The sequence below is a fragment of the Ruegeria sp. YTSA072 genome, assembly GCF_059610285.1.
Genome location: NZ_JBXWNI010000007.1, coordinates 1 through 54934 on the forward strand (window position 1 = coordinate 1; position 54934 = coordinate 54934).

At 58.0% G+C, this 54934-nt stretch carries 59 protein-coding genes (1 of these 59 cut by a window edge); 35 read left to right on the plus strand and 24 right to left on the minus strand.

Annotation, left to right across the window (positions count from 1 at the left end; genetic code table 11):
- Positions 1-110: 110 nt before the first annotated feature.
- Entirely contained in the window at positions 111-1310 is a 1200-nt protein-coding gene (locus tag AC2FIB_RS13110; protein ID WP_496735499.1) for a cytochrome-c peroxidase, read from the minus strand.
- Positions 1311-1394: 84 nt separating this feature from the next.
- On the opposite strand from AC2FIB_RS13110, the gene AC2FIB_RS13115 reads away from it, so the two are divergent.
- Positions 1395-1865 carry a tetratricopeptide repeat protein gene (locus AC2FIB_RS13115; RefSeq protein WP_282120386.1) on the plus strand — a complete coding sequence of 157 codons (471 nt, stop codon included), beginning with the start codon at positions 1395-1397 and terminating at the stop codon, positions 1863-1865.
- Between the two features lie 33 nt (positions 1866-1898).
- Here AC2FIB_RS13115 and AC2FIB_RS13120 read toward each other — a convergent pair whose 3' ends face one another.
- Genes AC2FIB_RS13120 through AC2FIB_RS13145 form a run of 6 tightly spaced genes read right to left on the minus strand, consistent with a single transcriptional unit; the run spans position 1899 to position 7474 of the window.
- Positions 1899-2960 (minus strand): TRAP transporter substrate-binding protein, encoded by a 1062-nt coding sequence (locus AC2FIB_RS13120; protein WP_496842222.1) that lies wholly within the window; start codon positions 2958-2960, stop codon positions 1899-1901.
- Positions 2961-2984: 24 nt separating this feature from the next.
- Entirely contained in the window at positions 2985-4274 is a 1290-nt protein-coding gene (locus AC2FIB_RS13125) for a TRAP transporter large permease (RefSeq protein WP_496735502.1), read from the minus strand.
- Positions 4275-4862, minus strand: coding sequence for a TRAP transporter small permease (locus AC2FIB_RS13130; RefSeq protein WP_496735504.1), 588 nt, complete (start codon positions 4860-4862; stop codon positions 4275-4277).
- A gap of 52 nt (positions 4863-4914) precedes the next feature.
- Positions 4915-5430: a flavin reductase family protein gene (locus tag AC2FIB_RS13135; protein WP_058272664.1), complete on the minus strand. Its 516-nt coding sequence runs from the start codon at positions 5428-5430 to the stop codon at positions 4915-4917.
- Positions 5430-6320: an aldo/keto reductase gene (locus AC2FIB_RS13140; RefSeq protein WP_496842224.1), complete on the minus strand. Its 891-nt coding sequence runs from the start codon at positions 6318-6320 to the stop codon at positions 5430-5432. Before AC2FIB_RS13140 ends, AC2FIB_RS13135 begins: the two co-directional genes overlap by 1 nt.
- Complete coding sequence (locus AC2FIB_RS13145) at positions 6320-7474, minus strand: LLM class flavin-dependent oxidoreductase (protein ID WP_496735507.1); 1155 nt, start codon at positions 7472-7474, stop codon at positions 6320-6322. Before AC2FIB_RS13145 ends, AC2FIB_RS13140 begins: the two co-directional genes overlap by 1 nt.
- A gap of 106 nt (positions 7475-7580) precedes the next feature.
- Here AC2FIB_RS13145 and AC2FIB_RS13150 point away from each other — a divergent pair, with 106 nt between their 5' ends.
- The 5 genes from AC2FIB_RS13150 to AC2FIB_RS13170 all read left to right on the plus strand — a co-directional run bounded on the left by AC2FIB_RS13150 (position 7581) and on the right by AC2FIB_RS13170 (position 13225).
- On the plus strand, positions 7581-8291 hold the full coding sequence (locus AC2FIB_RS13150; protein ID WP_496726494.1) for a GntR family transcriptional regulator: 711 nt from the start codon (positions 7581-7583) through the stop codon (positions 8289-8291).
- Positions 8292-8303: 12 nt separating this feature from the next.
- Complete coding sequence (locus AC2FIB_RS13155) at positions 8304-9401, plus strand: Gfo/Idh/MocA family protein (protein ID WP_496735508.1); 1098 nt, start codon at positions 8304-8306, stop codon at positions 9399-9401.
- 159 nt (positions 9402-9560) lie between these two features.
- On the plus strand, positions 9561-10715 hold the full coding sequence (locus AC2FIB_RS13160; protein WP_496735510.1) for a phosphoserine transaminase: 1155 nt from the start codon (positions 9561-9563) through the stop codon (positions 10713-10715).
- Positions 10716-10773: 58 nt separating this feature from the next.
- On the plus strand, positions 10774-12369 hold the full coding sequence (gene serA / locus AC2FIB_RS13165; protein WP_496735512.1) for a phosphoglycerate dehydrogenase: 1596 nt from the start codon (positions 10774-10776) through the stop codon (positions 12367-12369).
- A 118-nt stretch (positions 12370-12487) separates the two neighbouring features.
- A complete protein-coding gene (locus AC2FIB_RS13170) occupies positions 12488-13225 on the plus strand; it encodes a metallophosphoesterase family protein (RefSeq protein WP_496735513.1) in 738 nt (245 codons plus the stop codon).
- Here AC2FIB_RS13170 and AC2FIB_RS13175 read toward each other — a convergent pair.
- From AC2FIB_RS13175 to AC2FIB_RS13185, 3 genes are all read right to left on the minus strand, one after another.
- A complete protein-coding gene (locus AC2FIB_RS13175; RefSeq protein WP_496842226.1) occupies positions 13212-14729 on the minus strand; it encodes a malonate--CoA ligase in 1518 nt (505 codons plus the stop codon). The two genes, AC2FIB_RS13170 and AC2FIB_RS13175, sit on opposite strands and share 14 nt — an antisense overlap.
- A gap of 83 nt (positions 14730-14812) precedes the next feature.
- Positions 14813-15517, minus strand: coding sequence for a histidine utilization transcriptional repressor HutC (gene hutC, locus AC2FIB_RS13180; RefSeq protein ID WP_496735517.1), 705 nt, complete (start codon positions 15515-15517; stop codon positions 14813-14815).
- A 29-nt stretch (positions 15518-15546) separates the two neighbouring features.
- On the minus strand, positions 15547-16902 hold the full coding sequence (locus tag AC2FIB_RS13185) for a formimidoylglutamate deiminase (RefSeq protein ID WP_496842227.1): 1356 nt from the start codon (positions 16900-16902) through the stop codon (positions 15547-15549).
- An 81-nt stretch (positions 16903-16983) separates the two neighbouring features.
- Between AC2FIB_RS13185 and hutI the strand changes: the two genes are divergently transcribed.
- From hutI to AC2FIB_RS13225, 8 genes are all read left to right on the plus strand, one after another.
- On the plus strand, positions 16984-18189 hold the full coding sequence (gene hutI, locus AC2FIB_RS13190) for an imidazolonepropionase (protein ID WP_496842228.1): 1206 nt from the start codon (positions 16984-16986) through the stop codon (positions 18187-18189).
- Positions 18189-19724, plus strand: a complete 1536-nt coding sequence (gene hutH, locus AC2FIB_RS13195; protein WP_496842229.1) for a histidine ammonia-lyase — start codon at positions 18189-18191, stop codon at positions 19722-19724. Before hutI ends, hutH begins: the two co-directional genes overlap by 1 nt.
- Positions 19724-20542: an N-formylglutamate deformylase gene (gene hutG, locus AC2FIB_RS13200; RefSeq protein WP_496842230.1), complete on the plus strand. Its 819-nt coding sequence runs from the start codon at positions 19724-19726 to the stop codon at positions 20540-20542. The genes hutH and hutG overlap by 1 nt, the downstream gene beginning before the upstream one ends.
- Positions 20539-22221: a urocanate hydratase gene (hutU, locus tag AC2FIB_RS13205; RefSeq protein ID WP_496735524.1), complete on the plus strand. Its 1683-nt coding sequence runs from the start codon at positions 20539-20541 to the stop codon at positions 22219-22221. The genes hutG and hutU overlap by 4 nt, the downstream gene beginning before the upstream one ends.
- Positions 22222-22289: 68 nt before the next feature.
- Positions 22290-23168, plus strand: coding sequence for a phosphoserine phosphatase SerB (serB, locus tag AC2FIB_RS13210; RefSeq protein ID WP_496735526.1), 879 nt, complete (start codon positions 22290-22292; stop codon positions 23166-23168).
- Between the two features lie 40 nt (positions 23169-23208).
- Positions 23209-23538: an ArsR/SmtB family transcription factor gene (locus AC2FIB_RS13215; protein WP_170563705.1), complete on the plus strand. Its 330-nt coding sequence runs from the start codon at positions 23209-23211 to the stop codon at positions 23536-23538.
- A complete protein-coding gene (locus AC2FIB_RS13220) occupies positions 23526-23954 on the plus strand; it encodes an SRPBCC family protein (protein ID WP_496735527.1) in 429 nt (142 codons plus the stop codon). The genes AC2FIB_RS13215 and AC2FIB_RS13220 overlap by 13 nt, the downstream gene beginning before the upstream one ends.
- 23 nt (positions 23955-23977) lie before the next feature.
- Positions 23978-24298 (plus strand): YciI family protein, encoded by a 321-nt coding sequence (locus AC2FIB_RS13225; RefSeq protein WP_496842232.1) that lies wholly within the window; start codon positions 23978-23980, stop codon positions 24296-24298.
- A gap of 2 nt (positions 24299-24300) precedes the next feature.
- On the opposite strand, the gene AC2FIB_RS13230 is transcribed toward AC2FIB_RS13225, so the two are convergent.
- Positions 24301-25299, minus strand: a complete 999-nt coding sequence (locus AC2FIB_RS13230; protein WP_496842233.1) for an asparaginase — start codon at positions 25297-25299, stop codon at positions 24301-24303.
- A gap of 178 nt (positions 25300-25477) precedes the next feature.
- Here AC2FIB_RS13230 and AC2FIB_RS13235 point away from each other — a divergent pair, with 178 nt between their 5' ends.
- The 5 genes from AC2FIB_RS13235 (at position 25478) to AC2FIB_RS13255 (ending at position 29003) form a co-directional block, all read left to right on the plus strand.
- Positions 25478-26011, plus strand: a complete 534-nt coding sequence (locus AC2FIB_RS13235) for an invasion associated locus B family protein (protein ID WP_058272619.1) — start codon at positions 25478-25480, stop codon at positions 26009-26011.
- A gap of 173 nt (positions 26012-26184) precedes the next feature.
- On the plus strand, positions 26185-26352 hold the full coding sequence (locus tag AC2FIB_RS13240) for a hypothetical protein (RefSeq protein WP_496779457.1): 168 nt from the start codon (positions 26185-26187) through the stop codon (positions 26350-26352).
- Positions 26353-26499: 147 nt separating this feature from the next.
- Entirely contained in the window at positions 26500-26877 is a 378-nt protein-coding gene (locus AC2FIB_RS13245; protein ID WP_496706458.1) for a lysozyme inhibitor LprI family protein, read from the plus strand.
- 79 nt (positions 26878-26956) lie between these two features.
- A complete protein-coding gene (rlmN, locus tag AC2FIB_RS13250) occupies positions 26957-28144 on the plus strand; it encodes a dual-specificity RNA methyltransferase RlmN (RefSeq protein WP_496735533.1) in 1188 nt (395 codons plus the stop codon).
- A 232-nt stretch (positions 28145-28376) separates the two neighbouring features.
- Positions 28377-29003, plus strand: coding sequence for a cytochrome P460 family protein (locus AC2FIB_RS13255; RefSeq protein WP_496735535.1), 627 nt, complete (start codon positions 28377-28379; stop codon positions 29001-29003).
- A gap of 7 nt (positions 29004-29010) precedes the next feature.
- Here AC2FIB_RS13255 and AC2FIB_RS13260 read toward each other — a convergent pair whose 3' ends face one another.
- Complete coding sequence (locus AC2FIB_RS13260) at positions 29011-29355, minus strand: chaperone modulator CbpM (RefSeq protein WP_496735537.1); 345 nt, start codon at positions 29353-29355, stop codon at positions 29011-29013.
- Positions 29352-30269 (minus strand): DnaJ C-terminal domain-containing protein, encoded by a 918-nt coding sequence (locus tag AC2FIB_RS13265; RefSeq protein WP_109310625.1) that lies wholly within the window; start codon positions 30267-30269, stop codon positions 29352-29354. The genes AC2FIB_RS13260 and AC2FIB_RS13265 overlap by 4 nt, the downstream gene beginning before the upstream one ends.
- A gap of 158 nt (positions 30270-30427) precedes the next feature.
- Here AC2FIB_RS13265 and AC2FIB_RS13270 point away from each other — a divergent pair, with 158 nt between their 5' ends.
- Positions 30428-30811, plus strand: coding sequence for a hypothetical protein (locus AC2FIB_RS13270; RefSeq protein WP_496735539.1), 384 nt, complete (start codon positions 30428-30430; stop codon positions 30809-30811).
- On the opposite strand, the gene AC2FIB_RS13275 is transcribed toward AC2FIB_RS13270, so the two are convergent.
- The gene (locus AC2FIB_RS13275) at positions 30812-31912 is read right to left on the minus strand and encodes a cystathionine gamma-lyase (RefSeq protein WP_496735541.1); all 1101 of its coding nucleotides are present in this window, start codon (positions 31910-31912) and stop codon (positions 30812-30814) included.
- A 3-nt stretch (positions 31913-31915) separates the two neighbouring features.
- On the minus strand, positions 31916-32758 hold the full coding sequence (locus AC2FIB_RS13280) for an LOG family protein (protein WP_496735543.1): 843 nt from the start codon (positions 32756-32758) through the stop codon (positions 31916-31918).
- Positions 32759-32837: 79 nt separating this feature from the next.
- Here AC2FIB_RS13280 and AC2FIB_RS13285 point away from each other — a divergent pair, with 79 nt between their 5' ends.
- From AC2FIB_RS13285 to dapD, 3 genes are all read left to right on the plus strand, one after another.
- Complete coding sequence (locus AC2FIB_RS13285; RefSeq protein WP_496735544.1) at positions 32838-33755, plus strand: threonine/serine dehydratase; 918 nt, start codon at positions 32838-32840, stop codon at positions 33753-33755.
- Between the two features lie 44 nt (positions 33756-33799).
- The gene (locus AC2FIB_RS13290; RefSeq protein ID WP_058279708.1) at positions 33800-34399 is read left to right on the plus strand and encodes a GntR family transcriptional regulator; all 600 of its coding nucleotides are present in this window, start codon (positions 33800-33802) and stop codon (positions 34397-34399) included.
- Positions 34400-34508: 109 nt separating this feature from the next.
- Positions 34509-35336 carry a 2,3,4,5-tetrahydropyridine-2,6-dicarboxylate N-succinyltransferase gene (dapD, locus tag AC2FIB_RS13295; RefSeq protein WP_282170530.1) on the plus strand — a complete coding sequence of 276 codons (828 nt, stop codon included), beginning with the start codon at positions 34509-34511 and terminating at the stop codon, positions 35334-35336.
- 57 nt (positions 35337-35393) lie between these two features.
- Here the strand turns inward: dapD and AC2FIB_RS13300 are convergent, their stop codons facing one another.
- Entirely contained in the window at positions 35394-35729 is a 336-nt protein-coding gene (locus AC2FIB_RS13300) for a cupin domain-containing protein (RefSeq protein WP_109310629.1), read from the minus strand.
- Between the two features lie 114 nt (positions 35730-35843).
- Here AC2FIB_RS13300 and AC2FIB_RS13305 point away from each other — a divergent pair, with 114 nt between their 5' ends.
- Positions 35844-36188: a DUF8846 family protein gene (locus AC2FIB_RS13305; RefSeq protein ID WP_496842234.1), complete on the plus strand. Its 345-nt coding sequence runs from the start codon at positions 35844-35846 to the stop codon at positions 36186-36188.
- On the opposite strand, the gene AC2FIB_RS13310 is transcribed toward AC2FIB_RS13305, so the two are convergent.
- On the minus strand, positions 36185-37243 hold the full coding sequence (locus tag AC2FIB_RS13310; RefSeq protein ID WP_496735545.1) for a transporter substrate-binding domain-containing protein: 1059 nt from the start codon (positions 37241-37243) through the stop codon (positions 36185-36187). The two genes, AC2FIB_RS13305 and AC2FIB_RS13310, sit on opposite strands and share 4 nt — an antisense overlap.
- A gap of 209 nt (positions 37244-37452) precedes the next feature.
- Between AC2FIB_RS13310 and dapE the strand changes: the two genes are divergently transcribed.
- Genes dapE through rnr form a run of 3 tightly spaced genes read left to right on the plus strand, consistent with a single transcriptional unit; the run spans position 37453 to position 41479 of the window.
- Positions 37453-38592 carry a succinyl-diaminopimelate desuccinylase gene (gene dapE, locus AC2FIB_RS13315; protein WP_496735546.1) on the plus strand — a complete coding sequence of 380 codons (1140 nt, stop codon included), beginning with the start codon at positions 37453-37455 and terminating at the stop codon, positions 38590-38592.
- Between the two features lie 3 nt (positions 38593-38595).
- Positions 38596-39171 (plus strand): TIGR04282 family arsenosugar biosynthesis glycosyltransferase, encoded by a 576-nt coding sequence (locus AC2FIB_RS13320; RefSeq protein WP_496735548.1) that lies wholly within the window; start codon positions 38596-38598, stop codon positions 39169-39171.
- Positions 39172-39217: 46 nt separating this feature from the next.
- Positions 39218-41479, plus strand: a complete 2262-nt coding sequence (gene rnr, locus AC2FIB_RS13325; protein WP_496842235.1) for a ribonuclease R — start codon at positions 39218-39220, stop codon at positions 41477-41479.
- Here the strand turns inward: rnr and AC2FIB_RS13330 are convergent.
- Together AC2FIB_RS13330 and AC2FIB_RS13335 are read right to left on the minus strand one after the other, a co-directional pair.
- A complete protein-coding gene (locus tag AC2FIB_RS13330; RefSeq protein ID WP_496735551.1) occupies positions 41470-41856 on the minus strand; it encodes a DUF1801 domain-containing protein in 387 nt (128 codons plus the stop codon). The genes rnr and AC2FIB_RS13330 overlap by 10 nt on opposite strands.
- Positions 41843-42610 carry a glutathione S-transferase family protein gene (locus AC2FIB_RS13335; RefSeq protein WP_496842236.1) on the minus strand — a complete coding sequence of 256 codons (768 nt, stop codon included), beginning with the start codon at positions 42608-42610 and terminating at the stop codon, positions 41843-41845. The genes AC2FIB_RS13330 and AC2FIB_RS13335 overlap by 14 nt, the downstream gene beginning before the upstream one ends.
- A gap of 22 nt (positions 42611-42632) precedes the next feature.
- Between AC2FIB_RS13335 and AC2FIB_RS13340 the strand changes: the two genes are divergently transcribed.
- From AC2FIB_RS13340 to AC2FIB_RS13350, 3 genes are all read left to right on the plus strand, one after another.
- Entirely contained in the window at positions 42633-43346 is a 714-nt protein-coding gene (locus AC2FIB_RS13340; protein WP_496735555.1) for a helix-turn-helix transcriptional regulator, read from the plus strand.
- Positions 43347-43417: 71 nt separating this feature from the next.
- Positions 43418-43564, plus strand: a complete 147-nt coding sequence (locus AC2FIB_RS13345; RefSeq protein ID WP_496735557.1) for a hypothetical protein — start codon at positions 43418-43420, stop codon at positions 43562-43564.
- A gap of 10 nt (positions 43565-43574) precedes the next feature.
- Entirely contained in the window at positions 43575-44708 is a 1134-nt protein-coding gene (locus tag AC2FIB_RS13350) for a lytic murein transglycosylase (protein WP_496735558.1), read from the plus strand.
- Between the two features lie 389 nt (positions 44709-45097).
- Here AC2FIB_RS13350 and AC2FIB_RS13355 read toward each other — a convergent pair whose 3' ends face one another.
- Positions 45098-46495 (minus strand): aspartate aminotransferase family protein, encoded by a 1398-nt coding sequence (locus tag AC2FIB_RS13355; protein WP_282120351.1) that lies wholly within the window; start codon positions 46493-46495, stop codon positions 45098-45100.
- 76 nt (positions 46496-46571) lie between these two features.
- A complete protein-coding gene (locus AC2FIB_RS13360; protein WP_109310637.1) occupies positions 46572-47255 on the minus strand; it encodes a GntR family transcriptional regulator in 684 nt (227 codons plus the stop codon).
- A 140-nt stretch (positions 47256-47395) separates the two neighbouring features.
- On the opposite strand from AC2FIB_RS13360, the gene AC2FIB_RS13365 reads away from it, so the two are divergent.
- The 5 genes from AC2FIB_RS13365 to AC2FIB_RS13385 all read left to right on the plus strand — a co-directional run bounded on the left by AC2FIB_RS13365 (position 47396) and on the right by AC2FIB_RS13385 (position 52690).
- Positions 47396-48481, plus strand: coding sequence for a polyamine ABC transporter substrate-binding protein (locus tag AC2FIB_RS13365; RefSeq protein WP_113791802.1), 1086 nt, complete (start codon positions 47396-47398; stop codon positions 48479-48481).
- Between the two features lie 69 nt (positions 48482-48550).
- Positions 48551-49678, plus strand: a complete 1128-nt coding sequence (locus tag AC2FIB_RS13370) for an ABC transporter ATP-binding protein (RefSeq protein ID WP_109310740.1) — start codon at positions 48551-48553, stop codon at positions 49676-49678.
- On the plus strand, positions 49678-50568 hold the full coding sequence (locus AC2FIB_RS13375) for an ABC transporter permease subunit (protein ID WP_496842280.1): 891 nt from the start codon (positions 49678-49680) through the stop codon (positions 50566-50568). The genes AC2FIB_RS13370 and AC2FIB_RS13375 overlap by 1 nt, the downstream gene beginning before the upstream one ends.
- Positions 50565-51383: an ABC transporter permease gene (locus AC2FIB_RS13380; RefSeq protein ID WP_058272596.1), complete on the plus strand. Its 819-nt coding sequence runs from the start codon at positions 50565-50567 to the stop codon at positions 51381-51383. The genes AC2FIB_RS13375 and AC2FIB_RS13380 overlap by 4 nt, the downstream gene beginning before the upstream one ends.
- Entirely contained in the window at positions 51380-52690 is a 1311-nt protein-coding gene (locus AC2FIB_RS13385) for an NAD(P)/FAD-dependent oxidoreductase (RefSeq protein WP_496735560.1), read from the plus strand. Before AC2FIB_RS13380 ends, AC2FIB_RS13385 begins: the two co-directional genes overlap by 4 nt.
- On the opposite strand, the gene AC2FIB_RS13390 is transcribed toward AC2FIB_RS13385, so the two are convergent.
- The 3 genes in view from AC2FIB_RS13390 to AC2FIB_RS13400 are tightly spaced (at most 54 nt apart) and all read right to left on the minus strand, a layout consistent with a single transcriptional unit that may run on beyond the window.
- Positions 52687-53553: a phosphotransferase family protein gene (locus AC2FIB_RS13390; protein WP_496842240.1), complete on the minus strand. Its 867-nt coding sequence runs from the start codon at positions 53551-53553 to the stop codon at positions 52687-52689. The two genes, AC2FIB_RS13385 and AC2FIB_RS13390, sit on opposite strands and share 4 nt — an antisense overlap.
- Before the next feature lie 54 nt (positions 53554-53607).
- Entirely contained in the window at positions 53608-54279 is a 672-nt protein-coding gene (locus AC2FIB_RS13395; RefSeq protein WP_496735564.1) for a flagellar hook capping FlgD N-terminal domain-containing protein, read from the minus strand.
- On the minus strand, positions 54276-54934 hold the 3' portion of the coding sequence (locus tag AC2FIB_RS13400; protein ID WP_496735566.1) for a flagellar hook-length control protein FliK. Its footprint extends 553 nt past the window's final position; only the last 659 of its 1212 coding nucleotides appear in the window; its start codon lies beyond the right edge, outside the window — the gene reads right to left on this strand; its stop codon occupies positions 54276-54278. Before AC2FIB_RS13400 ends, AC2FIB_RS13395 begins: the two co-directional genes overlap by 4 nt.

Here is a 54934-nt window from a genome sequence, read left to right on the forward strand (position 1 = left end):
CGACAACGCATATGGCGACAGAAACCTAATCTGCACATGCCCACCAATGGACGCTTACGAAGAAGCCGCAGAGTAAAATCAAAGCCCCCGTTGAAAAGCGAGGGTTTTTCTTAGGGTGCGAAGCCAACGGGTACGCCAAAGGGTGGCGTGTCCACGCTGGTCCCGGTCAGGGCGTGCAGAAACGAGACAAGGCTGCTGATTTCCGTTTGTGATAGTTTCACCGGAGCGATGTCGATCTTACTGTGCACACGCTGCATCTCAAACTGGTCCTGCCAAACAACAAAATCTGCCTTTTGCAGCCATGGTACACTGGGTAATTGCGCCATTTCGGGTGCCCAGTTTGCGAAACTGGCCACAGGGTCCAGGTGATGGCGGATCATGCTTTCAAGGTCAGGAAAGGCGCCGTTATGGCCGTAGGGTGCGGTCAAGGCCACGTTGCGCAGCATCGGAGTACGGAAGCGATAGGCATCCTCAAGCCGGTCACTTTCGCCCATCCGGCCCACGTCGCGAACATAGGGATCCCACTGCCGGGTACGGCCGGGACCAAATGGGGGCAGGGCCAGAGCGTGGAATTTCTGATCAGACATCAGCGGGCCGGAATGGCAGTCAGAGCATTGCGCCTTTCCGTAGAAAAGGTTCATTCCGTTCTTTTGGGTCGTCGACAGGGCATTTGCGTCCCCGGCCAGATACCGATCAAATGGGCTGTCGGTGCTGCGCCATTCGATGGCCATGAACGCTGCCAGCGCGTTGGCGATTTGTGTGATCGAGATGTCTTCGGTCGTCTCGACCTCGTCAAACGCGGCGACCATTGCCGGGCCATAGCGCGGATCGGTGCGGACGCGTTTTGCCAAAATCGGCCAACCCTTGTCGATGCGATCATGGACCGCGCCCGTGACCTGGTTTTCGGCGACATTCCCGGCCATTTCGAATTGCGAGGTCAGTGGGAACAGCGATTGCGCGGCCAGCAGCGAATTCAGCCCGTAAGGCAACCATTCCTGCGCAGGTGAATTGAAGCCGTTGCCATACACGTCTGAAATACTCAGGCGGCCATCATGGAATACCGTATGAATGTCTTTTGCCCCAAGGTTCCATAGACCCGGCGAATTGCGCGGAATACGTTTGCGGATTTTTTCCGCTCCGGTACCAGGGGTTCGGTCTGGGCCGAGCCCCTGACCACCCTCGCCAATACCCAGCGATAACCCGTCGGACGTGCCGAAATCCGGGTGATGGCAATGGGCGCAGGTGATGTTCTGATTGCCGGACAGGATCGGATCGTAAAACAGTTGATGACCGATGGCGGCCTGTTCCATATCAAAGGCGATGAAGTCATTATCCGTCAGCGGGCGCGGTAAATCCTGCGCTGCCGCCGCACCGACGAAAAGGAAAACAGCCCCATGCGCCAGTTTGTATTTGCCCTTTGCTGTCTTGCGACCCCGGCGCTGGCCGAACTGGAGCAGGCCCGTGACATGATGGAGGCCGGCGCGTTCGAGGCCGCGCGCGAGGAACTGATGCCCGCTGCCCGATCGGGCAATGCCGAGGCAGAGGAACTGATTGGCGTGATGTACGGCCTTGGGCTGGGCGTCGAGCAAGACTATGAAAGGGCGTTTGAATGGTATTTGCGCGCCTCGATGAAAGGGCATCCGGGGGCGCAGTCCGGCGTTGGCTGGTACTATGAGTTGGGTCTGGGCATGCCTGCGCCCGATCTGGTGCGAGCGTATATGTGGTACACGCTCAGCGCTATTGGCGGCGATCCCGATGCGGCGATCAGCCTTGAGGAAGTGGTCAAGAAAATGTCGCCGGAGCAGATCGAAAAAGCGCATGTTCTGGTCAACGACTACAAAGGGTGGATGTACCCGTTTCGGTAAAAGGCCGGGCCATAAGGCCCGACCCAGTGTTGCTTAATTCAGGTCTGCATCACGCGACGCATTGATCTCGCCTTCGGCGATGGACACGGCCTCGGTCAGCGCGGCAAAAATCTCATCCCCACGGGCCACGTTGGACTGGAACCACTCGTAAACCGGTGTTGCTGCGTCTTTGAACGCGGCTTTCTGTTCGGGAGTTGGAACGTACAGGTCACCACCACCTGCGACGAAATCTTCATAGGCCTGGATCGACTTGCGTTTGGGCGACGCAAAGGTCGCTTGCTGCAGGGCATAGAACCCATCGACCACAACACGGCGCATTTCCTCGGGCATCTCCTGGAACTTGGCGTTATTCATCCACCACAGTGCACCCATGTAGGCGTGGCCGTCCAGCGTGACGTATTGCAGGCCTGCATCCGGGAACTTCATGCCCATGATGTCGGTGATGCCGTTCTTGGATCCCTCAACAACGCCAGTCTGGAAACTGGTGAACAGTTCCGGCCACGGGATCGGGGTGGGCGACGCGCCCAGAGCCTTGACCAGTTCCTGAGGCAGGTCGGCGACCACGGTGCGGATTTTCAGGCCTTCCATGTCGGCAGGTTCTGCGATCCGGCGTTGCGTGTTCGCGAAGTTCCGCCAGCCACCGGTATTGCCGATGGTCATCAGGCGGATCGCACCACCGGAATCCTCCAGCGCCATCTCGCGCATCGTGCGGGTGAAGTCACCGGACAGAACACGCTCGGCCACGCGGTCATCCGCCATCAGGTAGGGCAGGTCGAGAACCTGCACATATGGGAAGATGCCCGACGCGCCACCAGAGGTGGAGATGTAGATGTCGATTGTGCCATCAGCCACACCCTGCAAGCATTCGGCGCCATTCGAACAGAGTTGCGTACCGATAAACAATTCGACCTCGATTGCGCCGTTCGAGGCCGCTTCGACGAAGTTCTTGAAGACGATCAGACCGTCATAATCTTCATCGTTTTCATTAGAGTTTGCAGTCGCGCGCAGCGTGTAGTCAGCTGCAGTTGCCGCGATGGCGGTTGCGGCAACCAGCGATGTCGCTAAGGCTGCTGTTTTGATAAATCTTCCGAGCATGCGTTTCCTCCCTGTGATACTCAGTCAGTTTGCAAATCCCGTTATGCGTGGGATCGTCATGGATAGTGCGGGGATATAGGTGATCAGAAAGATCACTATGATTTCGACGGCCAGAAAGGGCAGGATCGCCTTGGCGATTGTCTCGACCTTTTCGCGTGACACGGCGGCGGCCACAAACAGGACCAACCCCATAGGCGGCGTAGCAAGGCCTACGGTCAGGTTGACGCTCATGATGATGGCAAAGTGGATCGGATCGACGCCAAGGCTGGTAAAGATCGGGGCCAGGATCGGGCCAAGGATAATGATCGCGGGACCTGCGTCCAGGAACATGCCGACGACAAACAGCAACAGGTTGATCAGGAACAGAAGGATCAGTGGGTTTTCCGAAAGGCTGAGGATCAACTCGGCCAGTTGTTCAGGCGCGTGGCTGAGGCTGACCACGGTTTTGAAGGCCATCGCCGCGCCGACCAGCAACAAAACGACGGCCGAGGTCAGACCCGCATTGCTGAGAATTTCAGGCACCTCTTTCAAGGTCAGTGTGCGCAAGACAAAAAAGCCGATGATGAACGCATAGCCCACAGCAACCGCCGCGGCCTCGGTTGGAGTGAAGATACCACCCAGAATACCTCCCAGAATGATGACTGGCGTCAGCAGGGGGAAGAACGCTTTAAGGCTGGCCTGACGTCGCTCGCCCCAGGTGTATTTTCGGCTGGCGACCGGGAAGTCGTATTTGTCGGCCATGACCTTAATCATCAGCATCAGGCCAACACCCACCATGACGCCCGGCACGATCCCCGCAAGGAATAACGCTGCAACGCTTTCGCCCATGACATAGGCGTAGATGATCATGATGCCCGAGGGTGGAATGATCGGTCCGATCACCGAACTGGCCGCTGTGATCGCGGCAGCAAAACGGCGGGTATAGCCCTGTTTTTCCATCGCCGGGATCAGCATTGACCCCAGCGCCGACGTATCGGCCACGGCCGAACCCGAAAGCCCGGCAAACAGGATCGAGCTGAGTACGTTCACATGGGCCAGACCGCCCCGAAAGTGGCCCATCAGCGCCTGACTGAATTCAACCAGCCGCAGCGTGATGCCGCCCCGGTTCATCAGCTCTCCGGCCAGCATAAAGAAGGGGATCGCCATTAGCGGAAAGCTATCCATGCCGTTATAGACATTGCGATATAGCAGCGTGATGTCGGCTGTCTGACCGTTCAGCCAAAGCAGAATGCCGGGGGCGGCCAGCAATGCGAAAAAGACCGGCAGGCCGATCAGCAGGAACACAAGAAATGTGGGTAGGAACCATATCAACATTTATTCGGCCCCCACGGGTGCATCGGCAATCTCTGGCAGCAGATGTCCGCCGCCCAACAGGGTTACGATGGCGCGCAAGATCAGCTCGATATTGACTGAGATCAGCAGGATGACCCCAACTAACAGTGAGGCCATCATCCAACTGCGCGGAATGCGATACCACTCGTCAAACCCAAAGGATGTTGGCAGATACAGCGCCGCTGTCGCGAATTTGCCGCCAAACCCGGTCACCTCGGACCAACCGATTTTGACGGCCACCAGCAAAACGGCCAGCGAAACCAGCAGCAGCAGGATGTTCAGGGTTTGCCCAATCCCACGCGGCAGCATCAGGGGCACCATGTCGATGGCGACAAACCCGCCGCGCCGAAATGCCGTGGGGGCCATCAGGCCGGTCATCCACAGCATGCAGAACCGAGCGGCCTCATCCGGCCAGGGCAGCGCGTTGCCCAAAACGTATCTGAAGAACACCTGTATCAGGATTGCTATTACCATCAGTGCAATCGCAACGACACCAACCGCGCGGCCCAATCGCAGCACGGCTTCATTTACAAACGCGATCGGCGCAAGCACCGACGTCAATCCGCCCATGCGGATCCTCCCTTTTCAGCCGCGGGCTTTCACCGCGACAGTTATTCCGCGCTTACTGGTGCGCGAATTGGCCGAGCTTTCCGGCGTAGAAGGTCAATGCGTCTCCGTCCGCCATACTGGCACGCAGGACCTTTCCAATAACGATAACGTGGTCGCCAGCGTCGTGATAAGCGTGTTGCTCACATTCGAAACGGGCCAGGCAATCGGGCAGCAGCGGAGTTCCGTTTTCACAGCGCTCGTGGTCGATGTCCTGAAGCGCAAACGCGTCCTTCGAGCATCCAAAGCAAAGCTCGGCCTGTTCCGCTGAAAGGACGTGAACACTGAAATGCCGTGCTTCTTGGAAATAACGGAACCGGCGCGAGTTGCGATCGCCTGCCCACATGACGAGTGGTGGGTCCAGCGAAAGGGACGAAAAACTGTTGGCGGTGATGCAGACCGGCCCGTCTGTGCTGTCACAGGTGACAACGGTGACACCGGTGGCAAAACGACCAAAAGCGTCGCGCAAGGTTCGGGTATCGTCCCTGTGGGGAACGAATGTGCGGGTCATGTCCTTTGAGATTGCATTCATCATGGTACCTCATGCCCCAGTGCCGCCTCATACAGGCGGTACCAGCTCTCGCGATCCAGATTGACTTTCAGCGCGTCAGAGATGCGCTTGATCCTGTCCAGATTGTTGGTGCCCAAGACCGGAAGAATGCCTGCAGGGTGGGCCAGAAGAAACGCCACCGCCACGGCAGCGCGATCCACGCCGAATTCCTCGGCGATTTCGTCCGCTACAACCCCGACCGGAGGGTTTCCAGCCATCAGCAACCCGCCACCCAAGGGTGACCATGCCATCACCGGCTGGCCATGCTGCTGATGAAACGCAAGATCCCCGTTGGTGAAGGGGCCGATTTCGCCCAGAGAAATCTCGATCTGGTTGGTCACCAGTTGGGTTTTCATCGCCGATTGCAGCAGGCTCCAGTCCCATGGGCGGAAATTCGACACGCCAACCGCGCCGACCTTGCCACTGGCGACAACTTCGTCCAGCGCGGCACCTGTTTCGTGATGATCCATGAATGGATCGGGGCGGTGAATCAGCAGCAGGTCGATATGATCGATGGCCATTTCGGACAGCGATGTCTCAACCGATTTCAGTATATGCCCGCGCGACGTGTCATAGTATTTGCACTTGGCGTCCGCATACCGACCCATCGGTGCGACGATGTCACATTTGGTGACGATTTCCATTTGCTGACGCAGGCCCGGATTTGCGCGTAAGGCGTTGCCCAGAACGGCCTCGGCCGCGTAGCCGCCATAGATATCGGCCTGATCGAAGGTGGTGATGCCCTGATCCAGACAGGCCTGAATCTTGGCCTCGACATGACCCGTCGAAGTGTCGTCGTCGTCGCCCAGTCGCCACATGCCATAGACAAGGCGGCTCATATCCAGCGAGTCAGATAGTTTCACACGTTGCATCAGCGACGAACTCCGTTGCCCAGCGGCGTGGCCGGGGTATTTGCAGGGACCCTTCCGTAGGCTTCGGGAAGGGAACAGGTTTTCAGATTAGGCATAACACGGCTGCCAAAATGGCGAGCTTCGTCCATGTGTGGGTATCCCGAGAAGATGAAGGCGCGGATGCCCATCTTCTGATACTCTTCGATCTTGGACATGACCTGATCGGTCGATCCGACAAGAGCGGCACCGCACCCGGATCGCGCGCGGCCAACGCCGGTCCAAAGGCCGGGTTCGACATAGCCATACTCATCCGCCAGATCGCGGTTCTTGGCCTGATGTGCGACGCCCAGTGATGTCGAATCCAAAGCACGCTCACGGATGGCGCGACCGTATTCGTCATCCAGTTTCGATACGATGTAGTCGGCGTATTCCTGCGCTTCGGCCTCGGTATCGCGGACGATCATGTGCACGCGTAGGCCGTAATCGAGTGTGCGGTTATAGTTCTCGGCAACCGCGTGGACGGCTTTCATCCGTTCGGCCAGTTGATCCTTGGTTTCGGGCCACATCAGGTAGACGTCGCAATGCTCGCCACACAGATCCAGAGCGGATGGGGAATAACCACCGAAATACAGCAGTGGGCCACCTGTCTGATATGGCTTCGCCGGGTCGGTTGTGAGCCCTGAGAAGTTATAGACCTCGCCCGCATGATTGATCTCATCCTGCGTCCACGCCTGTTTCAGGATTTCCACGACTTCGCGTGAACGCTGATAGCGATAGGCGCTGTCGGCTTTCTCGCCGGGGAAATCGGATGAGATGATATTGACCGTTAGCCGTCCCTGCAGCATGTGATCCAGTGTCGCGATAGTGCGGGCCAGCATGATGGGTTGCATCTCGCCGCAACGCACAGCGGCCAGCATGTTGATCTTTTCGGTGATCGGCGCGCAGCCGGCGACAAAGCTCAACGTGTCTTGCCCCACCTGATAGGACGACGGGCAGAGGATATTTCTGAACCCTTGCGCCTCGGCCTCTTTCACGATGCCCGAGCAGTGGTCCCAGCTGGATCGCAGATCACCGTCGGGCATTCCAAGAAACTGGTAGTCGTCCGAGCACAGCGCCGCAAACCACGAAACCTCGGCCGCATCCAGATCGGGTGAGGTGATGGGGACGATGGTCATCTGATTCGTTCTCCAAGCGACTGTGACTTTCCTCTTGCGTAGCAATCACATTGATGTAGATCAATGGTGTATCAATTTTTCCTGCGACCGAGTGAAGCGCCAAAAGATGTCGTCAGCCAACCGAAACCCGAACGCCCTGCCGGTTTATGTTCAGATTGCCGAGCTTTTGATCCGCGACATCGCTGCCGGTCGCCTGATCGATGGCGAGCGCTTGCCGCCCGAACGAGACCTTGCTGCGGAATTGAAAGTTTCAGTCGGTACTCTGCGAAAATCGCTCGCCGAGCTTGAGAAAAAGGGGATGCTGGAGCGTATTCAGGGTTCGGGCAATTATGTACGCGAGACCGGAACGCAGAACAGCGTCTATGCAATGTTCCGACTGGAGCTGCCTGAAGGCGGTGGGTTGCCGCGGGCGGATATCCTGTCAGTTGACCATCTGAAAAAGCCCGCAGATTTGCCACGATTTGGTTCGTCGGACATGGGCTCGCGGGTGCGCCGAATGCGCTATCTGAATGATACAATTATCGCGGTTGAAGAAATCTGGCTGGATGAGTCTGCTGGTTTGATTGATCGACAGCTGCTGTCTGACTCGCTTTATCGGTACTACCAGCACCAGTTGGGGTTCTGGATTACGCGTGCTGAAGACAGGGTTTCCCTCGGGATGTTGCCGGATTGGACGCCCCCTGATTTCACCAGGCCAGCCGGAGAAACGGTTGGCTACATCGAACGGTTCAGCTGGTCGGAAAAACCCGAACCGGTTGAGTTTTCAAAAACATGGTTCGACCCGGATCGGGCCACCTATGTCCAACGACTGAAGTAAAAGGAACTGCGCATGACCCGGACCATTCACTACGGGCTGATCGGATGCGGTATGATGGGGCAGGAACACCTGCACAATATTGCCCTGCTGGACGACACGCGCGTTTCAGCGATTTTTGAGCCTGACGCCGAGATGGCGAAGGCTGCGCAGGCGATTGCGCCTGATGCGGTGATGGTGTCTTCAGTCGAAGAATTGCTTGCGGTCGACGATCTGGACTGCGCCGTCATCGTTAGCCCCAACCACCTGCATGTGGATCAAATCGAAGAGATTGCCCGGACGCGCCCGTTGCCGTTGTTGGTAGAGAAACCTCTTTTCACAGATCCGGTGGATGCGGCGCGGCTTGAGGCGCTGCAGCGTGATTTTCCGCACCCGATCTGGGTTGCGATGGAATACCGCTATATGCCGCCCATTGCCGCGCTGATTGCTGAGGCCGAAGCCACGGGCGGTGTTAAGATGCTGTCGATCCGCGAGCATCGGTTTCCGTTTCTGGAAAAAGTCGGGAACTGGAACCGGTTCAACCGGAATACCGGCGGAACATTTGTCGAGAAGTGCTGCCATTTCTTCGACCTGATGCGTTTGATCCTGCAATCCGATCCGGTTCGCGTTACAGCTAGCGGCGGGCAGGCGGTCAACCATCTGGACGAGACCTATGAGGGCGAAGCGCCCGATATCCTTGACCATGGCTATGTCATCGTGGACTTCGCCTCGGGTGCGCGTGCGATGCTAGAGCTGTGCATGTTTGCCGAAGGATCACGGTATCAAGAGGAAATCTCGGCCGTTGGGCCAGACGCCAAGATCGAAGCGTTGGTGCCAGGGCCGGGGCGGTTCTGGCCGGAACATCTTGGCACGCCGCCGGTCCCGCAGATCATTGTCAGCCCACGTGATCCCAAAGGACCGGTCTCAAAAGACATTCCCGTCGATCCGCGCCTGTTGGCCGCCGGGGACCACAATGGTTCAACTTTCTACCAACATCAGGGGTTCTTAGCTGTTCTACGAGGCGAAAAGGCACAACCTGACGTCACCCTGAACGATGGCCTTTGGGCCGTGCGCATCGGTTTGGCGGCGCAACAGGCACTAGAAACCGGAGAGACTGTGCGCCTCTCGTCTTGATGCCGATAGGAAACCTGCGTTCCAGATACGCACATAATCGGGTGTCGTTTTTGGCACCCGATACGTCTTTTCCGCTTGCTGGGCGTTGTTCGAGGCAATAGCTCTGTCCGTGGGACACCCCTCCCCAACGAGGGGCGTGTATCTGTAAGGGTAATACACATGAGCATTGAACAACCGGCGACGCGGCCGGCAAATCCGCGTTTTTCCTCGGGCCCCTGCGCCAAACCCCCCACATTTGATCTGACCAAACTGGCCGATGCCGCGCTGGGCCGGTCGCACCGTGCAGCTGTCGGCAAGGACAAGCTGAAGGCCGCGATCAAAGGCACGCGCGAAGTGCTGGGCATCCCTGCGGATTACAAGATCGGGATCGTTCCCGCCTCGGATACCGGCGCTGTTGAGATGGCCCTGTGGTCGCTGCTGGGCGAACGCAAGGTCGAGATGTTGGCCTGGGAAAGCTTTGGTTCCGGCTGGGTGACGGATGTCATCAAGCAGCTGAAGATCGACGCCGAAGTGAAGACGGCGGACTACGGTCAGCTCGTTGATTTGGCCTCGGTTGATTTTGCCAATGACGTTGTCTTTACATGGAACGGCACCACCTCGGGCGTCCGGGTTCCCAATGGCGACTGGATCGCGGATGATCGTCAGGGCCTGACGATCTGTGACGCAACCTCGGCTGCGTTTGCGATGGACCTACCGTGGGATAAGCTGGATGTGACTACGTTCAGCTGGCAAAAAGTGTTGGGTGGTGAAGCGGCGCACGGGATGTTGATCCTGAGCCCCCGCGCGGTGGAGCGGCTGGAGAGCTACACCCCCTCATGGCCGTTGCCCAAGATTTTCCGCCTGACCAAGGGCGGCAAGCTGATCGACGGTATCTTTACCGGTGCAACGATCAACACGCCCTCGATGTTGGCGGTTGAAGATTACCTTTTTGCGCTGGACTGGGCACGTTCGGTTGGTGGTTTGCAGGGCCTGATCGCCCGTGCGAATGCCAATGCCGGTGCGGTTCACGCGTTCTGCGACCAAAACGACTGGATCGCCAATCTGGCAGAAGATGCGGCGACACAGTCGAACACTTCGGTCTGCCTGAAGTTCACCGACGCACGCATTCAGGACGGTGCGACATTCGCCAAAGCTGTGGCCAAGCGGCTTGAGGCTGAGAATATCGCATTGGATATCGGCGCCTACCGAGACGCACCCGCAGGCCTGCGCATCTGGTGCGGCGGCACGGTTGAAACCTCGGATATCGAGGCGATGTTGCCCTGGCTGGCATGGGCCTTTGAGGCCGAGATCGCGGCGCAGACAGAAGCCGCCTGACCCTCTTTACCGGGCCGTTTCAGGCCCGGATTTTTCATGACATTCAAGGACCACAAACATGGCCCCCAAAGTACTCGTATCCGACAAACTCAGCGAAACCGCCGTGCAGATCTTCCGCGACCGCGGCATCGACGTGGATTTCATGCCCGATCTGGGCAAGGACAAGGACAAGCTGGCCGAGCTGATTGGCCAATATGACGGTCTGGCTATCCGCTCGGCCACAAAGGTCACGCCGACGCTGCTGGAAAAAGCCGACAATCTGAAGGTCATCGGCCGCGCCGGTATCGGCACCGACAATGTCGATAAGGATGCCGCGTCGAAAAAGGGTGTGATCGTCATGAACACGCCGTTTGGCAACATGATCACCACCGCCGAACACGCAATAGCGATGATGTTCGCCGTTGCGCGCCAGATCCCCGAGGCCAGCACGTCGACCCATGCAGGCAAATGGGAAAAGTCCAAATTCATGGGCATCGAGCTGACCAATAAAACTCTCGGCGTCATTGGCGCGGGCAACATTGGCGGCATCGTCTGTGAACGCGCGCTGGGCCTGAAGATGAAAGTCGTCGCCTACGATCCCTATCTGGGCGAAGAGAAAGCCGCCAAGATGGGCGTCGAAAAGGTCGAGCTGGACGAATTGCTGGCCCGCGCCGATTTCATCACCCTGCACGTACCGCTGACAGACCAGACCCGTAATATCCTGAGCCGCGAAAACCTGGCCAAGACCAAGCCTGGCGTGCGCATCGTCAACTGCGCCCGTGGTGGTCTGGTCGACGAAGAGGCACTGGCCGAGATGTTGCAATCCGGGCATGTCGCAGGGGCCGCGTTTGATGTGTTCAAAGAAGAACCGGCAAAGGACAACCCGCTGTTCAACTTGCCGAACGTCGTGTGCACGCCGCACCTTGGTGCTGCAACGACCGAAGCGCAGGAAAATGTTGCCTTGCAGGTGGCTGAACAGATCTCGAACTATCTGCTGACTGGCGCGGTGGAAAACGCGCTGAACATGCCCAGCGTTACTGCCGAAGAAGCCAAGGTCATGGGGCCATGGATCAAGCTGGCCGGTCACCTGGGTAGTTTCATTGGTCAGATGACCGATGAACCGGTTAAGGCAATCAACATCCTGTATGACGGTGTCGCGGCTGAGATGAACCTGGCTGCCCTGAACTGCGCCGTGGTTGCCGGGATCATGAAAAAGTTCAATCCGGAAGTGAACATGGTGTCGGCCCCGGTTGTAGCGAAAGAGCGCGGGATTCAGCTATCGACCACCAATCAGGATAAGACCGGTGTCTTTGACGGCTACATCAAGGTGACTGTGGTAACCGACAAGCGCGAACGCTCAATCGGGGGTACGGTTTTCAGCGATGGCAAACCGCGCTTTATACAGATCAAAGGCATCAATATCGACGCCGAGGTCGGTGCCCATATGCTCTATACCACCAACGAAGACGTTCCGGGCATCATCGGCGCGCTGGGTCAGACCATGGGCGAGAACGACGTGAACATCGCTAACTTTACGCTGGGCCGTGCCGAAGCGGGCGGAGAAGCGATTGCTTTGCTGTACGTGGACGAACCTGTTCCGGCTGAAGCGCGGGCGAAACTGGCGGAAACGGGTCTATTCACTCAGATCAAACCGCTGGAATTTGACGTAGCGTAAGATTCTGTCCGAAAATTGTGACCTTGGCGATGCCCGTGCAAAAAATGTGCAGGCATTGTCTTTTTTCTGCAACCGAGTTGTTGCACAAAGTGACTGACATATTCCAAGAGGTAGCGTTTTGAGCACCCCAATTTACGCGGTCGGCGACATACATGGTCAGTTGGGCATGCTGCAAGCTGCCCTTGCCCGGATTGAAGTCGATGGCGGCCCCGATGCGCGGATAGTGTTTTTAGGCGATTATGTGGATCGCGGCCCGAACAGCCGCAAAGTGCTGGACCTGCTGATAGAAGGAGGCAATTCTGATCGGAATTGGGTCATGGTCAAAGGCAACCACGATCGGATGATGTCGCGTTTTGTTCAGCATTGCGAGATTGCAGATAGTCATTTGCCAAGCACTTTGAACTGGCTGGACCCTCGTTTGGGTGGCCGGGAAACGCTGGCCTCTTACGGTGTTGAGGTGGTCGACAAAGACCGGATTCTTCAGGTAAATGAAAGGGCAAGGGCCGCCGTGCCTCAGGAACATATTGATTTTGTGAATGACTTGCCTTTGTATCATCAGGAAGACGAGCTGTTGTTCGTGCATGCAGGCATTCGACCCGGCCTTCCGTTAAAGTGGCAAGCCGAAGACGATCTGGTTTGGATACGCCAGGAATTCCTGCGGGATGCCCGCCCTTACCCCTGGCTGATAGTGCATGGGCACACACCCGTGGAATCGGCGGAGCATTGCGGCAATCGTGTCAATCTGGATGCAGGGGCAGGTTATGGTCGACCACTGGCTACAGCCGTGTTCGAAGGGCGTCAGTGCTGGTTGCTGACGGACACCGGCCGGGTCCCGTTAGAGCCTAATCCACGGTAAACATATCTTTGTAAAGCTCGCGCAAGGTGTTCTTTTGCACTTTCCCCATGGTGTTTCGGGGCAGCTCAATCAGCACAATCAGTTGGCTGGGGTGTTTGAACCGCGCCAGTTGGTTCTGAACGCTGGCCATAATGGCATCAAGGTCAGGCGCTCGGCCCGGTTCTGCAACCAGAATACCCAGAACGGTTTCGCCGAAATCGGGATGAGGCACCCCAATCACGGCGCTTTCCAGTACGCCCGGCTGGTCGTCCAGAACCAGTTCAACCTCTTTGGGGTAGATGTTGAATCCGCCCGAAATGATCAGGTCCTTGCCGCGACCCACGATGTGTATGTAACCATCCGCATCCACGCGCCCGAGATCACCGGTGATAAAGTACCCGTCTTCGCGCAATTCCGCAGCGGTTTTTTCGGGCATTTGCCAATAACCTTCGAAGACGTTTGGTCCGCGCACTTCGATCATGCCAATTTCACCCAGCGGCAACGCCTCGCCAGTTTCAGGGTCGGTCACCTTCAGTTCGACACCCGGCAGCGGGAACCCGACAGTTCCCGCGCGACGTTCACCGTCATAGGGGTTCGAGGTGTTCATATTGGTTTCCGTCATACCATAGCGTTCAAGGATGCGGTGTCCGGTCCGGTCCTCGAACCGTTCATGCGTCTCGGCCAGCAGGGGGGCCGAACCCGAGATGAACAACCGCATGTGCTGCGCCAGATCACCGGTGAACCGATCATCCGCCAGCAATCGGGTATAGAAGGTCGGCACGCCCATTATCGAGGTCGCATTGGGCATCAGGCGCAGGACATCATCCAGATCAAACTTCGGCAGAAAGATCATCGAACCGCCCGAAGCCAGAATAACGTTCGTCGCTACAAACAACCCGTGGGTATGAAAGATCGGCAAGGCGTGCAGCAGCACATCATCCTGCGTAAACCGCCATTCGTCCACCAGCGTCTCGGCATTGGACAGCAGGTTGGCTTGCGTCAGCATCGCGCCTTTGGAGCGCCCGGTCGTGCCAGAGGTGTAGAGGAATGCAGCAAGATCACCTTCGGTTCGCTTGACTGGTTCGAAGGCAGGAAGCATACCCAATGCCCGCCGCATCAAGCTGCCCGACCCATCTGCGTTGAGCGTCTCTAACCTTGCGTTTTGCGCCTCGGCGATGGGCGTCAGTTCCGCTTGTTTGGCGGTGTCGCAGACCACCAGCGCAGCCCCACTGTTTTCGATGAAATAGCAAAGCTCGCCGGATGTGTAGGCCGTGTTCAACGGCAAAAAGATCAGCCCGGTTTGGGCGCAAGCCGCGTAGAGCGCCAGCGCTTCTGGTGACTTTTCCACCTGAACAGCAACTCGGTCTCCGGGCTCAAGCTCGTACCCGTTCAACGCGTTAGCGATCCGGGCTGCCGTGTCAAGAAAAGCTGAATGAGTGATGGTTTGACCGTCAAGCAGGTGAAGAAACGGCGTATCTTTGCCTGCATGGATGCCAAACAACCGATCATAGAGTGGGTTACCCATCCCATATTTCCTTCGCGCAGGATCAGAATACGCTGAATCTGGCGTGGATTAGGGGCACGGTAAAGCAGAAATCGCGGTCAGGTTCAGAACTGAGTGGTCATCCGGTACCCGGCGGCAAAGTACATCTTAGCAAAGGTGACAGGCTCGCCCTCAAGCCATGTGATCCGTTCGCCCGTGAACACCGGCTCGCCGATGGGCAGGTCCAGGAATGCGGCCACCGAGTCATCGGCGCGACTGGCAAGGAAACTCAGCTCGACATTGGTGAAGGGAACGGTTTGTATAAGCCATTCATTCGGGCCTATTGAGGCGAAGTCCGCATTCACCACCTCCGGAACCGAGTCTATGACGATCCACCGGTCTTCGTATTGAAACGGAGTATTGCCGTTAAAATGCATGCAGCGAACATGCATCACGTGTTGGTTCGGTTTTAGCGCCAGTCTTGCGCACAACCATTCGGGCGCTCGCTCGGCAACAGACGAGACCAGCGCATAGCGATAGATTCCGCCCAACGCCTCAACCTCGTCCCGCACCATGGGGATCGTGAAACGGGCCTGCCTTTGCGGCGCACTTAGAACCCGCGTTCCGGCTTTGCGTCGGCGTTCCAGAAACCCCTCATCGGCCAGCTCCCGCAAGGCACGGTTCACAGTCGTCCGCGTGCATGAGAATTCGACGGCAAGATCCTGTTCGTTGGGCAGCAGCGAATCCGGCTGCCACTCGCCCGACCGAATGCGCGCCAGCACGGTTTCCTTAATGTCCCTGTAGCTGGTGGTTTCGTTCGATTGGGTCATGGTGCCTCTGGTTACCTGAATAGGTGCGTTTAGACGTCGGCCAAAAGATCGGCAATCGCCGACCGGTACGCGGGAATTATCCGATCTCGTTCGATGTGGCGGCCTTGCTGCACCATGTGGCGCCCTGCTGACCAAAGATCGGTCACCAATCCATCGGGTGCTGCAAAGCACAGACCGTCCAGCACCTGTTCGTCAGTCAGTGCGCAGATCGTGGGATGAGATCGGTCGATCGCCACAAGGTCGGCCAGCTTGCCGACCGCGATTTCCCCGGCATTTCGTCCCAATGCCTGCGCGCCCCCTTGTGCGGCCCCTGTATACAACGCCTCGCCGACAGAGCCTTCGTTTTTGACCAAAACCGTCCGCGCATGGCCCCGCAGGCGTTGGGAATATTCCAAAGTCCGCAGTTCCTCAGGCAGAGAAATCCGGACGTTAGAGTCTGATCCTACGCCAAAACGACCACCTTCTTCGACATAAACTGCACCGTTGAAAATACCGTCGCCCAAATTCGCCTCGGTAATCGGGCACAACCCGGCAACGGCGCCCGAACGCGCGACAGCGCGTGTTTCGGCATCTGTCATATGAGTTGCGTGGATAAGGCACCACCGGTCATCGACGTCGACATGGTCCAGCAGCCACTCGACCGGCCGCTGTCCAAGCACGGCCTCTACATCGGCCACTTCTTTCAGCTGTTCGGCGATGTGGATGTGGACGGGACCATCAGGAGTGGCATTCAGAACATTGCGCAAATCCGAAGGCGATGTTGCCCGCAGAGAATGCGGGGCGATACCGATCACTGAATCCGCATGCGGTAGGGCCAAGCGGCATTCGTCGACCAAATTCAGAAACTGATCCACAGACTTGCCAAAGCGCAGCTGACCGCCAGCCAAGGGTTGTTGTTCGACACCGCCGTAGGTGTAGAGAACCGGAAGGTGCGTCAGCCCGATTCCAGTTTGGGCGGCTGCGGCAAATATGCGCTGGCTCAGTTCCGACACGTGGTCGTAGCGCCCGCCGCCCGGCTGATGATGGACATAGTGAAACTCACCGACCGAGGCATATCCGGCCTCTTGCATCTCCAGATAGACCAAAGCGGCAATGGCTTCGACGTGGCCTGGCGTCAATCTGTCCAGGAACCGGTACATCAGAGTACGCCAGGTCCAAAAGCTTTCGCGCCCGGCGGCGCGCACTTCGGTCATACCGGCCATCGCGCGCTGAAAGGCGTGGCTGTGCAGGTTTCCCAAGGCTGGCAGCAAGACATCAACCTGTGTGTCTCCGGATCGCGCGGTCGCTTGTGATTCCAGGCTTTGGATCTGACCGTGCGCGATTTCTACCCGCAAGTTACTGACCCAATCAGAGCCTAATAAAGCCGTTTTCGCATGGATGGTCATCGTATTTCCATTTTGTGTAGACTTTAAACTTTTATACGTATACGAAAAATCTTACGACAAAGGGAGCCCAAAAGAATCGATATGGCCAAAAAATCTGTCCTTTTGAGCACGCGGGTGGCGACCATGGACGATGGCGCCGAACCTTATGGGATGGTTCAGGACGCAGCACTTGCTGTTGATGGTGAGAAAATTGCCTGGATCGGACCACGGAATGTGCTGCCTGCAGACTATTCTGACTGGCCGAGCGTGGATTATGGCGACCGGCTGATAACGCCGGCGCCAATCGACGCCCACACCCATGTCGTCTTTGGTGGCAACCGGGCGGTCGAGTTCGAAATGCGCCTGAATGGTGCCTCGTATGAAGAGATCGCGCGCGCAGGTGGTGGAATTCTGTCGACTGTCACAGCGACCCGTTCGGCCAGCGAAGAGGCCCTGTTAGAGGATGCCTTGACGCGAGTGGACGCCCTGATGGCCGAGGGCGTGTCGTGCATCGAGGTCAAGTCGGGCTATGGTCTGGACACCGACACAGAACTCAAGATGCTGCGCGTTGCGCGCCGGATCGACGAAGTGCGCCCGGTTCGAGTGAAAACAAGTTTTCTAGGAGCACATGCGGTACCGCCTGACTTTCAGGGTCGCGCCGATACCTACATTCGCGATGTGTGCATCCCGACTCTGCGTTTGGCGCATGAAGAGGGTCTGGTAGATGCCGTTGATGGCTTTTGCGAGGGGATCGCCTTTGATCCGTCTCAGATCGCTCCGGTTTTTGATGTGGCGAAAGAATTGAACCTTCCCGTCAAGTTGCATGCAGAGCAGCTTTCGAACCTCGGAGGGGCAGCCCTGGCGGCTTCGTACGGGGCGTTGTCGGCAGATCATATCGAATATCTGGACGAGGCCGGCGTGGCCGCCATGGCACAGGCCGGAACCGTGGGCGTGCTGCTGCCGGGGGCGTTCTATACGCTGCACGAAACACAGGTGCCGCCGGTTGAACTGCTGCGCCAGTATGGGGTGCCGATTGCACTGGCGACGGATTGCAACCCCGGCTCGTCTCCTCTGACGTCGCTTCTGCTGACCATGAATATGGCTTGCACCCTGTTCCGCCTGACGCCGGAAGAGGCATTGGCTGGCGTGACCCGCAATGCGGCGCAAGCCTTGGGCCTGACCGACACTGGCACAATAACTGAAGGCAAGCGCGCAGACCTGACGGTATGGGACATCACGCACCCAGCCGAGCTGTCCTATCGGATCGGCTTCAACCCGCTGCACACCCGCATTTTCGGAGGTTTGTAATGAAGACGCTGTCGCTTGTGCCCGGTCAGGTTACGCTGTCAGATCTGTCTGAAGTGTATTGGTCGCAGCCCGCAGTATCGCTGGATGACGGATGCAAACCCAAGGTGGAGGCTGCAGCCAATCGCATTCTCGAAGCTGCGGCCGGGGAAGACCCGGTTTATGGCGTTAACACCGGGTTCGGAAAGCTGGCCAGCCACAAGATCGCGGCCAAGGACACTTCGACCCTTCAGCGCAACCTGATCCTTAGCCATTGCTGCGGCGTTGGTTCGGCCGTGCCTCGCCGTGTGACCCGGCTGATGATGACGCTAAAGCTGTTGTCTTTCGGCCGTGGGGCATCGGGCGTGCGTTGGGAACTGATCGAGCTGCTGCAGCAGATGCTGGCCAAGGGCGTGACCCCGGTTATTCCTGCGCAGGGGTCGGTCGGGGCCTCGGGCGATCTTGCGCCCCTGGCGCATATGACAGCCGTAGTCATCGGCGAAGGTGAAGCCGAGGTTGACGGTACCATCCTGTCTGGGGAAAAAGCGCTAAAATCAGTTGGATTAGAACCTGTTCAACTCGGTCCAAAGGAAGGGCTTGCCTTTATCAACGGTACGCAATTCTCGACTGCTTTTGCGCTGGCCGGTTTGTTCGAAGCCTGGCGTGCAGCGCAAAGCGCGCTGGTCATCTCGGCCCTGTCGACGGATGCGATCATGGGGTCGACCGCGCCCTTGCAGCCCGAAATCCATACCCTGCGTGGGCACCGCGGCCAGACCGAAGCCGCCAGCGCCATGCGTGCCACACTGGCCGGGTCCGAGATACGCGAAAGCCACCGGGACGGCGACACGCGCGTTCAGGACCCTTATTGCATCCGCTGTCAGCCGCAGGTCACCGGCGCGGCCATGGATGTCATGCGCCAAGCGGCCACCACGCTTGAGATCGAGGCGAACGCGGCCACCGACAACCCTTTGGTTCTGACCGAGGCAGGTGCCATCGTTTCAGGTGGGAACTTTCATGCCGAACCGGTCGGCTTTGCCGCAGACATGATTGCGCTGGCGGTGTCCGAGGTCGGCGCGATTGCGCAGCGGCGCATTGCTTTGATGGTCGACCCGACGCTCAGCTTTGATCTGCCGCCGTTCCTGACGCCTGATCCCGGGTTGAACTCGGGCCTGATGATTGCCGAAGTCACGACCGCCGCCTTGATGAGCGAGAACAAGCACCTTGCCAATCCTTGCGTGACTGACAGCACACCAACCTCGGCCAACCAGGAGGATCACGTGTCGATGGCTGCACATGGTGCGCGGCGTCTGACGCGGATGGTCGAAAACCTGAACTACATTCTTGGTGTTGAGTTGCTTTGTGCCGCTCAGGGGGTGGAGTTCCGCGCACCGCTGGCAACCAGCGAACCGTTGCAACGGGTCATGGATAGGGTACGGGCAGAGATCCCAACACTGAACGAAGACCGCTATTTGGCACCCGATCTGGAAACATCCAAGTGCTTGGTGGCTGAGGGTGACATCCTTGGGGCAGTCGGTGCCCAGATGCCGGGGCTGTTCTGATGCAGGTGTCCAGCGTTCAGCGCGGGGACGGCCCCATTGTGCTGGGCCAGCCTCATGGCGGAACTTATGTGCCAGACGAAATAACGGCCCGCCTGAATGACAACGGGCGCGGTTTGGCGGATACGGACTGGCATATAAACAGGCTCTATAAGGGGATATTGGATGATGTCACGGTCGTGCAGTCGCATGTTCATCGCTACGTCATCGACGCCAATCGTGATCCGTTCGGAGCCTCGCTATATCCGGGCCAGAATACCACCACCCTTGTGCCTTTGACCGATTTCGACGGGCAGCAGATCTGGAGTGACGGGCAATCACCGTCCGAGGGTGAAGTCGAAGATCGACGGCGCAAATACCACGCACCTTATCACGCTGCCCTTCTGGATGAACTGAGCCGCGTTCGGGACCGGCACGGTGTGGCGATCTTGTTTGACTGCCACTCGATCCGGTCGCTGATTCCGTTTCTGTTCGAAGGTGAATTGCCGGTGTTCAACACTGGAACCAATGATGGGCTGACGTGTGACACGGTCATTGAGCAAGCCGTGCACGACGTGGCAAGCAAGGCCCAAGGGTTCACTTCGGTCCTGAATGGCCGGTTTCGCGGGGGATGGACCACCCGCCACTATGGTCGCCCTTCTGATGGTATACACGCCATCCAGATGGAGATCGCGCAGCGGGCTTACATGGACGAGACAGCCCCGTGGACATGGCGCGAGGACCGCGCCGCGAAACTGCGCCCCCATTTGAAAACCATGCTGACCCGCCTCAACGATCTTGCCCTCTCGGGCACATTGACCAGACAAGGAGCCCAGAAATGAGCGATCCGCGCAAAAACACCCGCGACATCTATCCACCGACCGGCCCCGAGTTGAACGCCAAAAGCTGGGTAACCGAGGCACCGCTGCGGATGCTTATGAACAACCTTCACCCTGATGTGGCCGAGAACCCGCACGAACTGGTCGTCTATGGCGGCATCGGCCGCGCGGCCCGCACGTGGGAAGATTTCGACACTATTGTTGCCGGTTTGAAGGATTTGGAGGAAGACGAAACGCTGATCGTCCAGTCCGGCAAGCCGGTCGCGATCATCCGCACGCACAAGGATGCGCCGCGGGTGCTGATCGCCAATTCCAACCTCGTCCCACATTGGGCGACCTGGGATCACTTCAACGAGCTCGATAAGAAGGGCCTGATGATGTACGGCCAGATGACCGCTGGTTCGTGGATCTATATTGGGACGCAGGGTATCGTTCAGGGCACCTATGAGACCTTTGCCGAGGCAGGGCGTCAGCACTACGACGGTGACCTGACAGGCAAGTGGATTCTGACCGGAGGTCTGGGTGGAATGGGCGGCGCGCAACCGCTGGCGGCCGTGTTCGCAGGCGCCTCATGTCTGGCTGTTGAGTGTAACCCGGACAGCATCGATTTCCGCCTACGGACCAAATACCTCGACGAAAAGGCCGAAACGCTGGACGAAGCGCTGGAGATGATTGACCGCTGGACCAAGGCTGGCGAAGCGAAGTCGGTTGGTCTGCTGGGCAATGCGGCAGAGGTTTTCCCCGAGATCTATGCTCGGATGCAGGCGGGCGGGATGCGTCCTGATATCGTCACCGACCAAACCAGCGCGCATGATCCGATAAACGGTTATCTGCCATTGGGCTGGACTATGGGAGAGTGGCGCGAAAAGCGTGAAACAGACCCTAAATTGGTGGAAAATGCCGCTCGCGCTTCGATGAAGCAGCATGTCGCGGCGATGGTGGACTTCTGGAACGCGGACGTTCCGACGCTGGATTACGGCAATAACATCCGGCAGGTCGCTCAGGACGAAGGGCTGGAGAACGCCTTTGCCTTCCCCGGGTTTGTACCCGCTTATATCCGTCCGCTTTTCTGCAAAGGCATCGGCCCGTTCCGCTGGTGTGCTCTGTCGGGCGACCCCGAGGACATCTACAAAACCGATGCCAAGATGAAGGAACTGTTCCCCGAGAATGAGCACCTGCATCGCTGGATCGACATGGCGCAAGAGCGGATCGCGTTTCAGGGTCTACCTGCGCGTATCTGCTGGATTGGATTGGGTGACCGACACCGGGCTGGGCTGGCGTTCAATGAGATGGTCGCCAATGGCGAGCTAAAGGCGCCGGTGGTGATCGGACGCGACCATTTGGACTCGGGGTCTGTGGCCAGCCCCAACCGCGAGACTGAGGCGATGCTGGATGGCTCGGATGCGGTCAGCGACTGGCCGTTGCTGAATGCGCTGATCAATACGGCGAGCGGGGCGACATGGGTGTCTCTGCATCACGGCGGTGGCGTCGGAATGGGCTTCAGCCAGCACGCGGGCGTCGTGATCTGTGCCGATGGCACCGAAGATGCCGCGCGGCGGTTAGAGCGGGTTCTTTGGAATGACCCGGCCTCGGGCGTTTGGCGTCACGCGGATGCGGGGTACGACATTGCCAAGGATTGCGCGCGGGCCCATGGGCTGCGCCTGCCGGGTATTTTGGGCTAGTTCGAAACTGTCTCTGGCGAAAATGCTGCACCTGCGATATGCGCAGGTGAGCTTGCCGGAGATCAAACATGTACGTTGCCACCCTGTTGACCAACCCCAACGCGCCGACGCTGGAGTTGTCGCTGGTCGAGTCATTGCGGAATGCATGGGGAGGCGGCGAGATCGTTTGGCTTAGCCCAGATGAAGCAGCGGAATTCACCCTATTCGAAATGCCGGGGAACCGCTGGGAAGTCTGGGCGGACCTGCAGCAAATGGGCGTCGATCTGGTGGTCCAACCGGCAGAAGGACGTCGCAAAAGGATGCTGTTGGCCGATATGGACAGCACCATGATCCAGCAGGAATGTATCGACGAGCTGGCGGATGAAGCCGGCGTAGGCGATCGCGTCAAGGATATCACCGCACGCGCCATGAATGGTGAGTTGGATTTCGAAGGTGCACTGACCGAACGGGTTGGTCTATTGAGAGGTCTTGATGAGGCAGTGATCGGCAAGGTTCTGAACGAGCGCATCACACTGATGCCGGGCGGCAAGGAACTGGTTGGTACGATGCGTCATAACAAAAGCTATGCCGCGTTGGTTTCAGGTGGGTTCACCGCGTTCACGGCTAGGGTGGCCGAAGTGCTGGGCTTCGACGAAAACCGTGCCAATACACTGTTGGCCCAGGACGGAAAGCTGACCGGCGATGTACTGCAGCCCATTTTGGGGCGCCAGGCCAAGGTTGATGCGCTGGAACAAATCACCAATCGTTTGGGTTTGCGAGAAGACGAAGTCATTGCCGTTGGCGACGGGGCAAACGATCTGGGGATGCTACACAGGGCGGGAACGGGCGTTGCACTTCATGCCAAACCCACTGTTGCCGAGCAATGCGAGGTTCGGGTCAACCATGGTGACCTGACGGCACTGCTGTACGTTCAGGGCTATAACCGCTCGGAATTTGTGACTGGCTAAAGGTCTTTCCATTATTTAACGCATGTGTTAAATAATGGTTATGAACACTCTGATTAACGCTTTTTCCGCTTTGTCCGATTCCACTCGGTTCTCGATTGTTGAGCAACTGATGCAGGACGGAGAGCTGCCCGCTGGCGACCTCGTCGAAGGGCGCGGAATGTCGGGTGCTGCAATCTCGCGCCACCTGAAAGTGCTGCGCGAGGCCGGGCTGGTGCAACAGCGTGTCCAAGGCACCCAGAGGATGTACTCCATCCAACCTGACGGGCTGCGGGCAATCGCCGAATGGACCATCTCAAAACGTCAATTCTGGGAAAACAGCCTCGATCGTCTGGGCGACCTGATTGAAAGGGAAAACTCATGGCCGACCTGAAACTGGAACGCGAGTTCCCGACCACCCCCGAAAACCTGTTTGCCTGGATAAGTGACGGGGCGAAGCTGTTGCAGTGGTGGGGGCCCGAAGGGGTGCATGTGCCCGAGCATGACCTGAATTTCTCTCGTACGGGGCCTTGGTATTCAATAATGAAGAACGCGGAAGGCCAGACATTTAAAGTCTCGGGCTACGTAACCCATGTTGATCCGCCCAATTCGGTTGGGTTCACCTGGGCCTGGCATGATGATCAGGACCAGCGCGGGCCGGAAAGTCACGTGACGTTTTCGGTCGTTGCGACCGAAAACGGGGCGCGGCTAGTGCTGGATCACCGCGAACTGGCAGATGCCGAGGCCGCAGCAAACCACAACATGGGCTGGACATCGTCGCTGGCCAAGCTTGAGGCGCAGTTTGGATAAGTTTTCATTAGGGAGGAAATAAGATGCCACAATATTTGTTTGTCTATCACGGCGGAACCACACCAACCGACCCTGCCGAAGTCGAAGCAACCATGGCCGCGTGGGGCGCATGGTTCCAAGGCATGGGCGAGGCGCTGGAAATTCCCGGCAACCCGGTTGGTCAATCCTATACGGTCAGCAACGGAAGCGTCGTCGACAATGGCGGCGCAAACCCGGCATCCGGTTTTACGGTCGTAAAGGCCGATAGCATTGATGCCGCGACCGAAATGGCCAAAGGGTGTCCGATGGTAGTCAACGGCTCAGGCTCGGTCGAAGTGGCCGAGGTGCATGAAATCGAAATGTAACCTTAGCCGGGGAACCCCGGCGCAGGTCTGATTACGCCGCATTCCAGCCCGCGACGGCTGTATTGCGTGGAATTCATGAATTTGCGGGTGGCCGGGTGATCGGCCTCCAGCACACCTAGGCTGACAAGAATGGCTGCAATTGCGCATTCGCTGGCGCGGGTGGTGCCATCAGTGATTTTCAGCGCAACCCCCATTCGTTTTTTCGGGATGATGGCAATGAACACCGCCTCAGCCCCTGTTTTGATTGCAGCGCGGCCATCCATAGCGCGCATCAGTTCTGTACAGGCGCGGCTTTCGCCCGCCACCAGTTCGGGGTGCTTGATCATCGCAGTCGTAAGCTGTTGCGCTGCGTCGCTGGCACGGTCCGACCGGTCAGCGGCCGAGGCAAACCACGCCATCGAACGCGCCAGTCCCACCAGTGATGTCGCAAAGTTCGGGGCCGAACATCCATCGATTCCATAGGCAGGACTGGTTTCTCCAGTGGTATCTTCCAGCGCGGACAGGCAGGCTTGCTGTACGGGGTGGTCGATCTCAAGGTATTCCGGTCCCGCGCCCATGTGCAGTGCGACCGTCAGAAACCCGCAATGTTTGCCCGAGCAATTGTTGTGGATCTGGCAGGGCGTGTCATCGGCAAGTATCAGCCCGTCGCGCGCGGCCATGTCCTGCGGTTCTTGCGGACCGCAGCGCAGATCGTGTTCGGTCAAGCCCAAGTGATCCAGCCAGGCAGTAACCCTGTCGGTATGGATATGTGCGCCGCTATGCGAGGCACAGGCGAGGGCCAGATGCTCGGAGTTCAGGCCATATTTGGCGGCTGCACCCGATGTGATCAGCGGCAGCCCCTGGATCATTTTTGCAGAAGACCGAGGGTAAATCACCGCGTCCGGATCGCCCCAACTGCGTACGATATGACCGCTGTCGTCGCAGATCACTGCGTGGCCCAGATGCAGGCTTTCCAACAAGGGGCCTCGCCATAGTTCTGTCATTGGTACCGGCTGCGTCATCTGGCCCCTCCATTATATGCGCAAAAATCTGCCAATCGCCCTTTCGCCTGTGGCGAAACCTGCGTTAGTGTGTGTATGTCGACAATCATCGGAATACGCAACTTACAGACGAACCGACAGAGTTCGTATGCGGTTTCGATGGGTATGAGGTATTAGGTCGAGCTAGGAGGCTGGACAGATGGGATTAAAACTCGTCCGCACAATTGCGGGTCTGTGCGTGGCAGGAATGGCCACAACCGCAATCGCTCAGCAGGCGACCAGCACCAATCGGGTTGCTGCGAAGACCGACTGGAGCGTTTTTGTGGAGAAAGATCCCACAGAGTGCTGGAGCGTATCCGCGCCCAAAGAGACTGTGAACACCAAAGGTGGACGCGTGGTTTCGGTGCGCCGCAGCGACATCCTGTTGTTCGTGTTCTACCGCCCGAATGCCGAAGTCAAAGGTCAGGTGACCTTTACCGGCGGTTATCCTTTCGCGGCAGGATCGACGGTCACCCTTGAGATTGACGGCACCGAGTTCGCTTTGATCACCGAAGGTGAATGGGCCTGGCCGGCAACCGAAGGCGAAGACTTGAAGGTCGTCGCAGCGATGAAGCGCGGCACCGAGGCCGTTCTGACCGCCCGGTCCGAGCGCGGCACCCAGACCAAAGACACCTTCTCGCTGTTGGGTTTCAGTGCTGCGATCGAAGACGCCGAAAAGCGCTGCACCCAATAAGCCTGGACAACAGGTTCACGCAGCCCCGTCATTTGGCGGGGCTTTTTTGTGGCCGATCTTACGTGTCATCTGATCTTTACGCTACGTCCACCCCCCCCCCAATTGATCCGCATCAAGGCAAGCGACCCATTTTTCTGAACCAATCAGTTCAAATATATGGAAGGAGCTTATCCATGCTGAACAAACCTCTTGCTGCCGTGTTGGTTGTCGCCGCCTTACTTCTGAGTGCATGTGAAAAAAACAACGAAATATATCCGGTATCCGGCGAGCAATGCGGCCCGAAAGATCCCGTGCAAACTTTGGACGCGGGTGATTGCGACATCCTGCCTGCAGGGGTCTGACGCATGCACCTGATCTGATTCCTCGCAATCGTAGTGCAGATAGTTCGGTCGCATCGGTTTGGCCTATGCGGCCGACTTGCAATTGGGACTATGGCGCAACGCGTGCTACGGTGGCCTCATACAAGGGTTCATATGTGGAAACGGATAATGCGTTACGTCCTGATTGCAGTTCTTTTCTCTTCGACCGCGTGGGCAGATCCCAGCCTGGAATGTTTCGACGCAGGTTCGCAGGTCGAAATCGGAGCCTGCGTTGGGGAGATGGAGAAACGCGTGAATATGGCTGTTGAGACAAGCTATGGCTTCGCCATGCAGTCCGCAGTTGAGTTGGACGAGGTCACAGACCGTGTGGTCGCACAACCGGCACTTGAGGCGGCACAAGAGGCTTGGGGCAGGTATCGCGACGCGCAATGTGAAGCAGTGGGTGCTTCATACGGCGGCGGCTCTGGCACCGGTATCGCCATTGCGTCCTGCCGCGTCGATCTGGGCCGGGCGCGCGCGGATGAATTGCTGCGCATGGCAAATTAAATGATACGAATTCTTTTGATCTTTGCGCGCGATCCTATATAGAGGCGCATCCCAAGCCCGAATTCGTTGAGATAGCAATATGTCGCCCAAAGCGCCGATTACTCAAGATGTCATGACCATCCCCCGCAAACTGCCCGAGGGGAAGATCAACCTTGTCGGGTTGACCCGTGATCAGTTGCGTGACGCTCTGATCGAACATGGCACGCCGGAAAAGCAGGCCAAGATGCGGACCGGGCAGATCTGGCAGTGGATCTATCAATGGGGCGTGCGCGATTTTGCCGAGATGACCAACCTCGCCAAAGCGTATCGTGCGCAACTGGCTGAAAAATTCGTTGTGGAAATCCCCGAAGTCGTGACACGGCAGGTGTCCGAAGACGGCACGCGCAAGTACCTGTGCCGCATCGCGGGGGGCCATGAGGTCGAGGTTGTCTACATCCCCGAAGAGGATCGCGGGACGCTGTGTATCTCGTCTCAGGTTGGCTGCACGCTGACCTGTTCCTTCTGCCATACGGGCACGCAGAAACTGGTGCGCAACCTGACGGCTGCAGAAATTGTCGGTCAGGTGATGATGGCCCGCGACGATCTGGACGAATGGCCGACCCCTGGTGCGCCAAAGGACGAAACACGCCTGTTGTCGAACATCGTTCTGATGGGCATGGGTGAGCCGCTTTATAACTTCGAAAACGTGCGCGACGCGATGAAGATCGCCATGGACCCCGAAGGCATTTCTCTGTCGCGCCGTCGGATCACCCTGTCGACGTCCGGCGTGGTGCCGGAAATTGCGCGCACAGCTGACGAGATCGGCTGCTTGCTGGCGATCTCGTTCCACGCGACAACGGATGAAACCCGCGATTTTCTGGTGCCCATCAACAAGCGCTGGAACATCCAAGAGTTGCTGCAGGCGCTGGCAAGCTATCCCAAGGTGTCCAATTCCGAGCGGATTACTTTCGAGTACGTGATGCTGGATGGTGTGAATGATAGCGACGAAGATGCGCATCGCCTGATCGACCACATCAAAAGCCACAACATTCCCGCCAAGATCAACCTGATTCCGTTCAACGAATGGCCCGGCGCGCCTTACAAGCGCAGCTCGAATAACCGCATCCGCGCGTTTGCGAACATCATTTATCAGGCGGGATATGCCTCTCCCATTCGCAAGACGCGTGGCGAGGACATCATGGCAGCTTGTGGTCAGTTGAAATCGGCCACAGAGCGCGCGCGCAAATCGCGCAAGCAGATCGAAGCCGAAGCCGGATTGCAGAGCTGATAAGCCCAAACTTCGTTCAAACTACGCCGAGAAATTAATTTTCTGGCCGCTGTTATTTGTATGCACAATTTGATATGTTTTGGGGGCTGAAACCGGCTGCCTAGGTCTCACGCTTGCGCACAAAGCAGTGAGAGTCGCATTCCGGTCGTGGCGCGTTTGTTCATGGTCGCTATCATTTTACACGTAACTTGCGGCGTTCAGGCGAACCTTTTGAAGCAGGTGGGCCAAATACATGTTTGTACGATTTATAAGACTGTTTCCGACATTTCTTGCGGCTTTGTTTTCGGTGGGGCTTGCTGCGTACCAAGCTGGCGCTCAATCCAGTGGTGAGGATGCTCACCTTGCCATTGAAAATCCTGCCGAGCTGTCTAAAGAAGAAGCCTTGGGCATCTACAAGTCCCTGCAGCGACGGATGGAGCGTGGCTATGCCGCCGCGCAGTTAGATTTGCTGATGAACTATCAGGCATGGCCGCTGTTCAACGACGCGCCTTACATCTCGGCAACCCATGGGCAGCGCTATGTGAACAGCTATGCCAACCGCATGGCGCACAACTATGGTACTTTGGCCGAGGGTGAAAAACTGCCGATGGGGTCAGTGCTGGCCAAGGACAGCGTCACGGTCACGGACGAGGGCAATGTCCATCCCGGGGCTTTGTTCGTGATGGAAAAACTCGCCGAAGGCACCAGCCCGGAAACTGCGGACTGGCGCTATATCATGGTCATGCCGGACGGGTCTTTGTTTGGTGACACGATGGGCGCGCGTTCGAACGCTGTTGTCTATTGCCATGATTGTCACGAAGCGGTGGCTGATCGGGATTACACTTTCTTTGTTCCCGAAGAGTATGTTGTCGGCAACTAAGCGCGGGTTACTTGCGACCGAACCGCGCCGTTCCAATTACCTCGATCAATGTCTGACGCACCGGCTCCGGTTGTGTTTCTACCGCATTCAGAACCTCTCGTAACTCGGCCCGAAGGCCGTGCATCTGGTCGATCAGTGAGATCATCATCGACAGCGCATCAGGCTCCATCTCATATTGGTCGTGCAGCTCGCACGCCAGCTCCAACCGCGCCACGTCGAGGGTGTGATACACTAACCCATGCTCGGTTTGCTCGGGAATGACGATCTCGGCAGCCAGGTATTCGGTCAGGCGGGTCGAGGTCAGGCGGGTGACGGTTGCGATCAGCTGCTCTTCGGTAAGGGTGCGGGTCATGACGGCATTCCTTTCCGTGGATCATAGCTGTGGGTTTCGCGCCATGTCTCCATGAATTGCTTCAACTCGTCATCAATCTGATCGGGCATGGACACGGTCAGTTCGATCAACTGATCGCCGCGATCGGACGAGCCGCGCTTCTTGACCCCCTTGCCGCGCAGGCGCAACGTCCTGCCGCTGCTGGTGCCTGCGGGGACACTGACATTGACGCCGCCATCAATGGTGGGGGCGGGTACCTTGCCACCCAGAATGGCCTCATCAATTGTGATGGGCAGAGTGATATGAATGTCATCGCCCTGGCGATCAAAGACTGGGTGTTTAGCCACTGACACAGTGACCAAAGCATCGCCGGGCGGGCCTTCGCCAAAACCCGGGTCGCCTTTGCCGCGCAGGCGGATAGTTTGTCCATCGGTGATGCCCGCAGGAATCTTCACCTCGATCCGGTCACCATCTGGCAGCGTCAGCTTTTGGCTGGCGCCAAACACCGCGTCCAGAAAACTGATCTGCAGATTGTAAGCGCGATTGTGGCCCGGCGCGTGAAATTCGTGCGTGCGCTGCTGGTATCCTCCGCGGCCACGCATGAATTCGGCAAAGATGTCTGACATGTCATCCGGGTCTGCTGCGCGCCCACGATAAGGGTTCCCGGCAGCCTCGGCATATTCGCGATAATACTGCTGCTGGGGACGTTCCTGACCCGAGGCATCAATTTCGCCACTATCGTAACGCGCGCGTGTGTCCGCATCTTTCAGCAGGTCATAAGCCGAAGCGGCGGCCTTGAACTTGGCTTCAGCCTCGTCATCCCCGGGTTTCAGGTCCGGGTGGCACTCTTTGGCGATGCGCCGATAAGCCTTCTTGATCTCGGCGGCGCTGGCGTCTTTGGCGACACCAAGAACGGTATAGGGATCGTCGCTCATCACATCTCTCGTCGATGGGGGTGGGTCTGATCTTTATGAATGTGTTTTATCATGCGATTTCAATGACCCAAAAGGAAGTGGCTTTTGAAACCGCTCGCAAATTCCTTCGGGTCTGTTAACATCTGCATGTTTCTAATTGATCATTCACGGAGAACCCCATGACGCGCAGAATCAAATCCGCACTGGCCCTGTTGGCCGGGAATGCCATCGGGTTATTGCTTGCGACGCTGTTGTTGTCGGGGTTTGCGATCAAACCGATTTCATTCATCGTCGTGGTGATCGTGTTCACCCTGGTGCAAGTGGTGGCCGAGCCGCTGATCCTGAAACTGGGTGAGAAAAAAGCCCCCTCCATCAAAGGTGGGATTGCCTTGATCGTAACGTTTGTCGGTCTGTTGGTGACGGATCTGATTACGGCAGGGCTGACCGTTGGCGGCGTTGCCAACCTTTTGGCAGCGACTTTGCTGGTTTGGCTAGGCGCACTGATCGCCAGCATTGTGCTGCCGATCTATGTGTTCACCGAACTGCGTGAGCCCAAGAAATAGTCAAAGCCCGTTCAGGCTGGTTTCAATCGCCTGCCACAGTTCATCCGCCGGTTCACAGCCGACAGACAAGCGGATAAAGGCCGGATCGACGTCATCGCCCCAGCGTGCGCGTCTTTCGGCAGAACTGTGAACACCGCCGAACGATGTGGCCGGTCGCAGCATCGGGCAGGTGTTGATGAAAGCTTCGGCTTTTTCCTCCGTCTCTAACGTGATCGACAACAAGAACCCAAACCGGGACGTCTGCGCCTTGGCCAGAGCATAGGAAGGGTCATCCGACAGTCCGGGATAGCGGATCTGTTTCACAGCCTCATGTTCTGCCAACCGTTCCGCGAGTACTTGCGCCGATGCACACATCCGGTCGAAACGAACGTCCAGCGTTTCCAACCCGCGATGCAGCAGCCATGCCTCATGCGGGCCGGGGATCGCGCCGGAAACGCGCCTCCATTCCTCGACCCGTTCCATGATCTGCGCGTTGCGGCTGGCGACATGACCCATTAGCAGGTCCGAATGCCCGCCCATTGCCTTGGTATCCGAAGCGACCACCACGTCGATGCCCAAATCCAACGGGCGTTGGCCTAGTGGCGTCATCGTCGTGTTGTCGGCAATCGTGAGGCCGCCGGCTGCGCGAACGGCGCTAGCGATCGCGGGCAGGTCCATCATATCCAGTCCGGGGTTCGAGGGGCTTTCCAAAAAGACCACGTCGAAGCCGTCAAACCCGCCCTCGGCAAACGCCGTCGTCGGACGCTCAGTAACCGAGACGCCCAGATTGGACAGGAACCGATCGGCCAGCAGTCGTGTGACATAATACCCGTCAGATGGAATCAGGATATGGGATCCGGATTTGACCGTCGCGAACAATGCGGCGGAAATCGCCCCCATACCTGACGGAAAGGTCAGACAGGGCGCGTCTTCCAAATGTGCCAGCACATGTTCCAGATGCACCCATGTCGGGTTGTCGACCCGGCCATAGGTCGGATGCCTGTCCGGTGCTCCGGGCAGGTGGTACATGCTGCTTTGCGTCAAAGGCAGGGCCACCGGATCGCCCTTGTTCAGCGCGTTCCCGCGCAGGTGCAACATCTCACCGGTCTTAGGCGGCTTCATGTCTCAGCGCCCCGGAATTTCATCGCGGGGTGGGGCCGGTTCCCAGTTTTCAATAATATCGACCGCCTCTTGCGCGGTATCGACAAAGCGGAACAGATCGAGGTCCTCGTCCGAGATGGTGCCCGCATCGGCCAGCGCCTCCCAATTGATGACCTTTTCCCAGAAATCGCGGCCGAACAGCAGGAAGGGTACACGCTCCATCCGGCCAGTCTGGATCAGCGTCAGCGACTCGAAAAGCTCGTCCATCGTGCCAAAGCCGCCGGGGAAGATGGTGATGGCGCGGGCGCGCATCAGGAAATGCATCTTGCGAATGGCGAAATAGTGGAAGTTAAAGCTGAGCTCGGGCGTTACATACAGGTTCGGCGCCTGCTCGTGCGGCAGCACAATGTTCAGGCCAATCGAACAACCGCCGGCATCCTGGGCACCGCGATTTCCGGCCTCCATCACGCCGGGGCCACCGCCGGTGACGATCACGTTCTCGCGGCAGCCGGTTTCATCGGATTTTTCGGTCATCAGACGGGCGAATTCCCGCGCTTCGTCGTAATATTGCGACAGGTTGGCCAGCGTCTGGGTTCGCGCAGTGTGTTTCTGCGACGGCTCAGGAATGCGTGCGCCACCGAACATGACGATGGTCGAGGTGATCTCACGCTCGGTCATGATCATCTCGGGCTTCAGCAACTCCAGCTGCAAACGCACGGGGCGTAGCTCATCCCGACACAGGAAATCATCGTCTGCAAAGGCAAGGCGATAGGCGGGTGAGCGCGTCTGCGGCGTGTCCGGCACCTCGCTCGCGGTCGAGCGGTCCGTCTGGGCGTCGCGGAAAGGGCTGAGGCGGTCTTCTCTCATGAGTGATGGTTCCCTGCTTGCGTGTTCATAAAACAGCTATAGGGTTCGCAGGCAGAGTGCCAGTCACGGAAGAGCAAGAATGAATTGGAAGAGTGAAATTTCGGCCGCCGCCGAACGGATCAATGGGTATGCGCAGGTGACCCCGGTGATTGAAAGCCGCGTGCCTGGATTGGATTATCCGGTCGAAATGAAGCTGGAGCATATGCAGCACACGGGCAGTTTCAAAGCGCGCGGGGCGTTTAATACGCTGCTCAGCTTGGACGTGCCAGAGGCTGGCGTTGTGGCGGCTTCGGGCGGCAATCACGGTGCGGCGGCGGCGTATGCGGCACAAACGCTGGGATATCCGGCCAAGATTTTCGTGCCAGATCTTGCCGGACCATCCAAGATCGCCCTGATTGAACAGACGGGCGCAGATCTGACAGTTGTACTGGGTGAATACGCGAACGCGCTGAGCGAAGCCAAAGCGCATGAGGCAGCAACCGGGGCGATGCAAATCCACGCCTATGATGCACCGGCAACCGTAGCAGGGCAGGGCACGTGTTTTGCCGAATGGGAGGCGCAGGGACTGCAGGCTGACACCATTTTGGTTGCAGTGGGCGGCGGTGGCCTGATTGGCGGGGCTTTGGGTTGGTTTGATGGCACGCGCAAGGTCGTAGCAGTCGAACCGGAAACCTCCTGCGCGCTGAACGCGGCGCTGCAGGCGGGTGAACCGGTGGATGTCTCGGTTTCGGGGATAGCAGCCAACGCGCTGGGCGCGCGGCGGATCGGAGGGATTTGTTTCGATCTTGCGCAAGGAATGACATCTGTTCTTGTCTCAGACGAGGCGATTGCAGCCGCGCAAAAGGCGCTGTGGCAGACCCATCGCATATTGGTCGAACCGGCCGGTGCGACCGCGTTGGCGGCTTTGACCTCAGGTGTTTACAAGCCAGAACCAGAAGAACGCGTGGCGGTTCTGGTGTGCGGAGGAAATATTGCCCCGGACCCGCTGATGGGGTGAATTATCGACTTGTGGAAGGTGGTTAAGGTTTTTATCGATAATCTATGACCACTACGATCGCCGACACAATTTACCAAAACCTTAGACAGAAGATTATCACGGGCGAATTGCTTGCCGGTGAAAAGCTACGTCAGGATCACATCGCGCGGGCCTTTGAGACCAGCCATGTACCGGTGCGCGAGGCATTGCTGCGTCTGGAAGCGCACGGGTTGGCCCAAAGTGAGCCGCGCCGCGGTATGCGTGTTTCGGCGCTGGACCCGGCAGAAGTGCGCGAAGTGGTTGAAATGCGCGTTGCGCTGGAATCCTTGGCCTTGCAGCATTCGGTACAGAATATGACGCCTGGCGCGCTTAAAGAGGCGGATGATGCTCGGATCGCCTGTGATGCTGCGCAAACGATGCCCGAGTGGGAAGCGTGCAACCGTACCTTTCATCGCTCGATCCTGACGCCGTGCGGGTTGCCACGCCTACTGCATGCGATTGATGACCTGCATATCGCCGGCGCGCGCCACCTGTTTGCCCATTGGCGCCCCAAGTGGGTACACCGTGCGGATGGTGACCACGCAGCCATCGTTCAGGCGCTCAAGCGCAAGGACGCGGCCACGGCGACGGCCATTCTGACGCGCCATATCCGCCGCGCAAGCTGATCACAGGTCAACCTAGCCGCAATTCGTACCTCCTGCGTCGCATTGCACCGCGAGGTGCAGTTGCGTATAGGCCAAACAAACGTGAACAGATTCTGCAGGGAGCCATCCGATGTCCAACGCGCAACTGGAAACCGCTATCGAAGCCGCCTGGGAGGCGCGCGACACCATTACGCCCGCCACCACCGGCGAACAACGCGAAGCGATCGAGGATACGCTGGCCGCGCTGGACAGCGGTTCGCTGCGGGTTGCTGAAAAGCTGGAAAGCGGTGATTGGCATGTGAACCAGTGGGCCAAGAAGGCAGTTCTACTGGGCTTTCGCATCAAGGATATGGAAATCCAGACCGGCGGTCCACAGGATGGCGGCTGGTGGGACAAAGTGGACAGCAAGTTCGCCGGCTGGGGTGAAATCCAGTGGCGCGCAGCCGGTTTCCGCGCGGTGCCGAACTGTGTTGTTCGCAAATCGGCCTATGTCGCACCCGGTGTGGTTCTGATGCCGTCCTTCGTGAATTTGGGCGCCTATGTCGACGAAGGCACTATGGTGGACACATGGGCCACCGTTGGTTCCTGCGCGCAGATTGGTAAAAACGTACACCTGTCAGGCGGTGTTGGCATCGGCGGCGTTCTGGAACCGATGCAGGCCGGCCCGACCATCATCGAAGACAACTGCTTTATCGGCGCGCGCTCCGAAGTGGTCGAAGGCTGCATCGTGCGCGAAGGCTCGGTTTTGGGAATGGGTGTCTTTATCGGCAAATCCACCAAGATCGTGGATCGCGAAACCGGCGAAGTCACTTATGGCGAAGTTCCACCGTACTCGGTGGTTGTCGCGGGCTCGATGCCGTCCAAGAACAACGTCAACCTGTATTGCGCCGTGATCGTAAAGCGCGTGGACGAGAAGACCCGTTCGAAAACCGGGATTAACGAACTGCTGCGCGACTAAATTAAGTGCGGATTTGAAACGGGGCTGTAGCGTATCTCGCTGCAGCCCTTTTTTTGTTTATCCTTTGACTGGATAGCGGTCGGGTTCCTCAAACACGTCGATCACGCGGCTTCCGGCTTTGATTTTCCCGCCGTGTTCAACACCAGACGGGATCGAGTAACTGTCGCCGGGGCGATAGGTCTTAGTTTCTCCGCCGATTGTCAGTTCAACCTCGCCCTCGACCACCGTGCCCCATTGCGCCTTGTGTGAATGCGGTGGCAGTTCGAAATCCTTGAGGAAGGTGAAGAACGCGACCAAACCCGCATCTGACCGGATGACGGCGGTTTGCACCACGTCCTCGGGGAATGGGACGTCGAGGCTTGGGAAATCTGTGATGAAATCTGGGTAGGCCATGAAAAATCCTTTGCAGTTTGAAATGGGTTTTCGCGGGTACTATGGACGTGCTTAGGGCTTCCCGCAATTCCCGGCTGCTTGACCACGGACAGACGCGCAGCTATGGCCCCCTGCATGGAAAAGCAAAAGAAACCGTCCCGTCAGCAAGTCTATACATTGCTCGTTCAGATTGGCCGCAAAGAAGGCGACGGTCTGCCCGAAGGCGCGACCGGAGCAGCGCTGACGTGTTTTGCTAGCGGCGTGGATGAGGCTGAAGCGGTGCGTGAAACCGTGGCGATCCTGAAACAGGCCGACACTGCGCCACTGGACGTCACCGGTTATGGAACTCTGGCCGAGCGTGAGGCGCAGGGGCACGACATCGACCCGGACGAACGCGACTTGATGCAGCGGGCCTTGGACGAAAACGCCGTTATCGTGGCGCAAATGACGCCGTTTTTCGGGGATGAAGAACCGGCTTAGTTCCGCACCCCGAACCATTTGCGGTAAATTTCATCATAGGTGCCGTCTTCGCGCAGCGCGAGCAGAGCCTGGTTCACGTCCTCGACCAATGGCGAGCCGGTTGGGAACGCGATCCCGTAATTCTCTCGCAGGAAAACACCGCCAGTCATCGATGCGATCCGACGTCCTTCATGCGCCGCGTAATAGGACAGGATCGGCGCGTCAAAGACAACGGCGTCCAACTCCTTATCCTGGAATGCGGTCAGCACATCATCCAGGTTTTCATAACCGGAAAATTCAATCTCGCGCCGGTTCAGGAAGTTTGCGGCAGTTGAGTTCGAGATTGTGCCCACCTGCTTGCCGTAAAGATCGTTGACTGAGTTCACGTTGCCGCTGATGGCATCCACGGTCATGACCGACGTGATGCGCGCTGTGAAGACCGATACGATGAACAGTGAGGACACCACCAGTACCACGCCCAGCAACCGTCCGAACGGTGTGCGCGGCATGCGTTCCTCGAACCCGCCATTGACCACAAGATTCAGCGCCCACCAAAAGGACGGGAACCATGCCTCATTCAGCTTGCGGTCGAAATACGGCTGGGCCCGTCGCTCAAACCCCCACATCAGCATCCCGCCGCCAAGCAGGATCGCAAAGGCCAGTCCGATGGCGATGAACAATTCAACAGACAGCAAAGCGTGCAGCAGCGACGGTCTGCGCGCTGCATCCGATGGCACCATGATCTGCAGGCCGGCCTCGAATATGGGCTGGCTGAAATCCATCTGCGTTTCACGCGCAGCCGTGATCGAGATATTGGCCACAGCCAGGTCCGCGGTTCCTTCCTGCACAGCACCCAGCATATCGCTGAAGGCCTCGACCCTGGTGACCGAGTAATCCCAATTCAGTGCCTCGGACAAGGCTTGCAGCAGGTCCATTGAAAAACCGGTTTGGGCTCCGTCCTCGACATAGGAAAACGGGGGGCGGGTCACGGTCGTGACCGAAAGCGTCTGCGCCTGGCTTTGCTGTGCAAGAACGGCGAAAGTCAGGCAGATCCAAACGAGAAGCGCACGTATCATCGTCAATTCACCTGTTTCGCGGCCCTCTAACGCAGATTTGAAAGGCACGGCAAGGTGGCCGCAAGGTAAACCGTCATGTTTTATTGGGGTGTCATTTCAAGACTCGCGAAAAAAAGCGCCCGGAATCCGGTGGCGAGGGGTTGGCAATTGGTCCAATTCGTTGAATCTGTGCACGATCCCGCGATTGAACCAACCAAAAGGGCCCAGAAATGACAGATCCGGTGAAGTTGACGGCGGACCTGATCCGTTGCCCATCAGTCACACCTGAGGAAGGTGGTGCGCTTGTGTTGTTGGAGAAGCTTCTGTCCGACGCAGGCTTCGACTGCACCCGCGCGGACCGGGGCGATGTCAGCAATTTGTACGCGCGTTGGGGGCCGAAAGACCATCCGCGCAGCTTTGGGTTTAACGGGCATACTGACGTTGTCCCGGTGGGAGACGAAGCGGCCTGGACGATGCCCCCGTTCGGTGCAGAAATCCGCGAAGGTGTGATGTATGGGCGCGGGGCCACAGACATGAAATCCGGCGTGGCGGCCTTTGCGGCGGCCGCTGTGGATTTCGTGCGCGACACACCCCCGGACGGGGCGATTATTCTTGCGATCACGGGCGATGAGGAGGCGGACGCAGTGGATGGCACCACGGCACTGCTTGATTACATGTCCAAGGCCGGAGAACGAATGTCTGCCTGTTTGGTGGGTGAGCCGACCTGCCCAAACACAATGGGCGAGATGATGAAAATCGGGCGGCGTGGTTCGATGACCGCCTGGTTCACGGTGACCGGTGAGCAGGGGCATTCGGCCTATCCGCACCGGGCCAAGAACCCTCTGCCCGCCATGGCGCGTTTGATGCATCAGCTGGCCAGCCACGAACTGGATCAGGGATCGGACCATTTCGATGCCTCAACCCTGGCCGTTGTGAGTATTGACACGGGCAACGCAGCAACCAACGTGATCCCGGCGCAATGTACCGGAGCGGTGAACATCCGCTTTAACGATCTGCACTCGGGCGCCAGCCTTAGTGAGTGGTTGCAGGCCGAAGCCAAAGCCGTGGCTGAAACCTACGATGTCGCGATCGACGTCCGGATCAAGATCTCAGGCGAGAGCTTTCTGACCCCACCCGGCCCCCTGTCTGATCTGGTCGCGAAAGCGGTCGAGACCGAAACCGGTGTGCGCCCCGAGATGTCGACAACAGGTGGAACCTCGGATGCGCGGTTTGTCAAAGACCATTGCCCAGTGGTTGAGTTCGGCCTTGTCGGCAGAACGATGCATCAGGTCGATGAATGCGTCGAGGTGGCGCAGATCGAACAGCTCAAGGCGATCTACACGCGCATCCTTCGGGACTATTTCGCCTGAACCATGCAACGCACATTAGTCATCATGGTGAAAGAACCTCGCCCGGGTCGGGTCAAGACGCGGCTGGGGCGAGACATCGGCATGGTTGGTGCTGCATGGTGGTTTCGCCATCAGACACGCGCGCTGATCCGGCGATTGCGGGACCCACGCTGGCAGATTGTGCTTGCCGTCGCCCCGGATCGGGAAGGTCTGACCAGCCGCATCTGGCCCGTTGATCTACCCCGCGCGGCGCAAGGGCGAGGTGATCTGGGCGACCGCATGTTGCGCATGTTGCGCGGCATGCCGCAGGGACCGGTTTGTCTGATCGGCGCGGACATTCCCGGGATCACATCGCAGCATATCGCACGAGCCTTCAAGGAATTGGGACAGTCGGAATTTGTATTTGGCCCTGCGCCGGACGGTGGCTATTGGTTGGTAGGGGCTCAGCGGTACAAGGCGTTGCCGACAAGCCTGTTCCGTAATGTACGCTGGTCTACTGAAACTGCGCTGGCTGACACTCTGGCCTCAGTACCGGGGTGCCGCGTAGGATTGCTGGATCATCTGCGCGACGTTGATACGGTGGCTGACTTGACGCCCTGAACTTTTTGGTCATGACGCGGTCGCATACCCGTGATAGGCCGGAGGTATGACTCGCATACCTACCAAGCAGGAGGTCCTCGATTGGATCTCGGCGAACCCCACCCTGACCTCGAAACGCGATATCGCCAAAGCCTTTGGTATAAAGGGCGCGGACCGGATCGATCTGAAACGCATCCTGAAAGAGCTAGAGGCCGAGGGGCATCTGGAAAAGCGCAAGCGCAGCTATCGCGATCCGGACCGCCTGCCACCGGTCAGCGTGCTGCAGGTGAAGGCTCCGAATGCGGATGGCGACCTGTTCGCGCGGCCCTTGGAATGGCATGGCGAAGGCGTCGAGCCCATTGTTCTGATCATCACCCGCGCCAGCGATCCTGCTTTGGGTGAGGGCGACCGCATTCTGGCCCGCCTGACGGTGGTGCATGAGGAAGACCACAATTACGAGGCGCGACTGATCCGCCGTATCGGAACCAACCCGCGTAAGATCGTCGGCATCTTTCGCAAAGGGGCCGAAGGCGGTCGGATCGTGCCAATCGACAAAGCTGGTCAGACCGAATGGCTGGTTGCGGACGGTGCCGTACTGGGTGCGAAGGACGGCGAGCTGGTCGAAGCCGAACAGGCCGGGCCAAAGAACCGCATGGGTTTGCCGCGTGCGCGTATCGTGGAACGGCTGGGCGATCCGTCTGCGCCCAAGGCCGTTTCGCTGATAGCCATCCACCAGCATGGCATTCCGGATGATTTCCCCGACAAGGTGATTGACGAAGCTGACAAGGCCAAACCGGTTGGTCTAAAAGGCCGCGAAGACCTGCGGGATATACCTTTGCTGACTATCGATCCGTCAGATGCGCGGGATCATGACGATGCCTGTTATGCCCATGCCGACGATGACCCCAAGAACCCTGGCGGGCATGTGATCTGGGTCGCCATCGCCGACGTTGCTGCCTATGTGCAGCCCGGTACCGCGCTGGATCGTGAGGCGCGCAAGCGCGGCAACTCCAGCTACTTCCCGGATCGGGTGGTGCCAATGCTGCCGGATCGCCTCTCTGGAGACCTGTGTTCGCTGCACGAAGGTGTTCCGCGCGCCTGTATCGCTGTTCGAATGCAGATCGATGCGGATGGAAACAAGATTGGTCATCGCTTTGTGCGGGGGCTGATGCGCTCGGCCGCGTCGCTGCACTATGCCGAGGTGCAAGACGCAATCGACGGCAAGATCAACGACCGCACAGGGCCTTTGTTAGAGCCTGTTCTGAAACCGCTCTATTCCGCCTATGCCGCGCTCAAGAAAGCGCGGGCGGAACGGCAACCGCTGGAGCTGGATTTGCCCGAACGCAAGATCGTTCTCAGCCACACGGGCGAGGTTCAAAGTGTGGCCTTCCGTGACCGGCTAGATGCGCACAAGCTGATCGAGGAGTTCATGATCCTCGCCAATGTCGCCGCCGCCGAGACATTGATCGCCAAGCGACGCCCGTTGCTGTTCCGTGTGCACGAGGAACCGGCGCAAGAAAAGCTGGAAAGCCTGCGGGAGACTGCACAGGCTGCGGGCCTGAACCTGGCCAAGGGGCAGGTGCTGCAAACCCGGCACCTGAATGCATTGCTGAACGCGGCTGCCGGGACAGAAGATGCAGAGCTGATCAATCTTTCAACTTTGCGCTCAATGGCACAGGCTTATTACAATTCCGAGAATTTCGGCCATTTCGGGTTAGCGTTGCGCAACTATGCGCATTTCACCTCGCCAATCCGCCGTTACGCGGACCTGATCGTGCACCGGGCGCTGATCACGGCGCATGGCTGGGGTGACGACGGGTTGACCGAGGATGAAATCGCGCGGCTCGATGAAACGGCAACGCATATCTCGGACACCGAGCGCCGCTCAATGATGGCCGAGCGGGATACGACGGATCGCTATCTTGCCGCTTATCTGAGCGAGCGTGTGGGCAATGAGTTCAGCGGTCGTATCAGCGGAATTGCTCGGTTCGGTGCATTTGTGAAGATGGACGAAACTGGCGCGGACGGCCTGGTGCCCGTCCGGTCACTGGGGCGCGAGTTTTTCCATTTCGACCGCGAAGCCGGCACGCTGATGGGATCAGACACCGGTTTGATCATCGCCATCGGTCAGCGTGTCACCGTGCGCCTGACCGAGGCCACGCCCGTTACCGGCGGGCTCGAGTTGGAGCTGCTGTCCATCGATGACCAGGCCCTGCCGCGCGGAGGCGGGCCCGCTAAGCGCGGGGGCGCACGGCGCAAGGCGGTCAGCACCAAGCGCAAGAAGGACAAGATCAAGCGCAAGGTTGAACGCAAACGTCGTCAAAGGTGATAAGTCAGCGCCCGTGCGATCAGCCAGCCATGGCGGGTCTCGTCGATCTGATCCGGGTCATCAAACAAGATGGCCCGATTGCCATCGATCCGATCTTCGCCCGGAAAGGCGGTGCTGAAATCGCCCATCAGCCGGCTTTGACAATGCACGAACAGTGCAAAGGATGCCGCTTTGTGCCCGCCCAGCCGGATGGTTGACCCTTTGGGCGCCAGGTAGGCGGGTTGACCCCACCGCAGTGCTTCATTCAATGGCTGGGCTTTAGGCAAAGTCCCGGCTGTTGAAAACACCAGTTCACGCAAAGCAATCACGCCCGAACGCGTATATTCGGGGAATGCTTCAAAGGCGGCCTGAACGGCGGGATCATTAAATGGTGTCATGCAGCGGTATCGCCTGTTCCATTCGGTCGATGTAATCGTTGAGCAGCCTATCCTGTTTGATCCGCCGGGTCAGCGGGGTTTCCGCTGGTGTTGCGCGCATTGCAGCCAACATGGGCCCAACGCTCATATCTGCTGATGTTGGCCGGTCGCCCAGAAGGTACGGCGATTGCCACAAATAAGCGGAAATCGCTTCAAGGTCCCGCTCCAATCGATCCTGACGCTCAGTGGGAGAGAAGCGGCCGACACCCTGAAACACCAATCCCTGGACGACCTTTTTCCGGATTGAGTTCGACACCGGCGTTCGGATCAACGCAGGAATAACCGAAAAGAAGGTCTTGCGCAGAATTGGCCAGACCTCGTCATTGGCCCATCTGTCCTGGACGACCTGAAAATAGATATGTTCTTCTGCCATGCGGATCAGCGTTCGCGCCTGCGCCTTTTGTATGTCGCTTAGCCCAGCGTCGAAGTTTGCGCCCTGCGCCTCAAGCCAATCGCGGATCAGGTCGCTATCGGGGACAAGACGCTCTGGCGTGCGCAGAACCGGCAGTTTCTGATGGGGCATCTTGCGGGGGTCCAACATATCGGACCGCTGCCAACGCTGGCCCGCGTGTTCCAACATGTAAGCGGCCTTGACGCAAAAGGGGCTGGCGCTGAACTGGCCAAAGGCCGAAGGGTAAATCATAAGGGTCAACATCGGAGGCTCCAAATTCGGGATGCCCGAGGAATAGCTTTGCCTGATGACAGTTTCTGTCATCAGGTCTAGTCTAACCTGCATTATGTCCCGAACCGCCCGCCTGTTCCAATTGATGCAAGCCCTGCGCTCTGGTCCTTCGCCGAAGACGTCCCAGCAACTGGCGCAGGATCTGGGCGTCTCGCCGCGCACCGTCCATCGCGACATTGAGTCGTTACGCGGGCTTGGGGCGGTGATCGACGGTGAGGCCGGTTTTGGCTTTACTCTGATCGAAGACGCAACCCTGCCGCCGCTTGGATTCAGAGATGATGAGCTTGAAGCGCTGGTGTTGGGGTTGCGAGAGGTTCAGGCCATTGGCGACCCCGGTTTAGCGGATGCGGCGGGCAATGCGTTACGAAAACTTCAGGGACGCCTACCCCAGCGCCAGTCGCACCGCCTGACCCATGCCGTGTTGACAGCGACGCGGTTTGATCGCCCAGCCAAGCCCACCATCGCGGTGGCTGACCTGCGGCAGGCCACATGGGACGAACGCACGATCGAGTTTGCCTACACCGATGCCAAGGGCGATGACACGCGCCGCAAGGTAAACCCGCTGAGTATCGTCTATATGGACCGCGCCAGCGTTTTGATTTCCTGGTGCCATCTGAGGCAGGATTTCCGCGTCTTTCGGCTGGACCGGATACGCGAAATGTCCGTGACAGATGAAAGCTTTAGGCCGAACCGTATCCCTTTGTTGCGCGAGGCCCTTGCCAAGATCCGCGCACAGCACAAAGCAAAAGATCGCGAAGGGTCAAGCTGAACGCTTTGGAAAATTCCAATTCTGCGGTATTCTGAGGTTGAGCAGAAACCAGGAAAATTCGGAATGCGTAAATGCATAGGTGGCGTTATGACCGCCGCATTATGGGCATCCATCGTGCAGGCGGAATCTATCAATACTCTGGGCGGGTCACAGGCCATACAGTTGGCGTCAGCTGGCGTGGCGATATCGATCCGGCCAGCTTTACGGCCCTCAGCTAAGGAGTACCGGGTGTCGACGGAAGGAAACGCGCGGTTCCAGGCGTGGCTTGGAGCATTTCGTGAACGGGCGTCCGAGCAGGGGATATCAGCCTCAACACTGGACAGGTCGCTGGCAGGTTTGACCTACGATAAGGACGTGATCAGGCGCGACCGCAACCAAGCAGAGTTTTCGAAACCCATTTGGGAGTATCTGGATTCTGCCGTCTCGGACACGCGCATCAGAAACGGCCGGGCGGGGTTGGAGAGCCATCGCGAAGCACTAACCCGCATCGAAGCCATGTACGGCGTCGAAAAAGAGGTTGTGACAGCGATTTGGGGGCTTGAGACCTCGTTCGGGACCTATCGGGGCAGTGATCACACGATCCGATCACTGGCGACATTGGCGTTTGACGCACGACGCGCGCAGTTTTTCGAAACCCAGTTGATCGCCGCATTGCAGATCATTCAGGCGGGCGACGTCAGCCCGCGCAATATGGTGGGTAGCTGGGCTGGGGCGATGGGGCATACGCAGTTCATGCCAACCTCATTTCTGGACCACGCAGTTGATTTCGACGGGGATGGGCGGCGCGATATCTGGTCGGACGATCCAACCGATGCGCTGGCCTCGGCCGCCGCCTATCTGGCGCGGCATGGGTGGACCAAGGGGCAGCCGTGGGGCGTTGAGGTGACCCTGCCCAAAGTGTTCGACTATTCCACCGCAAGGCGGGATCACACATTGATGCCCTCACAATGGGCCGCACGTGGCGTGGTGGCGGCGAGTGGCGCCCACATTTCGGATCACGGACAAGCGGCAATTCTGTTACCCGCCGGAGGGCGGGGCGTCGCGCTGATGATCTTCGACAATTTCAAGGTGATTGAGAAATACAACGGTGCCGACGCCTATGTGATCGGGATAGGACACCTGTCTGACCGTCTTGCCGGACGGGGGGCGTTCCAAACCGAATGGCCGCGTGGTGACCGGGTGTTGAGTTTCACCGAGAAAAAGGAATTGCAATCCCGCCTGACCGAGGCTGGCTTTGATACCCAAGGCGTCGACGGGCGCACAGGGCCAAACACAGTCAAAGCTGTTCGGGCGTATCAATTGGCGCAGGGGTTGCTGCCAGACGGATACGCCAGTCTGAAGCTCTTGGAAGCGTTGCGGTGACAATGTAGGGGCGTTGATCTATTGCCTGGGTATGCACTGCGGATACTCTCTCAGGTATTGGCTGTGCAACCTCCCGACTACCGGCACTCACTACGATAGACGGGAGGTGGACCCAGCAGAAGAGCGGGTCGCGACGCCGGTAGAGGTAATACAATTAACCGAGTCGCATTCGCATACTTGAATCTGAATTACATCAAATCAAGATATTTATCGCGCGATAAATTTTTGGTTGTCGCGCGATACAAAATTACTTCTTTTTGCCGCTCGATTTGATCGAATCTAGTTGTGTTCAGGAATTGAGCTGCATCGATTGACGGGCAATTGCGACTCAGAAAGTGGGAAGGGGCGCATCCAGTGCGCCCCTTTAACCTGAATAGTAGCAATCTGGGCTATGACGCCGCCTTCATCAGACCCTGCGCGATGATCTCGGCCTGCGCCTCGTCCAGTGACTTGTGAATCCGCACGAACATCTCGTCGATTTCCGCAGGGGTCAGGACCAGCGGGGGTGAGATGATCATCCGGTCACCCACATGGCGCATGATCAGGTTGTTGGCAAAACAGCGGTCGCGGCAGATGTAGCCGACCGTACCGGGCTCGGACGCGAATTTGGCGCGGCTGGCCTTGTCCGGCGTCAACGCGATCGAGGCCATCATGCCGACGATCTTGGCCTCACCGACGAGTGGATGATCGGCCAGGGCCTCCCATTTCTCTTTCAGATAGGGGGCGGCCACGTCGCGGACGTGGTCGACGATGCCTTCTTCTTCAAGGATGCGCAGATTCTCTAGCGCGACAGCCGCCGCAACCGGGTGGCCGGAATAGGTATAGCCGTGATTGAACTCGGTGCCGCCGATCACCTCGGCAATCTCGTCATTCACGATGGATCCACCGATGGGCGCGTAACCCGAGCTGAGTCCCTTGGCGATTGTCATGATATGCGGTTTGATACCAACGGTTTCGGACCCGAACCAGTTGCCTGTGCGTCCAAAGCCGCAGATCACCTCATCGGCGATCAACAGGATATCGTATTTGTCGCAAATGCGCTGGATCTCGGGCCAGTAGGTATCGGGGGCAACGATCACCCCGCCCGCACCCTGCACGGGTTCGGCAATAAAGGCTGCGACACGGTCTTCGCCCAGTTCCAGAATGGCTTCTTCCAGCTCACGCGCGCGGGCCAGGCCAAATTCTTCCGGCGCCATGTCGCCGCCTTCTGCCCACCAGTTCGGCTGGTTGATGTGGTGGATGTTCGGGATCGGGATGCCGCCTTGCGCATGCATGCCCGCCATACCGCCTAGCGAGGCGGAACCGACAGAGGACCCGTGATAGGCATTGTGGCGGCTGATGATGATGTTCTTGTCGGGCTGACCCTTCTCAGCCCAATAGGTGCGAACCAGACGAATGTTGGTGTCATTTGCCTCGGACCCGCCCGCCGCGAAGAACACGTGGTTCAGATCCCCCGGCGCCAGTTCCGCAATCTTGGCAGCCAAAGCGATGGCCGGAATATGGGTCGTTTTGAAGAACGTGTTGTAATAGGGCAGTTCACGCATCTGACGGGCAGCAACCTCGGCCAGTTCATCGCGACCGTAACCGATATTGACGCACCAAAGACCGGCCATGGCGTCCAGAATCTCTTCGCCTTCGCTATCGGTCAGGTACACGCCTTTGGCACGAGTGATGACGCGCGCACCTTCCTCGCCCAATGATCCGTTGGCCGAAAACGGGTGCATATGATGCGCCGCATCCAGCGCCTGCAATTCGGCGGTCGGCATGTGATTGGTGATGGTCGACATCAGAGAATCTCCTGCAAAAGGCGGTTACCCGTCACAATATGATCAAATTTTTTCGTGTCAATCGAATCGACCTGAATCAGGCGGAGATCAAAGCGTCCGACATCAATTCCATACCCTGCTCGATGTCCTGAGCGGTTGCTTTCGCGACCTTTTCCGCATCTTTCGCCCGCAAGCTTGCGATGATGTCCTTGTGCCGATCCGGCAGGCTATGTGTTCCGAATCGTCCGCAGACAACGCGTAGTGAGGGGCCGAACCGCAGCCAAAGCCGTTCGGCCAGATCGTTGAGAATCGGAGCATCCGCATGCGCATAGAGCGTTTCATGAAACTGGTGGTTCAAGCGCAAATAACCACTGACGTCGCCGTCTGTGATGGTCTGATCCAATCGCTGATCAAGCTTTTCGAGCTGATCGATATCAGCAGGTTTGAGATTCGCGGTTGCCCGTCTGGAAAGCTCTGATTCTATTGATATTCTGGCAAAAATCATCTGCTCGACATCGGTGCCCGACAACAAAGGCACGGAGACGCGCCGATTGCCCTGAAACACCAGCGCGCCGTCCGAAATCAGCCGCCGGATCGCCTCGCGGACGGGGGTCATTCCAACCCCGAGCGATTCGGTCAAACCCTGTATCGTGACGGGTTGTCCCGGGACCAGATCACCGTACATGATCTGCGATCTCAGGGTTTGGTACACCTGTTCATGCGCCGGTCTTTTTCCCTCATCCACCTTCGAGCTGGATGCTTTATTTTTGATCAAATCCAAGTGGTTTACCCTGTTTCGCGTGGTGTCGACTTGCCAGACGCCTGACCTCGTGAAACCATACGATGGATCGGGGGAAAACGCAAAACTTGATCAAATCAAAAAAAACGGGAGAATACCCGTACACTTGCAGGGAGAGAAATATGTCAATCAAAACGCTGACGATGACAGCGATTGTCGCGCTGGGGACTTCGGCGGCTTTTGCCGAAGAGGTGCGCGTCTACAACTGGTCCGACTATATCGACGAGGATCTACTGAAAAAATTCGAAGAAGAGACAGGGCTGACCCTGATCTACGACGTGTTTGACAGCAACGAGGTTCTGGAAACCAAGATGCTGGCCGGAGGATCAGGCTATGACGTGGTTGTGCCGTCGGGCACGTTTCTACAGCGTCAGATTCAAGCTGGCGCCTTTCAGGAACTGGACGAAGCAAAGCTTTCGAATTCAGGAAACCTTTGGGACGTGATTCAGGAACGTACCGCAGGCTATGACCCGAACAACGCCTATTCGATCAACTACATGTGGGGGACGACCGGCCTCGGCGTTAACGTTGGTAAGGTTAAGGAAGTGCTGGGCGATGACGTTGCTCTGAACAGCATGGACTTGGTTCTGAAGCCGGAGAATATGGAAAAGCTGGCCTCGTGCGGCGTCCATTTCCTGGACGCTCCGGCCGAGATTATTCCTATGGTGCTGCAGTATATCGGTGAAGATCCGGACAGCCATGACACCGATGTGATCGGTAAAGCCGAAGAAGTCCTGGCTGGCGTTCGCCCGCATATCCAGAAATTCCACAGCTCGGAATACATCAACGCGCTGGCAAATGGCGATATCTGCGTAGCTGTCGGTTGGTCAGGTGACATCCTGCAAGCGCGGGATCGCGCGGCCGAGGCCGAAAATGGCGTGGAAATTGAATACCACCCATTCGCTGAAGGTTCGCTGATGTGGTTCGACCAGATGGCCATCCCGGCGGATGCTCCGAACCCGGAAGGCGCACACCAGTTCTTGAACTTCATTCTGGACGCCAACAACATGGCTGCCGCATCGAACTATGTGTACTATGCCAATGGCAACAAGGCTTCTCAGGAGTTCCTTGAGGAAGACGTGATTGGTGATCAAGCAATCTATCCGAGTGATGCCACGATGCAGAATCTCTACATCACGACGCCTTATCCAGTCAAAACGCAGCGGAGCGTGACCCGCCTGTGGACCAAAATCAAATCGGGCACCTGAACCGAAGTATCTGAGCAAGGCGGTCCGACCGCCTTGCCCTTTCAATCAGACCGTCGAACGGGGGCCGCCTTGAACACAAACGTCTTTGCGCCGTGGGAAGATCCACAGGCGAAACCATTGATCCAATTCCAGAATGTGACCAAACGTTTTGGCGGATTCACGGCGATCGACAACCTGTCACTGGACATATTTGAACAGGAATTCTTTGCTTTGCTCGGTCCATCCGGCTGCGGCAAGACGACCATGATGAGGATGCTGGCAGGGTTTGAAAAGCCTACCGAAGGGCACATCATGCTGGGCGGGCAGGACATCGACCCGATCCCGCCAAACAAGCGGGCTGTGAACATGATGTTCCAGTCTTATGCGCTGTTTCCTCATCTTAGCATCTGGGAGAACATCGCCTTCGGTCTGCGCCGGGACAACATGCCCAAGCGGGATCTTGAAGACCGCGTGGAAGAGATGTTGCGCCTGACCCGGCTTGAGCAATTCGCCCGCCGTAAACCGCACCAGATTTCGGGTGGCCAACGGCAGAGGGTCGCGCTGGCACGGTCACTGGCAAAAGCGCCAAAACTGCTGTTGCTAGACGAACCCTTGGGTGCGCTGGACAAAAAACTGCGGCAGGACACTCAGTTCGAGCTGATGGATATTCAGGAAAAGACCGGCACCACCTTTGTGATCGTGACTCACGATCAGGAAGAGGCGATGACTGTTGCCAGCCGCGTCGCCGTGATGGATCAGGGCAAGTTGATGCAGGTATCTACGCCGGACAGGATCTATGAAAACCCCAACTCAGTCTATGTCGCTGACTTTATCGGGGATGTGAATATCATCGAAGGCCGGGCGACTGCGAACGGCGATGAAGCCTACCAAATCGACTGGGCCGAGGGGCAATCGCCGCTGACCGCAACCTCGTCGACAGAATTCTCGAACGGGCAAAGCTGCCATCTTGCGATCCGCCCCGAAAAGGTGACGATCTCGGCCGACCGCCCGGCGGATGCCATCAATGCGGTACAGGGTAAGGTGCTTGACATTGCCTATCTGGGCAACTTGTCCACGTACTACGTGGAACTGCCGAATGGCACGATCATCAAGGCGCAATCGGCCAACACGCGCCGAATCTCGCGCCGATCCTTTACATGGGAAGACCCGGTCTGGCTGTCGTGGACGGCAACGGCTGCGGTTTTGTTGGCAAACTGATGCGCCGCGCCCTTCTGATCGCTGTTCCTTACGTCTGGCTGCTGGCCCTGTTTCTGATACCGTTTTTCATCGTTCTGAAGATTTCGCTGTCGGATGTCGAACTGGCGATCCCGCCATATACGCCGACACTGGATCTGTCGCAGGGTTGGTCTGGGATAACCGACTTTTTCAGCCAGTTGGATCTCGAAAACTTCGTCTGGCTGACCGAAGACGACCTTTACTGGAAAGCCTACCTGTCCAGCGTCAAGATCGCTCTGATCTCGACGGTTCTGACGTTGCTGGTGGGTTATCCGATTGCCTATGGAATGGCTCGTGCGCCAGCCGAATGGCGCCCGACGCTGATGATGCTGGTGATCCTGCCTTTCTGGACCTCGTTCCTGATCCGCGTTTACGCGTGGATGGGAATTCTCAGCAATGAAGGCTATCTGAACCAGATTCTGTTGTGGCTGGGTATCATTTCGACCCCGCTGACCATTTTGAACACCAACACTGCCGTCTACATCGGTATCGTCTACACCTATTTGCCCTTCATGATCCTGCCGATTTATTCATCGTTGGAGCGCATGGATGAATCCCTGATCGAAGCAGCCGAAGATCTGGGCTGTTCCCGTCTGAAGGCGTTCTGGCTGGTGACTATACCGCTGTCGCGCCCCGGCATCATTGCCGGCTGTTTTCTGGTGATGATCCCGGTGATCGGTGAATTCGTGATCCCGTCGCTGTTGGGCGGGTCCAGCACGCTGATGATCGGCAAGGTGCTGTGGGAAGAGTTCTTCTCAAACCGCGATTGGCCGGTGGCCAGTGCCGTTGCCGTTGTGTTGTTGCTGATCCTCGTGATCCCGATTGTGCTGTTCCAGCGCAACCAGCAGAAACAGACGGAGGCCGAGCAATGAACAGGCTGAGTTGGTTCAACGCGGTGTCTCTGACACTGGGATTTGCGTTCCTCTACATCCCGATGGTCATCCTGATCATCTTCAGCTTCAACGAAAGCAAGCTGGTCACAGTATGGGCGGGGTTCTCGACCAAATGGTACGGAGAGCTTGCCCAGAACGAGGCATTTCTGAACGCGGCCTGGGTGACAATACGTGTTGCGGTGTTCTCATCCACATTGGCCACGGTTCTTGGCACCGCTGCCGCATATGTTCTGGTCCGTGGCGGGCGGTTTTTTGGCAGGACACTGTTTTCTGGAATGATTTACGCGCCTCTGGTAATGCCCGAAGTGATCACCGGCCTGTCGTTGCTGCTGCTGTTTATCGGCATTGGGCTGGACAGGGGCATTCTGACCATCGTTCTGGCCCACACAACCTTTTCGATGTGCTTTGTGTCGGTCGTCGTGTCTTCGCGCCTTGTGACATTTGACAAGTCGCTGGAAGAGGCCGCTTTGGATCTGGGATGTTCGCCAGCGCAGGCGTTCCGTCTTGTGACACTGCCGATCATTGCGCCCGCAGTGATTTCAGGCTGGCTGCTGGCTTTTACGCTATCGCTGGACGATCTGGTTATCGCGTCCTTTACCTCGGGCCCGTCGGCGACAACGCTGCCGATCAAGATATTCTCGGCCGTGCGTCTGGGCGTCAGCCCCGAGATCAACGCGCTGTCTACCATCATGATTGCAGTCGTCACGGTTGGCGTTATCACCGCCTCGCTGGTGACGAAACGCGCAATGGTTCGGCAAAAGCAGGATGAACTTGCCGCTGCGCGCACCGAATGAAACGTCTTTTTCCGGACTACACCTATGGGCCTGGACCCCGTCAGAACTGCTGGTGGGATCAGACAATTTCGGCACCTGATTGGCCGACCCATAACGGTGATCTGAACGTTGACGTCGCAATCGTCGGCGGCGGCTTCACGGGGCTTTCGGCAGCCCTGCATCTGGCCGAGGCAGGAGTGAAAGTTGCGGTTCTTGAGGCCGCAACCCCGGGGTGGGGTGCCTCGGGCCGGAATGGAGGATTTTGCTGTCTCGGAGGGTCCAAGCTGAGCCATGCGGCTTTGGTCCGTGGGTTTGGTGTTGAGGCTGCGCAGTCCTACGAACAAGCGGAAGAAGACGCTGTTCAGCTTGTCGCAGATTTGCTGGAACAGCATCAGATCGACGCCGATACCCATTCGAAAGGGGAAACCCAACTGGCCCATTCGGCACGGGCGATGGAAAAGCTACGTCGTAACGCAGAAGCATCAGGTGTCTTGCACGATTCTGACGACCTGCAGCGCCTGGGTCTGGGCGGTTCCTTTCATGGTGCATATACAAATCCGGTTGGTTTCGCTCTTAACCCTCGAAAGTATTTGTTTGGCTTGGCAAGTGCCGCCAAGGCGCGGGGCGTACAGATTTTCCAGAAATCGCTGGTTGAAACCATCAGGAAAACTCAGGCCGGGTTCGATATTGAATCCGGATCAGGTCACATCCGCGCCACGAACGTGCTGATTTGCACGAACGGATACTCCAGCGAGGATATGCCGCCCTGGTTGTCGGGACGCTACATGCCCACGCAATCCACGGTTCTGGTGACCCGGCCCCTGACAGACGCTGAGTTGCAAGCGCAGGGGTGGACCTCGGAGCAGATGTGTTATGACACCCGAAACCTGCTGCACTATTTCCGCCTGATGCCTGATCGGAGGTTCCTGTTCGGCATGCGCGGAGGGTTACAGTCGTCCCCTCGGGCCGAGGCGGCCATTCGCCGGACAATGCGTCGGGACTTTCAGGCCATGTTTCCAGAATGGAAAGATGTGGATGTGACCCATATGTGGTCCGGAATGGTGTGCCTGTCGCGCAAGCTGACGCCTTATGTCGGGCCGGTTCCCGATCAACCCGGAATGTTTGCCGCCTTTGCCTATCACGGGAACGGCGTTGCCATGGGGACGTATTGCGGGCGCGCCCTTGCCCGCGTGGTTTTGGATAAACAGACCGAGTTGCCCGCGCCGATTGCACAGCCGCCGGGACGGTTTCCTCTTGGGTTCTGGCGGCGCGCCTTGATGCCGCCCGCCTATGCTGCGATGGCAATCGCGGATCGGTTATCGCTCTAAAGCGCGGCGACTTCCAGTTCGAGCGTTTGGGCATAATCCGCAGCCCCGTTTTCGATGCGCCACAAACAGTAGGCAGCCATGCGCCACGCATACCACGGGCGCAAATCCCGGTATCGCGCGATAGTTTCATCGTGACCATATGCAGCCAGAAACCGCTCTTCCTCGGTCACGCTTAGGGGTGCGCCCCGGTAAAGCCGTTGCATGGCCGGGGACAGGAACATTGCAATGTCCTCGCACGGATCGCCCCAAGCCGGGCACTGCCAGTCGATCAGGGTTATGCCAGTCGGCGCGACAAGGATGTTTCCGGCCACGGTATCGCCATGGATCAGGCATGTGTGTGCGGTCGCGGGCACATGGCCTTTTGGGCGCAGCTGCGCGAGCCGTGCGCGTGTATCAGAGGTGCAGACGCTGAGAATACGTTCGGCATGTTCAGCCAGATCCCTGCTGCCATTGCAGCCATCCGGCGCTTGGACCGAAACATCAAGCCTATGCAATTCACGCAGCAAACCGGCGACACTCTCAGGCCCTTCTTGCCACGGTGATCCAGGGGCGTGATCGTAGAACACCCAATGGCCTGTATCATGTGTTCCTGTCGCACGCAGGCGGGGAACAAATCCGGTGGGCTCAAGGGCGCGCAGGCATTGCGCTTCGAGTTCCGGATCGTTGCGAAACAGTGGATTGCGCGGTGTAGCGCGATACAGCTTCAGAACCTTGTCACCGCTGCCACCCAGTACTTTCCAGACCTGATTTGTTCGCCCGCCATACAACGTTTGAAACTCTGCGCCGGGCTGAACAAGGCCACGGGCGCGCAGATCGTCGATCAGATCAGAAGGGGGGTGGGTTGGGGCAGGCAGGAGTTTCACCAATGCAGTTAGCGAGTCGAATCTGCCAAGGTTTGAACTGTCCTGCCCGGCAGATCAAGTTCCGGCTCTGACCCCGGTTACCGTCGTGGCAGCGACAACCTGCCCGCTTTCGAGGGTCAGCATAACTTGATTGTCCGAAAACTGAGCTTCGACAACCTCGCCATAGGTCTCTGCCAGCTGTGTCGATAACAGCTCGTCGCCATCATAACTTTCCAGTGTGGCCGAGTAACTTCCCGCCGCCAGAGGCTGCCCATCGCTTCCCTGACCAGTCCAAACTGTTTTATTGTCGGTCGTGGAAACAGCCACACGATCGACAACGGCTCCGTCACTGTCGCGGATGACCATGACCGCCTTGTCAGCATCTGGTGCGGGTGTGGCAAACAGCGTCACAGGCTCGCCCTCATATTGGAAAGCCGCGGGCGCTCGAACGTCCATCCCGATCCATTTGCCGAGTTTGTCCAGATTTGCACCACCCAGCGCCTGTCCAAGTGTCGCCAACAAATCATTTGTCTGAACTTGTTGTTCGACCATCGAGAATTGCGCCAGTTGCGATGCATATTCTGAGGCATCCAATGGTTTCAATGGATCCTGATTCTGGGCCTGTACGGTCAGCATTGTAAGGAATGTCTCAAAGTCTGATGCCAGACCTGTTTGCTTTGGCGCGTCTTTGTATTGCGCTGTGGCTGACGGTTGGGCGTTGGGTTGGGTCGGGGTAATCAATTTCACAACCTCATGTCGATGCGGCCAACGGGGCCGGTTTTAGGAATGGGTGACGCGTTTGAAGAGGAATCGGTGAGTTGCGCGGTCTCAGTAGGCGATCCATCCTGGTGGCCGGCCTGGTTATGCTCGGCGTCTTCGGATGTCCCAAGGTCAATTGCCAGATCGCCCAAGCCAAAATTTTTGAACTCTTCTTCCAGCACCGCCAAATGACGCCGCATCATCTCGAGGGTTTCCGGGCGCTCGGCGGAAATTGTCAGATGCAATCCGTCATCGCGACCGTTCAACATGATGGACACTCGCCCCAGTTCTTCGGGGTTCAGCGCGATCTCAACTGAACCGGATTTCGGCTGAGTATTGATGACGGCCGCCATTTGCCCGGCGACGGCGCGCGCTGTCTCGGCCCGGGCAGTCTGTGCCATGGCTTGTGTAAAAGTTACCGGATCCCGCCCCGCCAAACCGGGCGAATCTGCCCTGAGGGCGTGAACGTCTTCGACCTCGTGAAATGCTGGCGCGTCAGTCTGAGCACGGGTTTTTTCCGGCGCGAACATCTGCAATTGAGCGATGCTTGGTGCGCGATCCGGGTTGGTCGTTTGTTGAGGTGCAAGATTGCTTTGCGGCGGACGTTGCGTTTCACGCTGGTGCCGCTCTGGATGAACGGTAA

Bases quoted from the DNA above. Each gene is read 5' to 3' on its own strand.
- AC2FIB_RS13235 (WP_058272619.1), top strand. From the start codon at position 25,478: ATGGGATTAAAACTCGTCCGCACAATTGCGGGTCTGTGCGTGGCAGGA.
- dapD (WP_282170530.1), top strand. From the start codon at position 34,509: ATGTCCAACGCGCAACTGGAAACCGCTATCGAAGCCGCCTGGGAGGCG.
- AC2FIB_RS13215 (WP_170563705.1), top strand. From the start codon at position 23,209: ATGAACACTCTGATTAACGCTTTTTCCGCTTTGTCCGATTCCACTCGG.
- AC2FIB_RS13340 (WP_496735555.1), top strand. From the start codon at position 42,633: ATGTCCCGAACCGCCCGCCTGTTCCAATTGATGCAAGCCCTGCGCTCT.
- AC2FIB_RS13255 (WP_496735535.1), top strand. From the start codon at position 28,377: ATGTTTGTACGATTTATAAGACTGTTTCCGACATTTCTTGCGGCTTTG.
- serA (WP_496735512.1), top strand. From the start codon at position 10,774: ATGGCCCCCAAAGTACTCGTATCCGACAAACTCAGCGAAACCGCCGTG.
- AC2FIB_RS13160 (WP_496735510.1), top strand. From the start codon at position 9,561: ATGAGCATTGAACAACCGGCGACGCGGCCGGCAAATCCGCGTTTTTCC.
- rnr (WP_496842235.1), top strand. From the start codon at position 39,218: ATGACTCGCATACCTACCAAGCAGGAGGTCCTCGATTGGATCTCGGCG.
- AC2FIB_RS13310 (WP_496735545.1), bottom strand. From the start codon at position 37,243: ATGATACGTGCGCTTCTCGTTTGGATCTGCCTGACTTTCGCCGTTCTT.
- AC2FIB_RS13320 (WP_496735548.1), top strand. From the start codon at position 38,596: ATGCAACGCACATTAGTCATCATGGTGAAAGAACCTCGCCCGGGTCGG.
- AC2FIB_RS13120 (WP_496842222.1), bottom strand. From the start codon at position 2,960: ATGCTCGGAAGATTTATCAAAACAGCAGCCTTAGCGACATCGCTGGTT.
- hutH (WP_496842229.1), top strand. From the start codon at position 18,189: ATGAAGACGCTGTCGCTTGTGCCCGGTCAGGTTACGCTGTCAGATCTG.
- AC2FIB_RS13345 (WP_496735557.1), top strand. From the start codon at position 43,418: ATGCATAGGTGGCGTTATGACCGCCGCATTATGGGCATCCATCGTGCA.
- AC2FIB_RS13285 (WP_496735544.1), top strand. From the start codon at position 32,838: ATGAATTGGAAGAGTGAAATTTCGGCCGCCGCCGAACGGATCAATGGG.
- AC2FIB_RS13375 (WP_496842280.1), top strand. From the start codon at position 49,678: ATGCGCCGCGCCCTTCTGATCGCTGTTCCTTACGTCTGGCTGCTGGCC.
- AC2FIB_RS13230 (WP_496842233.1), bottom strand. From the start codon at position 25,299: ATGACGCAGCCGGTACCAATGACAGAACTATGGCGAGGCCCCTTGTTG.
- AC2FIB_RS13260 (WP_496735537.1), bottom strand. From the start codon at position 29,355: ATGACCCGCACCCTTACCGAAGAGCAGCTGATCGCAACCGTCACCCGC.
- rlmN (WP_496735533.1), top strand. From the start codon at position 26,957: ATGTCGCCCAAAGCGCCGATTACTCAAGATGTCATGACCATCCCCCGC.
- hutG (WP_496842230.1), top strand. From the start codon at position 19,724: ATGCAGGTGTCCAGCGTTCAGCGCGGGGACGGCCCCATTGTGCTGGGC.
- AC2FIB_RS13185 (WP_496842227.1), bottom strand. From the start codon at position 16,902: ATGACCATCCATGCGAAAACGGCTTTATTAGGCTCTGATTGGGTCAGT.
- AC2FIB_RS13330 (WP_496735551.1), bottom strand. From the start codon at position 41,856: ATGACACCATTTAATGATCCCGCCGTTCAGGCCGCCTTTGAAGCATTC.
- AC2FIB_RS13130 (WP_496735504.1), bottom strand. From the start codon at position 4,862: ATGGGCGGATTGACGTCGGTGCTTGCGCCGATCGCGTTTGTAAATGAA.
- AC2FIB_RS13245 (WP_496706458.1), top strand. From the start codon at position 26,500: ATGCGTTACGTCCTGATTGCAGTTCTTTTCTCTTCGACCGCGTGGGCA.
- AC2FIB_RS13300 (WP_109310629.1), bottom strand. From the start codon at position 35,729: ATGGCCTACCCAGATTTCATCACAGATTTCCCAAGCCTCGACGTCCCA.
- AC2FIB_RS13220 (WP_496735527.1), top strand. From the start codon at position 23,526: ATGGCCGACCTGAAACTGGAACGCGAGTTCCCGACCACCCCCGAAAAC.
- AC2FIB_RS13135 (WP_058272664.1), bottom strand. From the start codon at position 5,430: ATGAATGCAATCTCAAAGGACATGACCCGCACATTCGTTCCCCACAGG.
- AC2FIB_RS13150 (WP_496726494.1), top strand. From the start codon at position 7,581: ATGTCGTCAGCCAACCGAAACCCGAACGCCCTGCCGGTTTATGTTCAG.
- AC2FIB_RS13265 (WP_109310625.1), bottom strand. From the start codon at position 30,269: ATGAGCGACGATCCCTATACCGTTCTTGGTGTCGCCAAAGACGCCAGC.
- AC2FIB_RS13155 (WP_496735508.1), top strand. From the start codon at position 8,304: ATGACCCGGACCATTCACTACGGGCTGATCGGATGCGGTATGATGGGG.
- AC2FIB_RS13270 (WP_496735539.1), top strand. From the start codon at position 30,428: ATGACGCGCAGAATCAAATCCGCACTGGCCCTGTTGGCCGGGAATGCC.
- AC2FIB_RS13280 (WP_496735543.1), bottom strand. From the start codon at position 32,758: ATGAGAGAAGACCGCCTCAGCCCTTTCCGCGACGCCCAGACGGACCGC.
- hutC (WP_496735517.1), bottom strand. From the start codon at position 15,517: ATGACCCAATCGAACGAAACCACCAGCTACAGGGACATTAAGGAAACC.
- AC2FIB_RS13290 (WP_058279708.1), top strand. From the start codon at position 33,800: ATGACCACTACGATCGCCGACACAATTTACCAAAACCTTAGACAGAAG.
- hutI (WP_496842228.1), top strand. From the start codon at position 16,984: ATGGCCAAAAAATCTGTCCTTTTGAGCACGCGGGTGGCGACCATGGAC.
- AC2FIB_RS13225 (WP_496842232.1), top strand. From the start codon at position 23,978: ATGCCACAATATTTGTTTGTCTATCACGGCGGAACCACACCAACCGAC.
- AC2FIB_RS13380 (WP_058272596.1), top strand. From the start codon at position 50,565: ATGAACAGGCTGAGTTGGTTCAACGCGGTGTCTCTGACACTGGGATTT.
- AC2FIB_RS13140 (WP_496842224.1), bottom strand. From the start codon at position 6,320: ATGCAACGTGTGAAACTATCTGACTCGCTGGATATGAGCCGCCTTGTC.
- AC2FIB_RS13355 (WP_282120351.1), bottom strand. From the start codon at position 46,495: ATGTCGACCATCACCAATCACATGCCGACCGCCGAATTGCAGGCGCTG.
- AC2FIB_RS13385 (WP_496735560.1), top strand. From the start codon at position 51,380: ATGAAACGTCTTTTTCCGGACTACACCTATGGGCCTGGACCCCGTCAG.
- AC2FIB_RS13335 (WP_496842236.1), bottom strand. From the start codon at position 42,610: ATGACAGAAACTGTCATCAGGCAAAGCTATTCCTCGGGCATCCCGAAT.
- AC2FIB_RS13275 (WP_496735541.1), bottom strand. From the start codon at position 31,912: ATGAAGCCGCCTAAGACCGGTGAGATGTTGCACCTGCGCGGGAACGCG.
- AC2FIB_RS13110 (WP_496735499.1), bottom strand. From the start codon at position 1,310: ATGGAACAGGCCGCCATCGGTCATCAACTGTTTTACGATCCGATCCTG.
- hutU (WP_496735524.1), top strand. From the start codon at position 20,539: ATGAGCGATCCGCGCAAAAACACCCGCGACATCTATCCACCGACCGGC.
- AC2FIB_RS13125 (WP_496735502.1), bottom strand. From the start codon at position 4,274: ATGTTGATATGGTTCCTACCCACATTTCTTGTGTTCCTGCTGATCGGC.
- AC2FIB_RS13365 (WP_113791802.1), top strand. From the start codon at position 47,396: ATGTCAATCAAAACGCTGACGATGACAGCGATTGTCGCGCTGGGGACT.
- AC2FIB_RS13240 (WP_496779457.1), top strand. From the start codon at position 26,185: ATGCTGAACAAACCTCTTGCTGCCGTGTTGGTTGTCGCCGCCTTACTT.
- AC2FIB_RS13115 (WP_282120386.1), top strand. From the start codon at position 1,395: ATGCGCCAGTTTGTATTTGCCCTTTGCTGTCTTGCGACCCCGGCGCTG.
- AC2FIB_RS13175 (WP_496842226.1), bottom strand. From the start codon at position 14,729: ATGGGTAACCCACTCTATGATCGGTTGTTTGGCATCCATGCAGGCAAA.
- serB (WP_496735526.1), top strand. From the start codon at position 22,290: ATGTACGTTGCCACCCTGTTGACCAACCCCAACGCGCCGACGCTGGAG.
- dapE (WP_496735546.1), top strand. From the start codon at position 37,453: ATGACAGATCCGGTGAAGTTGACGGCGGACCTGATCCGTTGCCCATCA.
- AC2FIB_RS13145 (WP_496735507.1), bottom strand. From the start codon at position 7,474: ATGACCATCGTCCCCATCACCTCACCCGATCTGGATGCGGCCGAGGTT.
- AC2FIB_RS13305 (WP_496842234.1), top strand. From the start codon at position 35,844: ATGGAAAAGCAAAAGAAACCGTCCCGTCAGCAAGTCTATACATTGCTC.